Source organism: Georgenia muralis (genome assembly GCF_003814705.1).
GTDB classification, from domain to species: domain Bacteria; phylum Actinomycetota; class Actinomycetes; order Actinomycetales; family Actinomycetaceae; genus Georgenia; species Georgenia muralis.
In genome coordinates this window covers 1,996,810-2,052,105 of record NZ_RKRA01000001.1, presented here as the reverse complement: position 1 = coordinate 2,052,105, position 55,296 = coordinate 1,996,810, and the positions used below count along the sequence as shown (strand labels likewise).

General features: G+C 72.2%; 55 protein-coding genes and 1 tRNA gene (1 of these 56 only partly in view). 23 read left to right on the top strand and 33 right to left on the bottom strand.

Going from position 1 to position 55,296, the window contains the following annotated elements:
* On the bottom strand, nt 1-2,344 hold the 5' portion of the coding sequence (locus tag EDD32_RS09130; protein WP_123916855.1) for an ATP-dependent Clp protease ATP-binding subunit. The gene continues 233 nt to the left of window position 1, outside the view; 2,344 of the gene's 2,577 nt are visible here — the first part of the coding sequence; its start codon is at nt 2,342-2,344; its stop codon lies beyond the left edge, outside the window.
* Between the two features lie 321 nt (nt 2,345-2,665).
* On the opposite strand from EDD32_RS09130, the gene EDD32_RS09125 reads away from it, so the two are divergent.
* Nucleotides 2,666-3,100: a hypothetical protein gene (locus EDD32_RS09125; protein ID WP_123916853.1), complete on the top strand. Its 435-nt coding sequence runs from the start codon at nt 2,666-2,668 to the stop codon at nt 3,098-3,100.
* Entirely contained in the window at nt 3,100-3,297 is a 198-nt protein-coding gene (locus EDD32_RS09120) for a helix-turn-helix transcriptional regulator (RefSeq protein WP_123916851.1), read from the top strand. Before EDD32_RS09125 ends, EDD32_RS09120 begins: the two co-directional genes overlap by 1 nt.
* An 8-nt stretch (nt 3,298-3,305) precedes the next feature.
* On the opposite strand, the gene EDD32_RS09115 is transcribed toward EDD32_RS09120, so the two are convergent.
* From EDD32_RS09115 to EDD32_RS09105, 3 genes are read right to left on the bottom strand one after another with little or no spacing between them, the layout of a single operon-like run.
* Nucleotides 3,306-3,875 (bottom strand): O-acetyl-ADP-ribose deacetylase, encoded by a 570-nt coding sequence (locus EDD32_RS09115; protein ID WP_123916849.1) that lies wholly within the window; start codon nt 3,873-3,875, stop codon nt 3,306-3,308.
* Nucleotides 3,876-3,922: 47 nt separating this feature from the next.
* Nucleotides 3,923-4,348, bottom strand: a complete 426-nt coding sequence (gene dtd, locus EDD32_RS09110) for a D-aminoacyl-tRNA deacylase (RefSeq protein WP_123916847.1) — start codon at nt 4,346-4,348, stop codon at nt 3,923-3,925.
* Nucleotides 4,349-4,352: 4 nt separating this feature from the next.
* Nucleotides 4,353-4,679, bottom strand: a complete 327-nt coding sequence (locus EDD32_RS09105; protein WP_123916845.1) for a DUF2516 family protein — start codon at nt 4,677-4,679, stop codon at nt 4,353-4,355.
* A gap of 33 nt (nt 4,680-4,712) precedes the next feature.
* On the opposite strand from EDD32_RS09105, the gene EDD32_RS09100 reads away from it, so the two are divergent.
* Nucleotides 4,713-5,150: a QcrA and Rieske domain-containing protein gene (locus EDD32_RS09100; protein ID WP_123916843.1), complete on the top strand. Its 438-nt coding sequence runs from the start codon at nt 4,713-4,715 to the stop codon at nt 5,148-5,150.
* Here EDD32_RS09100 and EDD32_RS09095 read toward each other — a convergent pair.
* From EDD32_RS09095 to EDD32_RS09080, 4 genes are all read right to left on the bottom strand, one after another.
* On the bottom strand, nt 5,147-6,319 hold the full coding sequence (locus EDD32_RS09095) for an FUSC family protein (protein WP_123916825.1): 1,173 nt from the start codon (nt 6,317-6,319) through the stop codon (nt 5,147-5,149). The two genes, EDD32_RS09100 and EDD32_RS09095, sit on opposite strands and share 4 nt — an antisense overlap.
* Nucleotides 6,320-6,388: 69 nt before the next feature.
* On the bottom strand, nt 6,389-7,528 hold the full coding sequence (gene ygfZ, locus EDD32_RS09090; protein ID WP_246006057.1) for a CAF17-like 4Fe-4S cluster assembly/insertion protein YgfZ: 1,140 nt from the start codon (nt 7,526-7,528) through the stop codon (nt 6,389-6,391).
* Nucleotides 7,529-7,533: 5 nt separating this feature from the next.
* Nucleotides 7,534-8,127 carry a heme-binding beta-barrel domain-containing protein gene (locus EDD32_RS09085; RefSeq protein WP_123916823.1) on the bottom strand — a complete coding sequence of 198 codons (594 nt, stop codon included), beginning with the start codon at nt 8,125-8,127 and terminating at the stop codon, nt 7,534-7,536.
* A 24-nt stretch (nt 8,128-8,151) separates the two neighbouring features.
* Entirely contained in the window at nt 8,152-8,877 is a 726-nt protein-coding gene (locus tag EDD32_RS09080; RefSeq protein ID WP_123916821.1) for a hypothetical protein, read from the bottom strand.
* A 153-nt stretch (nt 8,878-9,030) separates the two neighbouring features.
* On the opposite strand from EDD32_RS09080, the gene EDD32_RS09075 reads away from it, so the two are divergent.
* The 4 genes from EDD32_RS09075 (at nt 9,031) to EDD32_RS09060 (ending at nt 12,264) form a co-directional block, all read left to right on the top strand.
* The gene (locus EDD32_RS09075) at nt 9,031-9,747 is read left to right on the top strand and encodes a winged helix-turn-helix transcriptional regulator (RefSeq protein ID WP_123916819.1); all 717 of its coding nucleotides are present in this window, start codon (nt 9,031-9,033) and stop codon (nt 9,745-9,747) included.
* A 365-nt stretch (nt 9,748-10,112) separates the two neighbouring features.
* A complete protein-coding gene (locus EDD32_RS09070) occupies nt 10,113-10,736 on the top strand; it encodes a DUF47 domain-containing protein (RefSeq protein ID WP_123916817.1) in 624 nt (207 codons plus the stop codon).
* A gap of 2 nt (nt 10,737-10,738) precedes the next feature.
* Nucleotides 10,739-11,734, top strand: coding sequence for an inorganic phosphate transporter (locus tag EDD32_RS09065; RefSeq protein WP_123916815.1), 996 nt, complete (start codon nt 10,739-10,741; stop codon nt 11,732-11,734).
* Between the two features lie 95 nt (nt 11,735-11,829).
* Complete coding sequence (locus tag EDD32_RS09060; RefSeq protein ID WP_123916813.1) at nt 11,830-12,264, top strand: septum formation family protein; 435 nt, start codon at nt 11,830-11,832, stop codon at nt 12,262-12,264.
* 21 nt (nt 12,265-12,285) lie between these two features.
* On the opposite strand, the gene pstB is transcribed toward EDD32_RS09060, so the two are convergent.
* From pstB to EDD32_RS09010, 10 genes are all read right to left on the bottom strand, one after another.
* The gene (gene pstB / locus EDD32_RS09055) at nt 12,286-13,065 is read right to left on the bottom strand and encodes a phosphate ABC transporter ATP-binding protein PstB (RefSeq protein WP_123916811.1); all 780 of its coding nucleotides are present in this window, start codon (nt 13,063-13,065) and stop codon (nt 12,286-12,288) included.
* A 72-nt stretch (nt 13,066-13,137) separates the two neighbouring features.
* On the bottom strand, nt 13,138-14,187 hold the full coding sequence (gene pstA, locus EDD32_RS09050) for a phosphate ABC transporter permease PstA (RefSeq protein ID WP_211338782.1): 1,050 nt from the start codon (nt 14,185-14,187) through the stop codon (nt 13,138-13,140).
* On the bottom strand, nt 14,187-15,146 hold the full coding sequence (gene pstC / locus EDD32_RS09045) for a phosphate ABC transporter permease subunit PstC (RefSeq protein ID WP_123916807.1): 960 nt from the start codon (nt 15,144-15,146) through the stop codon (nt 14,187-14,189). The genes pstA and pstC overlap by 1 nt, the downstream gene beginning before the upstream one ends.
* A gap of 318 nt (nt 15,147-15,464) precedes the next feature.
* Complete coding sequence (gene pstS / locus EDD32_RS09040) at nt 15,465-16,508, bottom strand: phosphate ABC transporter substrate-binding protein PstS (protein WP_246006056.1); 1,044 nt, start codon at nt 16,506-16,508, stop codon at nt 15,465-15,467.
* A gap of 285 nt (nt 16,509-16,793) precedes the next feature.
* Complete coding sequence (gene pstS / locus EDD32_RS09035) at nt 16,794-17,918, bottom strand: phosphate ABC transporter substrate-binding protein PstS (RefSeq protein WP_123916803.1); 1,125 nt, start codon at nt 17,916-17,918, stop codon at nt 16,794-16,796.
* 229 nt (nt 17,919-18,147) lie between these two features.
* The gene (locus EDD32_RS09030; RefSeq protein WP_123916801.1) at nt 18,148-19,146 is read right to left on the bottom strand and encodes an NUDIX hydrolase; all 999 of its coding nucleotides are present in this window, start codon (nt 19,144-19,146) and stop codon (nt 18,148-18,150) included.
* Nucleotides 19,143-21,761 (bottom strand): RNA degradosome polyphosphate kinase, encoded by a 2,619-nt coding sequence (locus EDD32_RS09025; RefSeq protein WP_123916799.1) that lies wholly within the window; start codon nt 21,759-21,761, stop codon nt 19,143-19,145. The genes EDD32_RS09030 and EDD32_RS09025 overlap by 4 nt, the downstream gene beginning before the upstream one ends.
* A gap of 71 nt (nt 21,762-21,832) precedes the next feature.
* Nucleotides 21,833-22,774: a GNAT family N-acetyltransferase gene (locus EDD32_RS09020; protein ID WP_123916797.1), complete on the bottom strand. Its 942-nt coding sequence runs from the start codon at nt 22,772-22,774 to the stop codon at nt 21,833-21,835.
* Nucleotides 22,775-22,896: 122 nt separating this feature from the next.
* Complete coding sequence (locus tag EDD32_RS09015) at nt 22,897-24,948, bottom strand: acyl-CoA dehydrogenase family protein (RefSeq protein WP_123916795.1); 2,052 nt, start codon at nt 24,946-24,948, stop codon at nt 22,897-22,899.
* A gap of 89 nt (nt 24,949-25,037) precedes the next feature.
* The gene (locus tag EDD32_RS09010; RefSeq protein ID WP_246006054.1) at nt 25,038-25,676 is read right to left on the bottom strand and encodes a hypothetical protein; all 639 of its coding nucleotides are present in this window, start codon (nt 25,674-25,676) and stop codon (nt 25,038-25,040) included.
* A 202-nt stretch (nt 25,677-25,878) separates the two neighbouring features.
* Here EDD32_RS09010 and EDD32_RS09005 point away from each other — a divergent pair, with 202 nt between their 5' ends.
* On the top strand, nt 25,879-26,709 hold the full coding sequence (locus EDD32_RS09005) for a transglutaminase-like domain-containing protein (protein ID WP_123916793.1): 831 nt from the start codon (nt 25,879-25,881) through the stop codon (nt 26,707-26,709).
* 17 nt (nt 26,710-26,726) lie between these two features.
* A complete protein-coding gene (locus EDD32_RS09000) occupies nt 26,727-27,743 on the top strand; it encodes a magnesium and cobalt transport protein CorA (protein WP_123916791.1) in 1,017 nt (338 codons plus the stop codon).
* A gap of 12 nt (nt 27,744-27,755) precedes the next feature.
* Here the strand turns inward: EDD32_RS09000 and EDD32_RS08995 are convergent, their stop codons facing one another.
* Entirely contained in the window at nt 27,756-28,199 is a 444-nt protein-coding gene (locus EDD32_RS08995) for a type II toxin-antitoxin system PemK/MazF family toxin (protein WP_123916789.1), read from the bottom strand.
* A 53-nt stretch (nt 28,200-28,252) separates the two neighbouring features.
* The gene (locus EDD32_RS08990; RefSeq protein ID WP_123916189.1) at nt 28,253-29,344 is read right to left on the bottom strand and encodes an IS630 family transposase; all 1,092 of its coding nucleotides are present in this window, start codon (nt 29,342-29,344) and stop codon (nt 28,253-28,255) included.
* Between the two features lie 183 nt (nt 29,345-29,527).
* Here EDD32_RS08990 and EDD32_RS08985 point away from each other — a divergent pair, with 183 nt between their 5' ends.
* Nucleotides 29,528-31,588 (top strand): PhoX family protein, encoded by a 2,061-nt coding sequence (locus tag EDD32_RS08985; RefSeq protein ID WP_123916787.1) that lies wholly within the window; start codon nt 29,528-29,530, stop codon nt 31,586-31,588.
* Between the two features lie 99 nt (nt 31,589-31,687).
* On the opposite strand, the gene EDD32_RS08980 is transcribed toward EDD32_RS08985, so the two are convergent.
* Together EDD32_RS08980 and EDD32_RS08975 are read right to left on the bottom strand one after the other, a co-directional pair.
* Nucleotides 31,688-32,554 (bottom strand): lipase family alpha/beta hydrolase, encoded by an 867-nt coding sequence (locus tag EDD32_RS08980; RefSeq protein ID WP_123916785.1) that lies wholly within the window; start codon nt 32,552-32,554, stop codon nt 31,688-31,690.
* 182 nt (nt 32,555-32,736) lie between these two features.
* Nucleotides 32,737-33,693: a LacI family DNA-binding transcriptional regulator gene (locus EDD32_RS08975; RefSeq protein WP_123916783.1), complete on the bottom strand. Its 957-nt coding sequence runs from the start codon at nt 33,691-33,693 to the stop codon at nt 32,737-32,739.
* A gap of 146 nt (nt 33,694-33,839) precedes the next feature.
* Between EDD32_RS08975 and EDD32_RS08970 the strand changes: the two genes are divergently transcribed.
* The 6 genes from EDD32_RS08970 to EDD32_RS08945 all read left to right on the top strand — a co-directional run bounded on the left by EDD32_RS08970 (nt 33,840) and on the right by EDD32_RS08945 (nt 38,978).
* Nucleotides 33,840-34,661 (top strand): ABC transporter permease, encoded by an 822-nt coding sequence (locus EDD32_RS08970; RefSeq protein WP_123916781.1) that lies wholly within the window; start codon nt 33,840-33,842, stop codon nt 34,659-34,661.
* Nucleotides 34,658-35,455: an ABC transporter permease gene (locus EDD32_RS08965; protein WP_123916779.1), complete on the top strand. Its 798-nt coding sequence runs from the start codon at nt 34,658-34,660 to the stop codon at nt 35,453-35,455. The genes EDD32_RS08970 and EDD32_RS08965 overlap by 4 nt, the downstream gene beginning before the upstream one ends.
* On the top strand, nt 35,452-36,459 hold the full coding sequence (locus EDD32_RS08960) for an ABC transporter ATP-binding protein (RefSeq protein WP_123916777.1): 1,008 nt from the start codon (nt 35,452-35,454) through the stop codon (nt 36,457-36,459). The genes EDD32_RS08965 and EDD32_RS08960 overlap by 4 nt, the downstream gene beginning before the upstream one ends.
* A 44-nt stretch (nt 36,460-36,503) precedes the next feature.
* Nucleotides 36,504-37,610 (top strand): ABC transporter substrate-binding protein, encoded by a 1,107-nt coding sequence (locus tag EDD32_RS08955; RefSeq protein ID WP_123916775.1) that lies wholly within the window; start codon nt 36,504-36,506, stop codon nt 37,608-37,610.
* A 131-nt stretch (nt 37,611-37,741) separates the two neighbouring features.
* Complete coding sequence (locus EDD32_RS08950) at nt 37,742-38,854, top strand: adenosine deaminase family protein (RefSeq protein WP_246006053.1); 1,113 nt, start codon at nt 37,742-37,744, stop codon at nt 38,852-38,854.
* Between the two features lie 51 nt (nt 38,855-38,905).
* Nucleotides 38,906-38,978 (top strand) — tRNA-Lys (locus EDD32_RS08945).
* A gap of 120 nt (nt 38,979-39,098) precedes the next feature.
* On the opposite strand, the gene EDD32_RS08940 is transcribed toward EDD32_RS08945, so the two are convergent.
* From EDD32_RS08940 to EDD32_RS08930, 3 genes are read right to left on the bottom strand one after another with little or no spacing between them, the layout of a single operon-like run.
* Complete coding sequence (locus EDD32_RS08940; protein ID WP_123916773.1) at nt 39,099-39,677, bottom strand: GyrI-like domain-containing protein; 579 nt, start codon at nt 39,675-39,677, stop codon at nt 39,099-39,101.
* A gap of 32 nt (nt 39,678-39,709) precedes the next feature.
* Entirely contained in the window at nt 39,710-40,081 is a 372-nt protein-coding gene (locus EDD32_RS08935) for a nucleoside triphosphate pyrophosphohydrolase family protein (protein WP_123916771.1), read from the bottom strand.
* Complete coding sequence (locus EDD32_RS08930; protein WP_123916769.1) at nt 40,074-40,709, bottom strand: TetR/AcrR family transcriptional regulator; 636 nt, start codon at nt 40,707-40,709, stop codon at nt 40,074-40,076. The genes EDD32_RS08935 and EDD32_RS08930 overlap by 8 nt, the downstream gene beginning before the upstream one ends.
* Nucleotides 40,710-40,893: 184 nt before the next feature.
* Here EDD32_RS08930 and EDD32_RS08925 point away from each other — a divergent pair, with 184 nt between their 5' ends.
* The gene (locus EDD32_RS08925) at nt 40,894-41,913 is read left to right on the top strand and encodes an LLM class flavin-dependent oxidoreductase (RefSeq protein ID WP_123916767.1); all 1,020 of its coding nucleotides are present in this window, start codon (nt 40,894-40,896) and stop codon (nt 41,911-41,913) included.
* A 63-nt stretch (nt 41,914-41,976) separates the two neighbouring features.
* Here the strand turns inward: EDD32_RS08925 and EDD32_RS08920 are convergent, their stop codons facing one another.
* Nucleotides 41,977-43,548, bottom strand: a complete 1,572-nt coding sequence (locus EDD32_RS08920; protein WP_123916765.1) for a multicopper oxidase family protein — start codon at nt 43,546-43,548, stop codon at nt 41,977-41,979.
* 209 nt (nt 43,549-43,757) lie between these two features.
* On the opposite strand from EDD32_RS08920, the gene EDD32_RS08915 reads away from it, so the two are divergent.
* Nucleotides 43,758-44,601 (top strand): IS5 family transposase gene (locus EDD32_RS08915; RefSeq protein ID WP_484103613.1). Its coding sequence is split into 2 segments (ribosomal slippage): nt 43,758-44,063 and nt 44,065-44,601, totalling 843 coding nucleotides; the frame shifts between segments, so codons are not numbered across the junction.
* Nucleotides 44,602-44,612: 11 nt separating this feature from the next.
* Here EDD32_RS08915 and EDD32_RS08910 read toward each other — a convergent pair.
* From EDD32_RS08910 to EDD32_RS08900, 3 genes are all read right to left on the bottom strand, one after another.
* Nucleotides 44,613-44,918, bottom strand: a complete 306-nt coding sequence (locus EDD32_RS08910) for a hypothetical protein (RefSeq protein ID WP_123916763.1) — start codon at nt 44,916-44,918, stop codon at nt 44,613-44,615.
* Between the two features lie 376 nt (nt 44,919-45,294).
* On the bottom strand, nt 45,295-46,698 hold the full coding sequence (locus EDD32_RS08905; RefSeq protein ID WP_123916759.1) for an IS1380 family transposase: 1,404 nt from the start codon (nt 46,696-46,698) through the stop codon (nt 45,295-45,297).
* 131 nt (nt 46,699-46,829) lie between these two features.
* On the bottom strand, nt 46,830-48,044 hold the full coding sequence (locus EDD32_RS08900) for an IS110 family RNA-guided transposase (protein ID WP_123914369.1): 1,215 nt from the start codon (nt 48,042-48,044) through the stop codon (nt 46,830-46,832).
* 363 nt (nt 48,045-48,407) lie between these two features.
* On the opposite strand from EDD32_RS08900, the gene EDD32_RS18800 reads away from it, so the two are divergent.
* Both EDD32_RS18800 and EDD32_RS08895 read left to right on the top strand, forming a co-directional pair.
* Complete coding sequence (locus EDD32_RS18800; protein WP_170175259.1) at nt 48,408-48,572, top strand: hypothetical protein; 165 nt, start codon at nt 48,408-48,410, stop codon at nt 48,570-48,572.
* 129 nt (nt 48,573-48,701) lie between these two features.
* Nucleotides 48,702-49,220, top strand: coding sequence for a flavodoxin domain-containing protein (locus EDD32_RS08895; RefSeq protein WP_123916761.1), 519 nt, complete (start codon nt 48,702-48,704; stop codon nt 49,218-49,220).
* Nucleotides 49,221-49,371: 151 nt separating this feature from the next.
* Here the strand turns inward: EDD32_RS08895 and EDD32_RS08890 are convergent, their stop codons facing one another.
* A complete protein-coding gene (locus EDD32_RS08890) occupies nt 49,372-50,775 on the bottom strand; it encodes an IS1380 family transposase (protein ID WP_123916759.1) in 1,404 nt (467 codons plus the stop codon).
* A 174-nt stretch (nt 50,776-50,949) separates the two neighbouring features.
* Entirely contained in the window at nt 50,950-51,270 is a 321-nt protein-coding gene (locus tag EDD32_RS08885) for a carboxymuconolactone decarboxylase family protein (protein WP_123916757.1), read from the bottom strand.
* A gap of 192 nt (nt 51,271-51,462) precedes the next feature.
* Here EDD32_RS08885 and EDD32_RS08880 point away from each other — a divergent pair, with 192 nt between their 5' ends.
* Nucleotides 51,463-52,206, top strand: coding sequence for a sulfite exporter TauE/SafE family protein (locus tag EDD32_RS08880; RefSeq protein WP_211338780.1), 744 nt, complete (start codon nt 51,463-51,465; stop codon nt 52,204-52,206).
* Nucleotides 52,207-52,215: 9 nt separating this feature from the next.
* On the opposite strand, the gene EDD32_RS08875 is transcribed toward EDD32_RS08880, so the two are convergent.
* Nucleotides 52,216-52,611 carry an ArsR/SmtB family transcription factor gene (locus EDD32_RS08875; protein WP_123916755.1) on the bottom strand — a complete coding sequence of 132 codons (396 nt, stop codon included), beginning with the start codon at nt 52,609-52,611 and terminating at the stop codon, nt 52,216-52,218.
* A gap of 103 nt (nt 52,612-52,714) precedes the next feature.
* Here EDD32_RS08875 and arsD point away from each other — a divergent pair, with 103 nt between their 5' ends.
* A complete protein-coding gene (gene arsD, locus EDD32_RS08870) occupies nt 52,715-53,095 on the top strand; it encodes an arsenite efflux transporter metallochaperone ArsD (RefSeq protein ID WP_123916753.1) in 381 nt (126 codons plus the stop codon).
* Entirely contained in the window at nt 53,095-54,891 is a 1,797-nt protein-coding gene (arsA, locus tag EDD32_RS08865; protein WP_123916751.1) for an arsenical pump-driving ATPase, read from the top strand. The genes arsD and arsA overlap by 1 nt, the downstream gene beginning before the upstream one ends.
* Before the next feature lie 67 nt (nt 54,892-54,958).
* Here the strand turns inward: arsA and EDD32_RS08860 are convergent, their stop codons facing one another.
* The gene (locus tag EDD32_RS08860) at nt 54,959-55,228 is read right to left on the bottom strand and encodes a GlsB/YeaQ/YmgE family stress response membrane protein (protein WP_123916749.1); all 270 of its coding nucleotides are present in this window, start codon (nt 55,226-55,228) and stop codon (nt 54,959-54,961) included.
* Nucleotides 55,229-55,296 lie beyond the last annotated feature (68 nt).

The following is a 55,296-nucleotide window of genomic DNA, read 5'->3' as shown; positions in this document are numbered from 1 at the left end:
GGACGTCCTCGATCTCACGCTGGATCGCGCGCCGCAGCGGCCGGGCGCCGAGGACCGGGTCGTAGCCACGCTCGGCGAGCAGCTCCTTCGCCGCCGAGGTCAGCTCGATGGTCATGTCCTGGTCGCGCAGGCGGCCGTCGAGACGGGCGATCATGAGGTCGACGATCTGGATGATCTCGGCCTCGGAGAGCTGCGGGAAGACGATGACGTCGTCCACGCGGTTGAGGAACTCGGGCCGGAAGTGCTGCTTGAGCTCCTCGTTGACCTTCGTCTTCATCCGCTCGTAGCTGTTGGACAGCTCCCCGCCGGCCTGGAAGCCGGTGAGCAGGCCCTTGGCGATGTCCCGGGTCCCGAGGTTCGTGGTCATGATGATGACCGTGTTCTTGAAGTCCACGACCCGGCCCTGGGAGTCGGTGAGGCGGCCGTCCTCGAGGATCTGCAGGAGCGAGTTGAAGATGTCGGCGTGCGCCTTCTCCACCTCGTCGAACAGGACCACCGAGAACGGGCGGCGGCGCACCTTCTCCGTGAGCTGGCCACCCTCCTCGTACCCGACGTAGCCGGGGGGCGAGCCGAAGAGCCGCGAGACGGTGTGCTTCTCGGAGAACTCGGACATGTCGAGCTGGATGAGGGCGTCCTCGTCCCCGAAGAGGAACTCGGCGAGCGCCTTGGCCAGCTCGGTCTTGCCCACGCCCGTGGGCCCCGCGAAGATGAACGACCCGCCGGGGCGCTTGGGGTCCTTCAGGCCCGCGCGGGTGCGCCGGATCGCCTGGGACAGCGCCTTGATGGCGGTGTCCTGGCCGACGATGCGCTTGTGGAGCTCGTCCTCCATGTGCAGGAGCTTGGACGACTCGGCCTCGGTGAGCTTGAACACGGGGATGCCCGTGGACATCGCCAGCACCTCGGCGATCAGGTCCTCGTCCACCTCCGCGACGGCGTCGAGGTCGCCGTTCTTCCAGGCCTTCTCCCGCTCGACCCGCCGCTCGCCCAGGCGCTTCTCGTCGTCGCGCAGACGCGCGGCGCGCTCGAAGTCCTGGTCGTCGATCGCGGACTCCTTCTCGCGGCGGACCTCGGAGATCTGCTCGTCGAGCTCGCGCAGCTCCGGCGGGGCCGTCATGCGGCGGATGCGCAGGCGCGCGCCCGCCTCGTCGATGAGGTCGATGGCCTTGTCCGGGAGGAACCGGTCCGAGACGTAGCGGTCGGCCAGGGTGGCGGCCGCCACGAGCGCCTCGTCGGTGATGGAGACGCGGTGGTGCGCCTCGTAGCGGTCGCGCAGGCCCTTGAGGATCTCGATGGTGTGCGCGAGGGTCGGCTCGGCCACCTGGATCGGCTGGAAGCGCCGCTCCAGGGCGGCGTCCTTCTCGATGTGCTTGCGGTACTCCTCGAGGGTGGTCGCCCCGATGGTCTGCAGCTCGCCGCGCGCGAGCATCGGCTTGAGGATCGAGGCGGCGTCGATGGCGCCCTCGGCGGCCCCGGCCCCGACGAGGGTGTGGATCTCGTCGATGAACAGGATGATGTCGCCGCGGGTGCGGATCTCCTTGAGGACCTTCTTCAGCCGCTCCTCGAAGTCGCCGCGGTAGCGGGAGCCGGCCACGAGCGAGCCGAGGTCGAGGGTGTAGAGCTGCTTGTCCTTGAGGGTCTCGGGCACGTCGCCGCGCACGATGTCCTGGGCCAGGCCCTCGACGACGGCGGTCTTGCCGACGCCGGGCTCGCCGATGAGGACGGGGTTGTTCTTCGTGCGGCGCGAGAGCACCTGCATGACCCGCTCGATCTCCAGGATGCGGCCGATCACCGGGTCGAGCTTGCCCTCGCGGGCGGCCTGGGTGAGGTTGCGGCCGAACTGGTCGAGCACGGCCGACCCGGCCGGCTGCCCCTCGGTGGGTCCCCCGGCGGCCACGGGCTCCTTGCCCTGGTAGCCGGAGAGCAGCTGGATGACCTGCTGGCGCACCCGGTTGAGGTCCGCGCCGAGCTTGGTGAGGACCTGGGCGGCGACGCCCTCGCCCTCGCGGATGAGGCCGAGCAGGATGTGCTCGGTCCCGATGTAGTTGTGGCCCAGCTGGAGCGCCTCGCGCAGGGACAGCTCGAGGACCTTCTTGGCGCGCGGGGTGAACGGGATGTGGCCCGACGGGGACTGCTGTCCCTCGCCGATGATCTCGGTGACCTGCGCACGCACGGCCTCGAGCGAGATGTCCAGGGCCTCGAGCGCCTTCGCGGCGACGCCCTCACCCTCGTGGATGAGGCCGAGGAGGATGTGCTCGGTGCCGATGTAGTTGTGGTTGAGCATCCGCGCCTCTTCCTGGGCGAGGACGACCACCCGACGGGCACGGTCGGTGAATCTCTCAAACATGTGCACTCCTCACGGGCGGCTACCTCGGCCGGGGCCCGGCAGCGACCGGTCTGGGCAGCGTTCGTCAAGGCTAACGGCGAGGGGGCGGCACCACTGCCCGTGTTCGCCACCGGCGTGACGACCCCGCTCCGGGTCGCGGTGACTCCGGAACGCGACGAGGCGGCCGCTCCGCCCGGCACCCGGGTGGGTGGCGGGCACCTCCGCCACCGACGCACTGTGAAGGGCGCTTGACATGAGGTGCCAAGCGAGCTTGACTGTGATGACGTCAAGCGTGCTTCACACAGCCCGCCGTCCCGCACCGACCTCACCCTGGAGAGGCTCATGAGCACCGCATCCCGCACGGACCGTCGGGCCCCGACCCGCGCCTACGCCCTCGCCGCCCTCCTCGCCCTCGTCCTGGCCGCCGCGCTCGGCGCCCTGGCCGGCCTGTTCCGGGGTGACGACTTCTGGCTGGTGGCGGGAGTCTTCGCCGCCTCGACGCTGGGGCCGTCCGCCGCACTGTCGTGGTTCCTGCTGGTCGCGCGCCACGTCGTCGTCGAGGACGCCCACCCGGAGGAGAACGTCGAGCGGCAGTGGCTGGACCGCGCCGCGAGCAGCGCGCTGATGGACCTGGTCGTCGCCGCGGGCGTGGCCCTGGTCGCCCTGTCGGTCACCGGCCTGGAGACCTCGGGGTCCACGGTTCTCGTGGCCGTCGTCGTGCTCGGCCTCGCCGACCTGACGGTCCGCTACCTGACCATCTCCCGCCGGCAGTCCTGATGGACAACGACATCGCGGCGCGGCGCGGGGAGCGCGGCTGGTCGCAGGCCCACCTGGCCGAGCTGCTCGGCGTCTCGCGCCAGACGGTCATCTCCATCGAGCGCGGCCGGTTCGACCCCAGCCTGCCGCTCGCGTTCCGGCTGGCCGCCGCGTTCGGGTGCCGGATCGAGGACCTGTTCGACCCGCCCGAGGGGTGACCGCCGCCTCAGCCCAGCTCGCGGCTGAAGACCCGCAGGACCTCCTCGTCGTGCAGGACGAACCGGACCAGCTCCACGGGCGTGAGGCCGACGGCGCGCTCCTCCAGGCCGCACACGTCGGCGCCGTCGCGGTTGTCCTGCGCGGCGGCGAAGGAGCGCACGGCGCCGACCGCGACCCGGGCCACCTCGGCGGGGTCCCAGCCGTACGCGCCTGCTCCCACGGCCGGGACGGCGACCTCGCGGGCGCCGACCTCGGCGGCGACGACGAGCGCGGAGGTGAAGCACGAGGCGAGCAGCGCGGGGTCGTCCTGGCCGCGGTGCCGGTTGGGCCCGACGGTGTGGATGACCCAGCGTGCCGGGAGGCGGTGGCCGGCCGTCGGCACGGCGCTGCCGACGGGCAGGCCGTCCGGCAGCTCGGTGCGGCGCAGCTCCATGCACTCCTCGAGCAGCCCGGGACCGGCCGCCCGGTGGATGGCGCCGTCGACCCCGCCGCCGCCCATGAGCGAGGAGTTCGCGGCGTTGACGACGGCGTCGACGTCCTGACGGGTGATGTCGCCGAGCACGGCGTCGATCCTCATGCCCCGATCCTGCCGTGACGGGCCGGTCCGGTGCGAACGGCTGTGGATCAGACGTCGACGAGGACGGTGACCGGCCCGTCGTTGACGAGCTCGAGGGCCATGTCCGCGCCGAACCGGCCGGTCGCGACCTCGACGCCGCGCTCGCGCAGCGCCGAGACGACCGCGTCGACGAGGGGCTCGGCCACCGGCCCGGGGGCGGCAGCGTTCCAGGTGGGCCGGCGGCCCTTCCGGACGTCGGCGTACAGGGTGAACTGGGAGACGACGAGCACCGGGGCGGCCGCATCGGCCACGGAGGCCTCCCCCCGCAGGATCCGCAGCTCGGCGATCTTGCGGGCCAGCCGCTCCGCCTGCTCGGCGCCGTCGTCGTGCGTGACGCCGACGAGCGCGACCAGCCCGGGCCGGGTGACCTCCCCGACCACCTGACCGCCGACCCGCACCGCCGCGCGGGTCACCCGCTGCAGGACGGCCCGCACCGGGCTACCAGCCCCGGCCCTGGCCCTGGCGCGGCGGCCGGTAGCCGCGCACGGCGGGCCGCACGTCGGCGAGGTAGACCGCGGCGGGCACGACGGCGACGAACTGCAGGAAGCCGCCCATGAGGCCCAGCCCCAGCGGGGGCGGGATGGCGATGAAGCCGATGGCGGCGGCGACACCCGTCAGGGCCAGCCAGAAGTTCTTGGTGCGCTTGTCCGCGGCGAGGAACGCGGGCGCCGGCCGGGTCGCGGCGTCGACGAGCGCCCACACCTCGAGGGCGAACATGATCACCGCGAGCAGCAGGAAGATGAGGAGCTGGACGTTTCCGAGCACCCACAGAGCCTAGCGGCGCGGCACGATGTCCTCATGACTGCCGCAGACGCCCCCACCCGCCGCACGTTCCTCGTCGCCGGCGCGGGCGCGCTGGCCGTCCCGGTGCTCGCCGCGTGCGGCGCCGCCGAGCCCGCCGGGACACCCACCACCGGCCCCGCCACGGGCACCGCCGCCGCGCCGACCCCGCTGGCCTCCCTGACCGACCTCGCTCCGGGCACCGCCGTCGTCGTCGAGCCCGCCCCCGGCGAGGGCGTGGCGGTCGTGCGCGACGAGGCCGGCGACGTCCACGGCCTCTCGGCGGTCTGCACCCACCGGGCGTGCCTCGTCGCCGCCCGGGGCACCGAGCTGGTGTGCCCGTGCCACGGATCGACGTTCTCCACCACCGACGGCGCGGTGCTCGCCGGACCGGCCACCCAGCCGCTGCCGCCGGTGGAGCTGCGCGTCGAGGGCGACGACGTGCTCCTGGGCTAGGAGTCCTCGGCGAGCTCGCCGGTCGCCTCGCCGTGCGACATGCCGGTGATCTCCAGCGCGTCCACGGCCAGGGACCTCAGCAGGGAGACGAGGGTCTGGCGGCGCCAGCCCTCGGCGTAGGCCTCCGGCGCCAGCGCCGCGGCGACCTCCTGCAGCAGCGCCCGGGCGTGGTCGGGCGGGTCACCGCGCCCCACGGCGGCCGCGAGGGAGCCCATGGCGACGGCGAGCGTCTCCACGTGCCCGGCGACGTCGGGCGCGGGTCCCTCCTCCTCGACGGCGACGACGGCGCGCCGGGCCACCACCCGGGCGTTGCGCATGGCGCGGTCGGCCAGGACGGCCGCCCGGCTGAGCTCCGCGACGGTCGTCCGCTCGCCCCGCACGACCGGGTTGACCCGGACCATCTCACGGGCGCTGCGCATCGCCGAGGACCAGGCGTCCAGGCTCGGCTGCGACGCCCGGCCCATGGTGAGGGCGTCCGCGGCGACCTGCGGGTCGCCGGCGCGCAGGCCCCGGGCGAGGGTGGCGAGCATCGTGGCGAGCTGGTCCAGCGCGGTACGGGCCAGGGCCCGTGATCGGCCGACGACGTCGGCGGGCACCAGCGCGGTGACGAGCAGCCCGAGCGCGGCGCCGACGAGCGCGTCGGACCAGCGGCCCAGGGCACCGTCGGTGACCATCGTCGTCGGCATGGCGACGATGACGACGCTCTGGACGCCCGCCTGCGTGGTGAGCAGGGGACCGCGGTCGATGAACCGCGCCGCGAGCGCGGCGAGCAGCAGGACGACGGCGATCTGGACCGCCCCGGTGCCGAAGACCTGGACGAAGACCTCCCCCAGCCACACGCCGATCGTCACCCCGGCCCCCAGCTCGGCGGTGCGGCGCAGCTGCCGGTCCTGGCTGTGGCCCAGCACGATCCACGCCGCGATGGGGGCGAACATCGGCAGCTCGTGCCCGAGGAGCTCGTGCGAGACGAAGTAGGCCACGCCCGCGGTGACGGCCGCGGTGAGGACGGGCACGAACCCCTCCCGGACCCGCCGGGTCCCCAGGCGCGAACGCACCCCGAGGAAGACCTTCCACCGGCGCAGGTCCATCGACTGCCCGAGGCCCGCGGCGACCAGCCGGGCCGCCTGCTGGGGCCGGCCCGAGCCGTCAGAGCCCTCGGGCCGGGTCACCGCCGCGGGCCGCCGCTCACGGTGGCGCGGTGTGGCTCCCGGCCGCCGCTCACGGTCGCCGGCCCCGGCTCACGGCCGCAGGTCGCGGCGGAGCAGGCCGGCGCCGGGGCGCTCGGCGGGACGCACGTCGGTCGTCCCCGCGGGGTCGACGACGATCTCCTGCGCGGCGGCCACCCCGCCGGCGTCGAGCACGGCGTCGGCCGGGACGGAGCGCTTGACCACCGCGAGGGCTACCGGGCCGAGCTCCTCGTGGCGCACCACCGTGGTGAGCCGGCCGACGCTGCGCTCCCCCAGTCTCACGTCCGCGCCCGGGTCGGGCAGGAGGTGGTCGGAGCCGTCGAGGTGGAGCATCACCAGGCGGCGCGGCGGCCGGCCGAGGTTCACCACCCGGGCCACGGTCTCCTGGCCGCGGTAGCAGCCCTTGCTCAGGTGCACGCCGGTGCGCAGCCAGTCGAGCTCGTGCGGGATGGTCCGCTCGTCGACCTCGGTGGCCAGCCGCGGTCGCCACGCCTCGACGCGCAGCGCCTCCCACGCCCAGGTGCCGGCGAGCCGGCCGGCGGTGCCACCGTCCGCCGGCGGCGCGCAGAAGGCGTCGACGACGGCGGCGAGGTCGGACCGCGGCACGAGGGTCAGGCCGCGGTGGATCTCGGTGCCGGGGTGCTCGGCGTCGGGCGGGCCGTAGTGCGTCGAGCCCGGTGCGGTGCGCGGCCACGGGTCGCGCCACGTGAGGATCTGCGGGGTCAGTCGCGCCCAGCCGCCGGCGGCGGTGCCCAGGACGGCGACGTCGGTGCGTACCTCCACCTCGACCCGCAGCATGAAGCGCATCTTGTCCAGGAACGCGGCGAGGGCCTGCGCGTCGGCGGCCTCGGTGACGAGCCAGGTCCGCTCGCCGTCGTCCTGGACCGCCGGGGCGTGCTCGACGTGCCCGTGGACGTCCAGGAGCAGCATCTCCGTCGCGGCCCCGGCCTCGAGGCCGAGCAGCAGCTGGGAGCTGAGGGTGTTGAGCCACGTGATGCGGTCCGGGCCCGAGACGGTGACGACGCCGAGGTGGGACAGGTCCACCACCCCGCGGCCGCGCGCGAGGGCGCGCTGCTCGTGCACGGGGTCGCCGTGGTGCAGCGCCACGCCGCCGTCCGGCCCCGACGCCGCCACGGCGCCCGGCCGTGACAGCAGCGGGCTGCGGTGGGCCGGTGCGTCGGTGGCGTCCACGGTCCTCAGCCGTCCTGCCGGGAGAGGCGCCCGGAGGCGTAGGACTGCAGCTCGTTGCCGAAGGCCGCCAGGTCCATCGCCCACATGAGGTCGTGCTGGACCAGGCCGTAGGTGCGCCGGGCGCCGGCCACCTCCGCCGCGGTGGCGGTGCGCACCACCGCGTCCGTGGCGAGGTCCACGCGGGCACCGCGCACGGCGCCGAGGTAGACGCTGAGCTGCCCCGCCGGGTCGGCCACGAGCACCTCGAGCTCGGTGGCGCTGCGGGCCTGCCCGTCGGGACCGTCGTCGCCCGCCGCGGTGGGGACCGGGCGCCAGTAGGACGTCTCGGTGGACCACTGCTGCCCGGGCACGAGGGCGCTCGCCCCCTCGGACCCGGTCATCTCCTGGGCGATCTCCCCCGAGCGGGACCGGTCGGCGAGCCAGATCGTGCTGCGCGAGCGCAGGTACGGGCCGCCGTCGTGGTCGAACCGGACCTCCTGCACGAAGGCCTGCTCGGGCACGCCGGGGTAGCCGAGCATGCCGAAGCCGCGCCAGCTGCCCAGCAGCCAGGCAAGCGGGAGGCACTCGGGGGCGAGGTCGTCGGGGATGGTGAAGGCCATGCTCCCAAGGCTAACCCGCGTACCTCAGGCGGCGAGGAGCCGGCTGACGAGGTAGACCGGCACACCGACGACGAGGACCGGGAGGAGGGCTGCCGCCAGGGCGGGGCGCAGCCGCCGCGAGGCGGGGAACCGGCCGAAGAGGACGTGCAGGGCGGAGGTGAGGATCCCCGCCGCCAGGCCGACGAGCAGCCCGGGCACGGGTCCGACGTCGTCGAGCAGGAGCACGCCCGCCAGCAGCCCGGCGAGCCCGCCGGCGGCCGGGGCGAGCAGGACGACCGTGCGGGCGGTGACCGGGACCGTCGTCACCGCGGCCGCGGCGGCGATGGTGGCCGCGCCGGTGACGACCAGGGCCGGGGAGGACCCCGAGGTCCCGACGGCGACCCAGCCGGCCGCGGAGACGACGACGACGGCGCCGCTGACAACGCCCGAGACCGACTCGGTGAGGCGGGGGCGGCCGTCGCGGCGCAGCATCTGGTGGACGAAGGCGGCGACGACCGCCAGACCCATGACGATCCCGAGCACCGCCACGGTGCTCGTCAGGGTCACGGCGAGGGCCGCCACGGCCACCCCCGCGACGACGACGACGGCGCCCCGGTGCGTGGGGAGGTCGACCAGCCGGGACCACCCGGCGGCGAAGACCAGGGACAGTCCCAGCACGACCCCGGCGAGCAGCCCGTCCGCGGCGAAGCCGGCGAGCGCGACCGCGGCGGCCCCCACCGAGGTGACGGCCGCCCTGGTCGAGGCGCCCATCACAGCCGCCACCCCGGCTGGGCGGCACGGGTCGGCGATGAGGCAGGCACGCGGCGATTGTCGCAGACCCTGCCGTGTCCGCCTGCTGCACCCGCGCGGAGGGGCGTCCCGGGCGGGCACTACAGTGACCCCTCGTACAGAAGGGGGAGTCCTGTGGCGCAGCTGCTGTTGCTGACCCCGGAGCCGGGAGGGGCGGCGCGCGCGCTGCCGGCCCTGACCCTGCTGGGGCACCAGGTGCTCGTCGCACCACCGTCGCCGTCGTCCGTGGTGGACAACCTCGAGGTCGCGGCGGTGCTGCTGGACGCCCGGCGCGACCTCGTGGCCGCCCGCACCCTGTGCCGCCTCCTCGCCGGGCCGATGGAGGCCCCGCCGGTCATCCTCGTCCTCGCCGAGGGCGGCTTCACCGCGGTGTCGACGACGTGGGGGGCCGCTGACGTCGTCCTGGAGAGCGCAGGACCGGCCGAGGTCGAGGCCCGGCTGCGGATGGTCGCCGAGCGCACCAAGGACGAGGCCGCGGAGGTCGCGCCCGAGCAGCTCGAGGCCGGCGAGCTCGTCATCGACGCCTCCGCCTACACCGCCCGGGTGCGGGGCCGGACGCTGGACCTGACGTACAAGGAGTTCGAGCTCCTCAAGCATCTCGTGCAGCACCCGGGCCGGGTGCTCACCCGCGCCCAGCTCCTCCAGGAGGTCTGGGGCTACGACTACTACGGCGGCACCCGCACGGTGGACGTGCACATCCGGCGCCTGCGCGCGAAGCTCGGCTCCGAGCACGACCAGATGATCGGCACGGTCCGCAACGTCGGCTACCGGTTCGACCCGCGCGGCCTCGACGCCACCGACGCACCGGTGACGTCGCCCGCGACCGCCTGAGAGCCGCCGCCCGGCACGCACCGGACCGCCGGTCGCCCTCGTGGTAGCCCGCCACCCCGAAACGCCGCCCGGCACGCTCCGAGCAGCGCCGCCACGCCGCCCGACCAGCGCGGACCCGGCTCCCTGGGCACGTGCGGACGAGGTGTCGTACAGTGGTCGCGACGCCGGGTCGCGAAAGCCCCGGGCTCCAACTAAAGCCGCCAAGAGCGGCCTTCGCGCCGACTGGCGCTCTCCGGCCCGGCGTCACACACACTCCCCCGGCCGCCGCCCTCGGTGTGGCCTGTCGCACGCGGAACGGTGCGCCCGCGGATCTCATCTAGCCTGTCTGCAGACACTGCCGGACACGCCCCGTGGGGAGACATCAGTTGCGCTTCAGGCCGTTCCCTCGCGACGCGGAGCTCTTCACCCTGCTCACCGCCTCCGCCGCGCACCTCGTCACCGGGGCGGGGCTGCTCGCACGTCTCCTCGGATCGGACCGGGTGCGCCGGGTCGAGCTCGCGGCGCGACTCCACGACGTCGAGCACGCCGGTGACGAGGCGACGCACGCCGTCCTGGCGCACCTCGGCGGGGTCTTCATCACCCCCTACGAGCGCGAGGACGTCCACCGTCTGGTCGAGGCGCTGGACGACTGCCTCGACGCCATGGACGAGGCCGCCCGGGTCGTCGTCGCCACCCGGGTGGGCGAGCTGCCCCACGGCGTGAGCCAGCAGGTCGCGGTGCTGCAGCGCTGCGCCGAGCTCACCGCCGCCGCCGTGCCGCACCTGCGCTCGCGCGACGGCCTGGAGGAGTACTGCGTGGAGGTCAACCGCCTGGAGAACCAGGCGCAGCACGTCTACCACGACATCCTCCGCGAGGTCCTCGGCGACGACGGCGGCGACGCGCTGCGGGCGCAGCGGGTCACCGCGGTCGCGGGTGCCCTAGAGGCGGCGGCCGACGCCTTCGAGCGGCTCGCCCGCGCGGTCGCCCTGCTCACGCTCAAGGAGTCCTAGCGGTGGAGCCGCTGCTCGTCGGGGTCGTGGTGGCGGTGGCCCTGGTCTTCGCGTTCACGAACGGTTTCCACGACGCCGCGAACGCGATCGCCACCTCGGTGACGACACGGGCGCTCACCCCTCGCCTCGCGGTGTCGATGGCGGCGTTCATGAACCTCGTCGGGGCGCTGCTCAGCACCGGCGTCGCCCTGACGATCGGCTCGGGCATCGTCACCCCGCCGCCCGGCGTGGCGGGACTGACGGTCGTGCTCGCCGCCCTCGCCGGGGCGATCGCCCTCAACCTCAGCACCTGGTGGCTCGGCCTGCCGTCCTCCTCCTCGCACGCCCTCATCGGCGGGCTCCTCGGCGCCGGGCTGGCCTCGGCCACCGAGGTCCACCGTGACGTCGTCGTCGGCGCCGTCCTGCTGCCGATGCTCCTCGTCCCGCTCGTGGGCTTCGTCCTCGCCTACCTCCTCATGGCGCTCACGGTCGCAGTCTTCCGGGACCGGCCGTACCGCTCGACCAGCCGAGGCTTCCGCGCCGCACAGACCGTCTCGGCGTCGGCGATGGCCCTGGCCCACGGCCTCCAGGACGCGCAGAAGACGATGGGCGTCATCGTCCTGGCGCTCGTCGCCGGCGGGCTGGCGGACGGCACCGCGGTCCCGGTGTGGGTCAAGGTCGCCTCGGCGGTCGCGATCGCCGCCGGGACCTCCTTCGGCGGGTGGCGGATCGTGCGCACCCTGGGCCGGCGCGTCATCGACCTCGACCCGCCCCGCGGCTTCGTGGCCGAGTCGGTCGCGGCGGGCATCTCCTACGCCACCGCCGTCCTCCTCCGGGCGCCGATCTCCACGACGCACGCGATCACCGCGGCCATCGTCGGCGCCGGGGCGACCCGCGGGCTCGCCGCGATCCGGTGGGGCGTCGTGGCGCGCATCCTCCTGGCGTGGGTCCTCACCCTGCCCGGCGCGGCCCTCTTCGCGGCGGTGTTCTACCTGCTCGGGGCGGCGCTCACACCCTGAGCGCCCACGACCGGTGCCGGCACGGCCCGGGCGCCGTCGCCGTGCTGCGGCGCCGGGGCGGCGCTAGCCTGGCCGCACGTCCCGAAGGAGTGCCCATGGCTGCCACCGCCCATCGCGTCGCCGCGACGGCGGCGGGCCTGGCCCTCCTGGGCTCCCTGGCCGCCTGCACCGACGACGGCGTCCTCGCGCTGGAGGTCGGTGACTGCCTGGACCGGGCCGAGCTCGCCGGCCCCGAGGTCACCACCGTGACGCCCCTGGAGTGCTCGGAGCCGCACGACGCCGAGGTGTTCGCGGCGATCACGCACGAGGGCGACTTCCCCGGGGCGGAGGAGCTCCGGGTTGAGGCCGAGGAGCGGTGCACCGCCGAGTTCGAAGGCTTCGTCGGCGTCCCGTACGCCGAGTCCGAGCTGTCCTTCTCGGTGCTCAGCCCCACCGAGGATGGGTGGGAGCGTGCCGGGGACCGCGAGTCGCTGTGCGTGCTCCTGCTCGAGGAGAGCGTCAGCGAGTCCCTCGAGGGTGCCGCGCGCTGAGGGCCGCCGCCCGGACGGGCATCACCCGAAGCGGCCCGAGATGTAGTCCTCGGTCTCCTTCATAGTGGGCGAGGAGAACATCTTGTCCGTGGCGTCGTACTCGATGAGGTGGCCGGGCTTGCCGGTGCCGGCGATGTTGAAGAAGCCGGTCTTGTCCGACACCCGCGCCGCCTGCTGCATGTTGTGGGTGACGATGACGATCGTGTAGTCGTCCTTCAGCTCCGCCATGAGGTCCTCGATGGCGAGGGTGGAGATCGGGTCGAGCGCCGACGCGGGCTCGTCCATGAGCAGGACCTCCGGGCGAACGGCGATCGCCCGGGCGATGCACAGGCGCTGCTGCTGGCCGCCGGAGAGCGACGAGCCCGGCCGGGCGAGCCGGTCCTTGACCTCGTTCCAGAGGTTCGCGCCGCGCAGCGAGTCCTCGACGAGATCCTCGGCCTCGGACTTCTTGATGCGGCGGTTGTTCAGCCGTACACCGGCGAGCACGTTCTCCGCGATCGACATCGTGGGGAACGGGTTCGGGCGCTGGAAGACCATGCCCACCTGGCGCCGGACCTGCACCGGGTCGACGTCGTCGGCGTAGAGGTTCTGCCCGTCCATGATCGCCTCGCCCTCCACGCGCGCGCCCGGGATGACCTCGTGCATGCGGTTGAGGGTGCGCAGGAACGTCGACTTCCCGCAGCCGGACGGTCCGATGAGGGCGGTGATCGAGCGGGGCTCGATGGTCATGGTCACGCCTTCGACCGCGAGGAAGTCCCCGTAGTAGACGTTGAGGTCCTTGACGTCGATTCGCTTAGACATGGGCGGTCCTTCCGGAGCTGGCAGAGCGGGCGGCCGGCTGTCCGGCTCGAGACGTGGTGGTCACGACGGGTGTCATCGGGCGAGCCCTCGGGGTGAGAAGTACCGGCTCACCAGGCGGGCCACGAGGTTGAGGAGCATGACGATCGCCACGAGGGTCAGGGCCGCCGCCCAGGCGCGGTCAGCCCCCACGCCGCCCTGGGCGTACTGGCGGTAGGCGAAGACCGGCAGGGTGGCGATGCGGCCCTCGAGCGGGTCGTTGTTGATCGTCGCCACGATGCCGACCGTCATGAGCAGGGGGGCCGTCTCGCCGATCACCCGGGCGATGGCGATCATCACGCCGGTGGTGATGCCGGCGACGGCGGTACGGAGCACGACCTTGACGATGGTCAGCCACTTGGGCACGCCGAGCGCGTACGAGGCCTCGCGCAGCTCGTTCGGCACGAGCCGCAGCATCTCCTCGACCGAGCGGACCACCACCGGGGTCATGAGCACGGCGAGCGACACGGCACCCATGAACGCCGAGCGGTACTGCGGGCCGACGACGATCGTGAACAGGGCGAAGGCGAAGAGGCCGGCGACGATCGACGGGATGCCCGTCATGACGTCGACGAGGACGGTGATGGCGCGGGCCAGGCGGCCGCGGCCGTACTCGACGAGGTAGATCGCCGTGAAGATCCCCAGCGGGATCGAGATGAGCGACGCGATGCCGGTCACCCACAGCGTCCCGATGATGGCGTGGAGGGCACCGCCCTCGGTCATGTCACCGAAGATGCCGGTCATGTCGGTCGTGAGGAAGTCCCAGCTGAACAGGGTCAGGCCCTTGCTGAGCACGATCCACACGAGCGAGACCAGCGGGATCATCGCGATGACGAAGGCCGCTGTCACCAGCGAGGTGGCCAGCCGGTCCTTCGCCACCCGCTCACCCTCGACGGCGCGGGAGACCGCCCAGTTCGCCACGAGGAAGACGATCCCGCCCACGAGGACGACCGGCGCGACGGTGGGTGAGGACACGACGGCGAAGAGGAGGAGAGCCAGCGCGAGCGAACCGGCCAGCACGGCCCACGGCGTCCACGCCGGGAGGGCGCCCTGCTTGCGCACGATCGAGGAGGTGGTGGTGGGCATCAGTTGGCTCCCGAGAACTCGGCGCGGCGGGCGATGACCCATCGGGCGAGGAGGTTCACCGCGAAGGTGATCGTGAACAGGGCGAGGCCGGTCGCGATGAGGACGTCGGCCCCGAGCCCGGAGGCCTCCGGGAACTGGTTGGCGATGTTGGCCGCGATCGTCTGGTGCTGGCCGGGCTGGAGGAGGTAGAAGTTGATGAGGAAGCCGGGCGAGAGAATCATCAGCACGGCCATCGTCTCGCCGAGCGCGCGACCGAGCCCGAGCATGGACGCGCTGATCATCCCGGAGCGGCCGAACGGGAAGACCGCCTGACGGATCATCTCCCACCGGGTCGCCCCGAGGGCGAGGGAGGCCTCCTCGTGCAGCCGGGGAGTCTGCAGGAAGACCTCCCGGATCGTCGCCGTGATGATGGGCAGGATCATCACCGCAAGGACGATCCCGGCGGACATGATGTTCTTCGCCGGGGCCTGGAAGCCCTGGAAGAGGGGGATGAAGCCGAGCGCCGAGCCGGTCCACGCGAAGAGCGGGTTGAGCTGGGGCACGAGCCAGGTCATGCCCCACATGCCGTAGACCACCGAGGGGATCGCGGCGAGGAGGTCGACGAGGTAGCCGAGCCCCTGCGCCATCCGTCGCGGCGCGTAGTGCGAGATGAACAGACCGATCGCGATGCTCAGCGGCACGGCGAACAGCAGCGCGATGACGGACGAGAGCAGCGTGCCGAAGATCAGCGGGGCGATGTAGCTCGCGAGGCTCTCCCCCCGCATGAAGCCGATGGCGTCGTAGTCGGCCTGCGCGGCGGTGATGGCCGGCCAGGACCTCACGAGGAGGAACCCGGCGACTGCCGCGAGGATGACGAGGATGACCAGGCCCGAGCCGGTGCTGACGCCGGCGAAGACCTTGTTCCCGACGCGGCCGGGGGCGCTGCTCAGCCGTGAGGGTCGCACGGGTGTGGGGGTCATGGCAGCGGCCACTGTTCCTCCGGTGTAGGTAGGGCCCGACGCAGCGGTCGGAGGACCACCGGCGGGCGCACGGACTCGCCAGCACACGGCGAACACAAGCCTAGGTACCCCGGGTGTCCGGACGGCGGGTGCACGGTGAACGGACGGTGAACGCGGCCTGTTCCGTCCCTCACAGCCCCTCCCCTCGACGAGCCGCCGGATCCTCGTACCGGTGTCCCCCGGCGCGGCCCGTTGGGAGAATACGGCAGCAGGGTCCCGGGTCGACGCCGACGACGGTCCGACCGTCCGGCCGGCCCGTGGTCGGGTGCGGTAGGTCGGTCAGGGTGCGACCGTGATCTGGTCGATCGCCGCCATGACCCGCTCGCGCAGCTGGTCGGAGATCGGCGCGGAGCCGGCGACGCTCGGGTCCCCGGCGCGTTCCTGGCCCTCCTCGCTGGCGATGTAGGTCAGGAGCGCCTTGACGTTCTCGACGTCCCGCTCCTCCGCGTACCTCGAGCACACGATCGTGTAGGAGACGAGCACGATCGGGTAGGCCCCCGACTCCTCCGTGTCGCGCGCGAGGTCGATGGTCAGACGCAGGTCGCTCGCCCCGTCCCCCGGGGGCGAGACGTCCACGACCGCGGCGGCCGCCTCGGGCGAGAAGGGCACGAACTCGTCGCCGACCTGGACGGCGACGGTACCGAGGTCCTCGGTGACCTGGGCGGCGTCGACGTACCCGATCGTGCCCTCGGCCGCCTGGACGGTCGTGATGACGCCGGAGGTCCCGGTGCCGGACTGGGAGCCCGAGATCGGCCAGGTCTCGCTCGCCTCGTGCGGCCAGGCGTCGCCGGCGGCCTCGGCGAGGTACTCGGTGAAGTTCTCCGTCGTCCCCGAGTCGTCCGAGCGGTTGACCGGCACCACGGCGGTGTCCGGCAGGTCGACACCGGGGTTGGTCTCCGCGATCGCCGGGTCGTCCCAGGTGCTGATGTCGCCGTCGAAGATCCGGCCCAGCGTCTCCGGCGAGAGGTTGAGGTGCTCGACGTCGAGGTCCGGGAGGTTGTAGGTGACGGCGATCGGGGAGATGTACAGGGGAAGCTCGATGACCTCACCGCCGAGGCACCGCTCGCTCGCTGCGTCGAGCTCGTCGGCCTCCATCGCGGCGTCGGACCCGGCGAACTGGATCGCATCGTTGATGAACATTTCGCGTCCGCTGCCGGACCCGACCGGGTCGTAGGAGACGAGCACGTCGGGGTGGTTCTCGCTCATCCACGCGAGCCAGCCGATCATGGCGACCTCCTGCGAGGACGCCCCTGCGCCCGGCAGCGGGCCGGACAGACCGGACCCGCCCTCCTCCGCCCCGCCGCAGGCGGTCAGGAGGAGCACGACTCCCAGAGCCCCGGTGGCCCGGCGCGATCCTGCGTGCACGTCCTCGCCCCTCACGTCTGCCGGAAACAGCAGCGCTCACTCTAGGGGGACATCCGCGCGCGATCCATCGCACGGCGGGGACGCGGCCACCCGCCGTCGCGACCCGGCCACCCGCCGTCGCGACCCGGCCACCCGCCGGTGGGGACGGCCCGCTGCAGGCAGGCGCGGGCGGGGTCGTCCCCCTGCGGGGCGCGACCCCGCCCGGCGGGTCGGTCAGGGCAGGTCAGGCTGGATCGGGTCGGATCATGCCACCGTGATCTGCTCGATCGCAGCCATGACGCTCTCGCGCAGCTGCTCCGAGATCGGCGCCGAGCCCGCGACGCTCGGGTCGGCCGCGCGCTGCTGGCCCTCCTCGCTGGCGATGTAGGTCAGGAGCGCCTTGACGTTCTCGGCGTCCTGCTCGCTGTCGTAGGTGGAGCACGCCATCGAGTAGGAGACGAGCACGATCGGGTACGCGCCGGACTCCTCGGTGTCCCGTGCCAGGTCGATGGTCAGCCGGAGGTCGCTGGCGTCCTCGGCGGCCGGGGAGGCGTCGACGACGGCGGCTGCTGCCTCGGGCGAGAAGGGCACGAACTCGTCACCGACGCCGACGGCGACGGTGCCCATGACGTCCGTCACCTGCGAGGCGTCGAGGTAGCCGATGGTGCCCTCGGCGGCCTCGATGGTGGAGACCACGCCGGCGGTCTGGGCACCGGACTGCGTGCCGGTGACCGGCCACGTCTCGCTGGCCTCGTGCGGCCAGGCGTCGCCGCCGGCGGCGGCGAGGTACTCGGTGAAGTTCTCGGTGGTGCCCGAGTCGTCCGAGCGGTTGACCGGCACGATCGGCAGGTCGGGGAGCTCGACTCCCTCGTTGGTCGCGGCGATCGCCGGGTCGTCCCAGCTCGTGATGTCGCCGTTGAAGATCGCCGCGAGGGTCTCGGGCTCGAGCTTGATGTGCTCCGTGTCGACACCGGGCAGGTTGTAGGCGACGGCGATCGGGGAGATGTACAGGGGCAGCTCGACGACCTCGCCGCCGAAGCAGCGCTCCGACCCGGCCGCGAGCTCCTCCTCGTCGAAGGTGGAGTCGGTGCCACCGAAGAGGACCGCGCCGTTGATGAACTGCTCGCGCCCGGTGCCCGAGCCCGTGGGGTCGTACGAGGCGTTGACGTCGGGGTTGGCCTCGGTGAACCCGGCGAGCCACCCGTTCATGGCGTTCTCCTGGGAGGAGGCGCCGGCGCCGGGGAGCTCCCCCGACAGTCCAGCGGCGGCCGCGCCGCCCTCGTCGCTGCCCTCGGTCGCCTCGCCCGAACCGCAGGCGGTGAGCACGAGGGAGAGGGCGCCGATCGCGGCGAGGCTCGCGAAGCGACGGTTTCCAAGCTTGACGGTCATTCCATCCCCTGATGAGTCGGTGTGGGCCGGGAGCCTGTGTGCCGCCGGCCGTGATCGACGCTAGGTGAGCGGGGTGACGCGTCGGCGGGCAGGGGGTGAACGAGGGATGAACGCGAGCGCGCATCAGGTCACAGTTGAGCAACACGGCCGCCCGGCACCTCGGGCTGCCCTGCGTTACGCCCCCCGCACGGTGGGCGGCGGCGACTCGACCGTCCGCCTCGCGAGCCGGCTACTCCCGGGCGCGGTACTTCTCCAGGGCGGCGACGACGCCGGAGCGGCCCGGGCGCTTGGCGACGTGCACGACGAGCATCTCGCCCTTCTTCAGCCACGGGTCGGACTCCGGCACCTGGCGCATGATGCGGTGCGGGGTGCGCTTGGCGATCTCGGTCACCACCGTGGGCAGCACGGGCCGGTGGGTGCACACGACCACGGGGACGTTGCGCCGGGAGAGCTCCTTGCGCACGAGCTCGCGCACGGGCCTGGCGCGCTTGGCGTGGGCGTCCTCGGTGAGCTCGGGGCGCAGCTCGGCTCCGATGCCGGTGGCCTCGAGGTAGGGCCGCACGGTGGCGGCGCACCGCTCCCAGGGCGAGGTGATGACCTCCTCGACCCCGTACGCGGCGAGCATCGGGACGAGGTTGTGCGCCTGCAGCTCTCCCGCCGGGGTGAGCGGACGGGCGGACTCCGGGCCCTTCCACGCCGAGCGCTTCCGGGAGCGGGCGTGGCGCAGGACGATCATCGTCCAGGTCCGCAGACGTTCGTCGCGCCACTGGTCCACCAGCACCCCCAGCGGCTCGCGGTCGTGCGGGTAGGTCAGCAGGTCCCGCGCCGCACCGGCCTCGACCCAGCGGACCTCGTCGATCTCCTTGCCGTCGGCGGGCGTCACGGCCGGTCGGCCCTGCGGGCTCTGTGCGCCGTCGTCGATCTCCTCCGCGGCCCAGTAGTGCGAGTGCTTGACCCGGCCGTCCTTGAGCCGGTACTTCACCGTGGGCAGCGGCTGGCCCAGGGCGACGTGGACGCCGGTCTCCTCGGCCACCTCGCGGACGGCGCACTCGACGAGGCTCTCGCCCGGGTCCAGCTTGCCCTTGGGCCAGCCCCAGTCGTCGTAGCGGGGCCGGTGGACGAGCAGCACCTCGAGCTTCCGCCCGTTCTGCCGCCACACGAGCGCACCGGCCGCCTGGACGTCCTGGCACGTCCGGGTCGCGGCGGCGGCCTCGGCCGCCTGGCTCACCGCGAGGCCGCCACGCGGCGCCGGGCCCGGGCCATGAGCATCTCCTGGAGGTCGGCGAGCCGCTCTCCCTCGGGGCCGAGGTGCCGGCGGTGCCACCCGTCGGCGTCGAGGTGCCACGAGGAGGTGGTGTCCGAGACGGACACGTCCAGGAGCGTGACGAGGTAGTCGATCTGGTCGGGGTCGGCGATCTTGATGAGGGCCTCGACCCGGCGGTCGAGGTTGCGGTGCATGAGGTCGGCCGAGCCGATCCACACCTCCGGCTCGCCGCCGTTCGCGAACGCGTACACCCGGGCGTGCTCGAGGAACCGGCCCAGGATGGAGCGGACCCGGATGTTCTCGCTCAGCCCCTGCACGCCGGCGCGGACGGCGCAGATGCCGCGCACGACGATGTCGACCTGCACCCCCGCCTGGCTGGCGCGGTAGAGCGCGTCGATGATCGCCTCGTCGACGATGGAGTTGGACTTGAACCTGACCCAGGCCTCCTTGCCGGCCCGCTTGTTCTCGATCTCGCGCTCGATCCGCTCGACCAGCCCGGGCCGGATCGACCGGGGGGCGACGAGCAGGCGGTGGAAGCGCGTGCGCGGGGCGTAGCCGGAGAGCTGGTTGAACAGGCGGGTGAGGTCCTGGCCGACGTCCCGGTCGCAGGTGAGCAGCCCGAGGTCCTCGTAGCCGCGCGCCGTCTTGGGGTGGTAGTTGCCGGTGCCGACGTGGCAGTACCGGCGCAGGCCGTCGGTCTCCTGGCGCACGACGAGCGAGAGCTTGGCGTGGGTCTTGAGCCCGACGATGCCGTAGACGACGTGCACCCCGGCCTGCTCGAGCTTGCGCGCCCAGGAGATGTTGGCCTGCTCGTCGAACCTGGCCTTGATCTCGACGATGGCCAGGACCTGCTTGCCGGCGGTGGCGGCGTCGATGAGGGAGTCCACGATCGGGGAGTCCCCGGACGTGCGGTACAGGGTCTGCTTGATCGCCAGGACCTTGGGGTCTGCGGCGGCCTGGGCGAGGAACTGCTGGACCGAGGTGGAGAACGAGTCGTACGGGTGGTGCAGGAGGATGTCCCGGGAGCGGATGGCCTCGAAGAAGTCGGTGGGGTTCGCCGACTCGACCTCGGCCAGGCCCTGCGCGGTGACGGGCACGAACTTGGGGTACTTCAGGCCCGGCCGGTCGAGGTCGTGGATGACGTTGAGCCCGGTGAGGTCCAGCGGCGCGGCCAGCTCGAAGACGTCCTGGTCGTCGACGCCGAGCTCGCGCTTGAGCAGCGCGAGGACGTGGGAGCTGATGCCCGCGGCCACCTCCAGGCGCACCGCGGGGCCGAACCGGCGCCGCACGAGCTCCTTCTCCAGCGCCTTGAGGAGGTTCTCGGCGTCGTCCTCCTCGACCTCGACGTCCTCGTTGCGGGTGACGCGGAAGGTGTGGTGCTCGACGATCTCCATGCCGGGGAACAGGGCGTCGAGGTGGTGGGCGACGACCTCCTCGAGCGGCAGGTAGGAGGTGCGGCCGCCCGCGTCGGTGGGCACGTCCTCAGGGCGGTAGGGCCGGCCCTCGGAGTCGACGGCGATGAACCGGGGCAGCAGCGGCGGGATCTTCACCCGGGCGAAGTGCTCCTTGCCGGTCGTGGGGTTGCGCACGAGCACGGCGAGGTTGAGCGAGAGCCCGGAGATGTAGGGGAAGGGGTGCGCCGGGTCGACGGCGAGCGGGGTGAGGACGGGGAAGATCTGCTTGCGGAAGAACTTGTGGAGCCGGTCCCGCTCGGACTCGGCGAGGTCCTCCCAGTGCAGGATGCCGATGCCCTCCTCGGCGAGCTTGGGCTGGACGTCCTCGGCGAAGACCCGGGCGTGACGCTCGGTGAGCTCCTTGGCGCGGGCGCTGAGCGCCTCCAGCACCTGGCGCGGGGAGAGCCCGGACGCGGCCGTGACCGCCATCCCGGTGGCGATGCGCCGCTTGAGGCCGGCGACGCGCACCATGTAGAACTCGTCGAGGTTGGAGGCGAAGATCGCCAGGAACCAGGCGCGTTCGAGGATGGGGACGCTCTGGTCCTCGGCCTGCTCCAGCACCCGCTCGTTGAACGCCAGCCAGGACAGCTCGCGGTCGGCGAAGCGGCCCTCGGGCAGGTCGGCCTCCTCGGGGGGCCGGTTGTCCGCGCGCGCCTCCGCGACGGCGGCGGCCGCCTGCTGGGCGAGGGAGGCCGAGGACGCGCTCACGCCGGCGAGCACCCGGGAACGCCGGCGGGCCTTGGCGGCGAGGAGGTCCTCGTCGTCCTCCTCGAGGTCCTCGTCGGGGTCCTCGTCGGACTCCTCGTCGTCGTCGGCACCGGTCGACGGCCCGTGCCCGTCGAGGTGCAGCGCGCCGTCGCCCAGCCCGGCGGGCGTGCCGCGCCTGGTGGCGGGCTCGCGGACCGGCGGGGCCGCGGTGCGCTCACCGTCGCCCCGCTCGCCGGTGTCCGACTGGTCGACGGCCTCGATCTCGTCGACGACCTCGGTCTGGTCGACGCCGTCGGTCTCGTCGACGCCGTCGGTCTGGTCGACGGCGCCGACCGGCTCGGTGCTGGGCACGTTCCTCACCTCGTCGTCTCCCCCACCGCCCGGGCGGGCGGCGGTGCTGCGTGTTCCTGTCCCCATGGTGGCACCTGCGGGTGTCCCGCGGGTGACCTGACCGGACCCCGGGCGGCGGCCGCCGTCGAGCAGCCGCCTCAGCGGTACTGGACGTCGGTGGCGACGCACACGAAGCCCTCCCGCTCGTAGGTGCGCCGCGCGGCGACGTTGTCCCCCTCGACGTACAGGGTGGCCGTGCGCAGACCCCGCGCGGCCATCTCCGCGAGCGCGAGGCGGGTGAGGTGCCCGCCGAGGCCGCGGCCCTGCGCGCCGGGGTCGACGGCGAGCGCGTAGATCTCGCCGGCGTCCTCGCCCGGCACGACCTTGACCCACATCGACGCCACCGCGGGCGCCCCGGGTCCGGGCCGCGCGAGCCAGAGCACCGTCGGGTCGAACCAGTCCTCCGCCTCCCGGGCGCGCAGGTCGGCGACGGTCATGCGGCCCTGCTCGGGGTGGGCGGCGAAGGCGCGGGCGTTGAGCCGGACCCAGTCCTCCTCGTCCCGGCCGGGCCGGAACGTCTCGACGACGACGCCCGCCGGCGCCGGACCGGCGGGGCGCGAGCGGGCGTCGGGGACGGCGTCGTCGTGGTCGTCAGCGTCGGCGGCGTCGGTGGCGGCGTCGGACGCCGCCTCGTCACGCACGGCGGCCAGCGGCCGGGCCATCCGGCGCAGCTCCCGGACCGCCTCCATGCCGGCGGCGCGCGCCAGGGTGCGCGCGGCCGGGAGGTCCCCGTGGGCCCAGACCGAGACGGGCTCGACGCGCACGGCGTCGAGGAGGGCGCGCCCGACGCCGGCCCGGCGCCGGGACGGGCGTACGGCGAGCTCGGCCGAGGCCGGGTCGCCCGGCTGGACCTGGGCGTACCCGAGGAGCTCCCCGCCGGCCTCGGCCAGGACGTGGCGCACGCTGCGGACCGGGCTGCGCACGTCGAGCAGGGTCTGCTCGGACAGGGCCTCGACGCCGTCCGCGGCTGCCACCTCGGCCGCCAGGGCCAGGACCTCCGCCGCCCGTGCGCCGAGCTCGCGCGGCTCGTTCAGCTCCATGACCCCGCCTCCCCGCACCGCCCCCGGGTACGCCCGGCCATTGTCCCCCGGGCCCCGCAGGCGCGCACGGACGGGCCGGCCGGCGCGGGGCCGGCCGGCCCGTCCGGGCTCATCCGGACGCCCTACCGGGGCGCCGCCGCGGCGGCGCCCGCCCCGCCGAGCACGTCGGCCACCGACGTGACGCCGCCGGGCACCTCGAGCATGCGCCGCGAGACGTCGGGCGCCCGGGCCGGGCCCGGGGACGCGTCGGCGATCCAGGGACCGGTGCCCTCGGAGAGGTCGACGATCCCGGCCTCGGCCCACGTGTGCGTGCCGTCGAGGACCTCCTTGGCGAGCCGCTCGTCGTCGGCGTCGGTGTTGGCCCACAGCTCGTCGAAGAGCCGCTCGACCTCGAGCCGGGACCGCCTGCAGTACGCGCCGGCGAGGCGCTGCGCGGCCCGGCCGACCGCGGGCGGGTCGTCCTCGAGCTGCATCTGGGACCGGGTGCACACCGCCGTCATGGCGAACAGCTCCGCCCCGATGTCGACGATCCGGCCGAGGAAGCCCTGCTTGTGCTCGAGACCGCCCTGCCACCGCGCCATCCCGTAGAACGTCGACCGGGCCAGCCGGCGCGAGGACCGCTCGACGAAGCGCAGGTGCGTCGCCAGCGGCCCGTACTCCCCGTAGGCGCCCGGCCGCTGGCCCTCCCCGGTGAGCAGCCCGGGCAGCCAGCCGGCGTAGAACGCCGCCGCGCGCCCGGCCGCCCCGGCCCTCACCCCGAGGGAGGCCTCGGGGTCGACGAGATCGCCGGCCACCGCGAGGTGGGTGTCCACCGCCTCGCGGGCGATGAGCAGGTGCATGATCTCGCTGGAGCCCTCGAAGATCCGGTTGATGCGCAGGTCCCTCAGGACCTGCTCGACCGGCACCGCCCGCTCGCCGCGGGCGGCGAGGGAGTCCGCCGTCTCGAAGCCCCGGCCGCCGCGGACCTGGACGAGGGCGTCGGCGACCTGCCACGCCTTCTCCGAGGCGTAGAGCTTGGCCAGCGCCGCCTCGATGCGGATGTCGGTGTCGCCCGAGTCCGCCAGGTGCCCGGCCAGCTCGACCACGGCCTCCTGGGCGTACGTCGTCGTCGCGATGAAGGCGATCTTGTGGGCGACGGCGGCGTGCTCGCCGACCCGCCGGCCCCACTGCACGCGCGCCCCGGCCCACTCGCGGGCGATCTTCAGGCTCCACTTGCTCGAGCCCACGCACAGCGCCGGGATCGACAGCCGACCGGAGTTCAGCGTCGTGAGGGCGATCTTGAGCCCCATGCCCTCACGCCCGATGACGTTGGCGGCCGGGACCCGCACCTGGTGGAACCGGGTGACGCCGTTCTCCAGGCCCCGCAGGCCCATGAAGGCGTTGCGCCGCTCGACCGTGATGCCGGGGCTGTCGGCCTCGACGACGAACGCGGTGATGCCCCCGGGGTGCCCCTCGGAGCGGGGGACGCGCGCGAGGACCACGAGCAGCTCGGCCACCACGCCGTTGGTCGACCACAGCTTGACCCCGTCGATGACGTAGTCGCCGTCGTCGGTGGGGGCGGCGGTGGTGTGCAGCCGGGCCGGGTCGGAGCCGACGTCGGGCTCGGTGAGGAGGAACGCGGAGATCGCGCCCGCCGCGCACCGCGGCAGGAACCTCTGCCTCTGCTCCTCCGTGCCGAACTGCTTGACCGGCTCGGGCACGCCGATGGACTGGTGCGCGGAGACGAGCGCGCCCAGGGCCGGGCTGGCCGTACCGAGCACCATGAGCGCCCGGTTGTAGTGGACCTGCCCCAGCCCCAGCCCGCCGTAGGCGGCCGGGACCTTGATGCCGAAGGCACCCAGGCGCGCCAGGCCCTGGACCACCTCGTCGGGGATGCGGGCGTCCCGGTCGATCGCCAGGCCGTCCACGTGCTCCCGGACGAACTCCTCGAGGGTGGCCAGGAAGGCCTCGCCACGACGGGCGTCCTCGGGGGCGGGGCGCGGGTGGGGGGTGATGAGGTCGGGCCGGAACCGGCCCAGGTAGAGCTCCTTGGCGAAGCTCGGTCTGCTCCAATCGCTCTGCCGGGCCTGTTCGGCCACCTTGCGTGACTCGCGCTCGCTCACGTGTGCCGGGCCGTCCGCCCGCACACCGGTCCGCGCGGCTGTCGTGTCGGTGGGTCGCACCGTCGCAGCCATGCTGCCTCCCGTCGTCGTTGCCGGTACTGGCAGTATCACCGACACGGGGGCGGGCCGGAAGGGGGCGGCTCGGTCGAGGTGGGCGTTCCTCAGTCCAGGTGGCCGTTGCGGTGCAGCTCGGCCGCCTCCTCGAGCTCCTCGGCCGTGGTGAGCAGCGCCGACGCGCGGCGCGTGACCTGGAAGGCGAGCTCGTCGTCGTCCTCCTCGATCCAGTCGGCGTCCATGGCCGAGCCGGTGGCCAGCACGCGCAGGAAGGCCGAGGCCCGCTCGAGCGCGACGTCGAGGTCACGCTCGAACAGGCCCGAGAGGACCTTGTCGACGACGTCGCTGACCTCCTCGGGTCCGGGCGGCGAGGCGACGCCGGCGACGACGCCCGCGACCTCGGCCCGCTGGAGGCCGAGCCGGTAGCGCTGGGAGACCGTGTCGGGGTCGCGGCGCACCCACTCGCGCAGGAGGTACAGGCGCCACAGCGTGCCCGGCAAGGTGGTGTGCGGGCTGCGCGACCACAGCACGGCGATCTCGTCGAGGCCCTCGCGGTCGACGAGGGTGACGAGCCGGCGCACCAGCTCGGGGTCCTCGTCGGCGCCCTCGCGGCCGCCGTGGACCAGCGCCTGAGCGGTGGTGTGCGCGACGTCGGACCGGGTCGCCGGGTCCTCGTCGCCCTCGATGAGCTCGGCCTGGATCGGGTCCAGCATCGCCGGCCGTCGCGGTACGCGCCTGTCGCTCATCGTGGGTCCCCTCCCTCGTGGCCGCCACCGCCGGCCGGCGGTGGCGCAGCCGGTGGCCGGCCTGGCGCGATTCTCCACCACCGGGCCCGGGCGCGCAGCCCCCATGTCGCGGCGCACGACCCGCCCCGGTGGCCGGCTCCGCCCGGGACGTCGCGCGAGGACCTCGTCCGCGACCGCCCGCCCGCGGCCCTACGCTTGGCCGGTGCGCCGCAACGTCTCCTCCCGCATCACGCTCACCACCTCGGCCGGGGCCGCAGAGCTCGAGCTGATGGTCGCCGTCGCCCGGATCCCGGGGCTGGACATCGACGAGGAGCTCTCGGTCACCCTCGACGGGACGGCCCTGTTGCCGATCGAGCACGTGGGCCGGCACAAGGGCGTGGTGCACGTCCTCGACCTGCCCGCCGGGACCCCGGCGGGGCAGACCCTCGAGATCGCCTACCGCGCCCGGGTCGACGGCGAGGGCGCCGTGCCGCACCCCCCGCTGGCCCAGGAGCGCACCGAGCTGTTCACGTACCGCCGGCCCTCGCGCTACGCCGAGTCCGACCGGCTGCGCCCGCTGGCGCTGTCGGAGTTCCGCGGGCTGAGAGGGTGGGACCTCGTCACGGCGGTCTCGTCGTGGGTGGGCACCCAGCTGTCCTACGTGCCGGGCTCGAGCCGCGTCACCGACGGCGCGGTCGAGACCTTCCTCGCCCGCCGCGGCGTGTGCCGCGACTACGCCCACCTCGTCGTCGCCCTCCTGCGCGCGCTCGATGTGCCGGCTCGCGTGGCGGCCGTCTACGCCCCGGGTCTGAGCCCCATGGACTTCCACGCCGTCGCCGAGGTCTGGGTGGACGAGGACTGGCACGTCGTGGACGCCACGAGCCTCGCCCCGCGCGAGACCCTGCTGCGCATCGCCACCGGCCGTGACGCCGCCGACACCGCGTTCCTCTCGAGCTACGGGGCGTCATTGCGGCTCACCCGCCTGAGCGTCAACGCCACCGTGGCGGGCGATCTGCCCGCCGACGACCTCGACGAGATGGTCCGGCTCTCCTGACCGGCACGGAGGCAGCCATGGGCATCGTGGACAACGCCGTCTACGTCGACGGCGAGCGTCACGCCGAGCCGGAGTCGCTCGACGTCACGTACGACCTCATGCGCCTGCGCGGCGGGATGGGCTGGATCGGGCTGTACCGTCCCGACGCGGCCGAGATCAGCTCGATCGCCGCGGAGTTCGGCCTCCACGAGCTCGCCCTGGAGGACACGGTCTCGGCGCACCAGCGGCCCAAGATCGAGCGCTACGGCGACGTGCTGTTCACCGTGCTGCGGCCGGCGCGCTACCTCGAGGACGACGAGCGGGTGGAGTTCGGGGAGGTCCACGTCTTCACGGGGCCGGACTTCGTCGTCACGGTCCGGCACGCGGAGTCCCCCGACCTCGCGCGGGTGCGCCGGCGCATGGAGCAGAGCCCCGAGCTGCTGAGGTTGGGCCCGGAGGCGGTGCTCTACGCGATCCTCGACCAGGTCGTGGACGAGTACGCCCCGGTCGTCGCCGGGCTGCAGAACGACATCGACGAGATCGAGGACGAGGTCTTCGGCGGCGACCCCGACGTCTCGCGGCGTATCTACTCCCTCTTCCGTGAGGTCATCGAGTTCCAGCGCGCCACCCAGCCCCTCGTCGGCATGGTCGAGGCGCTCCAGGGCGGCTTCGACAAGTATGGCGTGCACGACGAGCTCCAGCGGCGCCTGCGCGACGTCACCGACCACGCGGTGCGCGTCACCGAGCGCGCCGACGCCTTCCGGGTGCTCCTGCAGAACATCCTCACGGTCAACGCCACCCTGGTCGGCCAGCGCCAGAACGAGGAGACCCAGCGCCTGACGGAGACCTCCCTGGAGCAGAACGACGTCGTCAAGCGCATCTCCGCGTGGGCCGCCATCCTCTTCGCCCCGACCCTGGTCGGCGGGATCTACGGCATGAACTTCGACCACATGCCCGAGCTGCACTGGTCCCTGGGGTACCCGCTCGCCCTCGCCCTCATGGTCGCGACGTCGGTGACGATGTGGGCGGTGTTCAAGCGCAAGGGCTGGCTCTGAGGCGTGCAGCGGTCAGTTCGAGGCTCGCCGCACGTCCGGCGGCAGCTGCGCGCTGACCTGCGCGTACCACCGCACCAGTCCCTCACCCGGAACCCCCGCCCGACGGCGGAACGCCGATCGCGGCAGATCGCGGGATCGAAGGTCCACCCAGCTGGCGCGGCGTAGGCCGACGACGCCGGCCGGCACGCGGAGGTGGTCCCGCCGCGCGCTCCGGTCCTGTGACGTGAACCGTGCGACCGTGCACCGGCGACCGTCGACCGCGAGCACGAGGACGGGCCGGTCCTTGCTGCCCCCGCCATCGCCGAAGGGGACCTCGGCGAACCAGATCTCGCCCGGCCGCGGCCGGGCGTGACGCACCCACCGGGCGAGGAGCAGGGCGGCCAGCAGGGCACCGACGGCGATGATCAGGAGGGGCTCCTCGGCTACCGCACCCGTCAGCATCTCGAGCTCGGCCATCGCTTCCTTCCTGGCTCCCAGCACTCTCCGGACGGTCGTACGTGCCGGCCAGGCTAGTGTCCTGCGCCGGTAGTCCGTTGAAGAAGTCGTTTCAGTGATTCGAGGATCTGTTCGGCGGTCTTGGTCCAGATGAACGGCTTGGGGTCATCGTTCCAGGCTTTGACCCAGTTGCGGATGTCGGCCTCGAGGGCCTGGACGCTGCGGTGGTCCGAGCGCTGGAGCAGGTCGGCGGTGACGTAGGCGAAGAACCGCTCGACCTGGTTGATCCAGGACGAGTACGTCGGGGTGAAGTGCATGTGGAAGCGCGGGTGCGCCTGAAGCCAGCGGTTGACCGTGGGGTGCTTGTGGGTGGAGTAGTTGTCGCAGATCAGGTGGACGTCGAGGTGGTCGGGAACCTCGGTATCGATCTTGGTCAGGAACTTCTTGAACTCCACCGCCCGGTGCTTACGGTGCAGGGAGGAGATCACGGTGCCGTCGGCGGTGTTGAACGCGGCGAACAGGCTGGTGGTGCCGTGCCGGACGTAGTCGTGGGTGCGCCGCTCGGGCATCCCGGGCATCATCGGCAACGCCGGCTGGGACCTGGCCAGTGCCTGGACCTGGCTCTTCTCGTCCACGCACAGCACCACCGCGGACTCCGGCGGGTCGAGGTAGAGCCCGACGACGTCGTAGACCTTCTCCACGAACAGCGGGTCGTTGGAGAGCTTGAACCCCTCCTCGCGGTGCGGCTTGAGCTCGAACGCCTTCCAGATCCGCCCGATGGTGGACCTGCTCAACCCGGTGCGCTCGGCCATCTTCGCCCGCGACCAGTGCGTGGCGTTCTTCGGTGTCGACTCCAGCGTGGCGACCACGACGTCCTCGACCTGCTCGGCGCTGATCGAGGCCGGCCGCCCCGGGCGCGGCTCGTCCGCCAGCCCGTCCAGCCGCAGCTCGACGAACCGGGCGCGCCACTTGCCCACCGTCGCCGCCGCGCACCCCAGACGGGCGGCCACCGACTTGTTGTCCAGCCCCTCCGCGCAGGCCAGGACGATCCGCGAGCGCAGCGCCAACGCCTGGGCGGACTTCGCCCTGCGCGACCAGCGCATCAGCTGCTCACGCTCCTCAGCAGTGAGGACCAACTCGGCCTTCGGGCGCCCAGATCGCGACATACCCCATTCTACGACTTATCCCGTGAATTTATGGTGTACGACACTAGCGGCGCGCCTCGCCCCCGACGGGCCCGCCGGCACCGTGCCGCGACGGACCACTGATGTTCACGGCACGTTCATCCCCCGGAACCCGGGGCTTCCTAGCGTGGGGGTGTTCACGAGGACCACCTCCCGAGGAGTGCCATGACCGTCACGCCCACGCGCCGCTTCCTTCCGCTGCTGTCCAACCACGGCGGGAACCGCTCGTCGCTCACCTGCCGCTTCCGGTGCGGCGACGCCTGCTTCCACGACGTGCCCAACACGTCGGGCAACGACTACTTCGGCGACGTCGCCGCCCGCGCCTTCTCCCGCCGCACCGTTCTCAAGGCCGGCGCCGTCATCGCCGCCGCCGGTGCGGTGGCCACCTCCGGCCAGGAGCAGGCGATCGCCGCCCCGGCCGTCACCGGCGGGCCCGACGGCGCCCCGGGCCTGCGCTTCGCCCCGGTCGCACCGAACACCGCCGACGCGGTGACCGTCCCCGGCGGCTACCTCTCCGACGTCGTCATCCGCTGGGGCGACAAGCTCTTCTCCGACGCCCCCGACTTCGTGCCGGGCGAGTACACGGCCGCGGGCCAGCAGCGCCAGTTCGGCTACAACTGCGACTACCTCGGCCTGCTGCCGCTGCGTGGCCAGGACGAGCTCCTCATGGTGGCCAACCACGAGTACACCGACGAGGTCCTCATGTTCCCCGGGTACGACGGGGAGAACCCGACCCGCGAGCAGGTCGAGGTGGCGTGGGCCGCACACGGCCTCTCGCTCGTGGCGGTGACGGCCGGGCGGCGCGGCCGGCGCTCGGGCGCGCTCGACCCGGTCGTCGACCACCCGCTCAACCGCCGTTTCCACACCGGCAGCCCGTTCGAGCTGACCGGCCCGGTCGCCGGTGACGCCCTCGTGCACACCGCCGCCGACCCCGCCGGCCGCACCGTCCTCGGCACGCTGAACAACTGCGCCGGCGGGCTCACCCCGTACGGCACCTGGCTCACCGCCGAGGAGAACTTCAACCAGTACTTCGCCAACGCCGACGCCGTCACCGACCCCGAGACGCGGGAGCGGCTGCGCCGGTACGGCCTGCCGGTCGGCGCGAGCGGGCGGAAGTGGGAGCGGTTCGACCCCCGGTTCGACCTCGCCCAGGAGCCGAACGAGGCGAACCGCTTCGGTTGGATCGTCGAGGTCGACCCGTACGACCCCGCCTCCACGCCCAGGAAGCGCACCGCGCTCGGCCGGTTCAAGCACGAGGCCGCCACCACGACGATCACGGCGGACGGGCGCCTCGCCGTCTACATGGGCGACGACGAGCGGTTCGACTACTTCTACAAGTTCGTCTCCACCGACCGCGTGGTCGAGGGCGACGCCGCGCACAACGCCGCGCTCCTCGACCACGGCACCCTGTTCGTCGCCCGGTTCACCGGCGACTCCCCGTCGTCCGAGATCGACGGCACCGGGACGCTGCCCGCCGACGGGGAGTTCGACGGGACGGGCGAGTGGATCCCCCTCGTCACGTCCTCGGGTGACGCCGCCGTCTCACACGTCCCGGGCATGACCGGCGTCGAGGTCCTGCTGTTCACCCGACAGGCCGGCGACGCGGTCGGGGCGACGAAGATGGACCGCCCCGAGGACGTCGAGCCGAACCCGGTGACCGGCCTGGTCTACCTGGCCCTGACGAACAACTCCCGCCGCACCGCCGCCCAGGTGGACGAGGTCAACCCGCGGATCGGGAACAAGCACGGCCACGTCGTCGAGATCGCCGAGGCGGGCGGCGACCACGCGGCCGGGGCGTTCACGTGGCGGATCTTCCTCCTCGCCGGGGACCCGGCGGACCCCGCGACGTACTTTGCCGGGTTCGACAAGTCCCAGGTCTCGCCGATCTCCTGCCCCGACAACGTCGCCTTCGACAAGTACGGGAACCTCTGGATCAGCACCGACGGCAACGCGCTCGGCAGCAACGACGGCCTGTTCGGGGTGGCGGTCGACGGCGAGCACCGTGGCCAGGTCAAGCAGTTCCTCACCGTGCCGTTCGGCGCGGAGACCTGCGGCCCGTGGATCGACGACGACCGGGTCCTCGTGTGCGTCCAGCACCCCGGCGAGACCGACGGCTCGACGTTCGAGTCCCCGAGCTCCCACTGGCCCGACGGCGGCGGCTCCATCCCGCGGCCGTCGGTCGCGGTCGCGTGGCGGGCCGACGGGAAGAAGATCGGGCACGCCTGACCGTTACCGGCCGTCCCTGACGGGACGGCCGAGCGTGCAGGGGCGCCTCGCCGTCGCGAGGCGCCCCGGCCCCTCCTCTGGGGCGGCCGCGGTCCGGCGTCAGCCCACCGGCACGCAGCTCGGCTGGTAGGCCGGGTCCGCCGGGCCGTCGGTCTCCAGGGCGTTGAGGACCAGCTGGTGCACGACCGGGTCGTTCGGGGTCTGGTCGTGCTCGATGGGGTCGAGCGGGCACTTGTCCTGGATGAGGATGTTGGTCACCTGGTCGGCCGGGCCGTCGAGGAACTGGCTCTCGTACGGGGTGACCACCTCGTCGTACCGGGTGGAGATCACGGTGTAGTCCGGGCCGCGGACGGTGTCGCCGTCGGCGTTGAGGGTCTGCATGAACTCCGAGCCGGCGAGCTGGTCCTGGCACGCCGGGCAGGCCGGGTTGTCGACGGTGCTCGCCGTGGTCACGATCTCGCCGTCGAGGGCGACGATGAGTCCCTGGGTGCCGTGGCTGGAGGGCGCGATGCCGACGAGGTCGTCGACCTTCTTCGCCCCGCCGAGCAGGTGCATGTAGTAGCGCGGCATCATCCCGCCCTGGCTGTGCCCGACGATGTCGACCTTCCTCGCGCCCGTGGCACCGAGGACGGCGTCGACGAAGGGGGCGAGCTCGCGGGCGGAGTCCGCCACCGGGCCGGTGGCGTCGTTGCCGTAGTTGAGGGCGTAGACGCAGTACCCCTCCTGCTGGAGGTAGGGCGCGAGGGTCGACCAGTTCTTGAGCATGTTCTCGAAGGTGCCGTGGACGAGCACGACCGGCTCGGGGTGCTCCGGGCTCGGCGCGCAGCTCCAGTCGTTGGCGCCGGGGGGCGGGACGTCGGTGACGGCGCCGCCGGCGGGCGCGGCCGCGGCGACGGCCCCGGCGAGGGCGGTGGCGGCGACGGCGAGCGCCGCCCCGAGACTCTTGGTCCTCCTGGTCGAACGCATGGGTGCTCCTTCGTCTGTCGTCGTTGTCAGAACCGGGCGAGAGGCGCCCGGCGGATGCAGGGACGTTAGGTGAGACTTCCGGTACCGGCAACCGGAGACGCCGCGGTCCCGCCCCCGTCGGGGGCACCCACACTGGGGGACCGTCAGCGCGTCTCGGGGCACCGCGGGGCCGGGCGTACCGGTCAGAGCCCGGGTCGGCTCACCCGGACCGGCAGACGAACGCGCTGGTCGGAGGTGGCGCCCGGACGGTCGATCAGCTCGAGCAGCTCGGCCATCGCGGTCCTGCCCAGCTCGGCGCCGTCGACGTCGATCGCCGGCACGTCCGTCATCCCGAGGGCGTCCACCACGTCGGCCTGGAGGGTGACGACGACGTCGCCCGGGACCGCCCGTCGCGCGGAGTGCAGACCGAACATCACGCCCAGCCCGATCGGTGTCGCGTACGGCACCACGGCGGTGGCGCCCACCTCGAGGACGTCCGTCACCGCAGCGATCCCTGCGGCGAACGTGGCCGGGTGCGGACCGAGCACGACGAGCTCGGCCCCGCGGGCCGCCCCGCGCACGGCTGCGGTGCGCTGGGCGTCCTGCCACGACCCCTCGGGACCTCCGACGTAGGCGATCCGGCGGTGCCCGGCGGCGACGAGGTGGGCGACCACCGAACCGAACGCCGTCGCCGTGTCGGCGACGACGGAGGACAGGCCGGGGATCTCCCGGTCGACGAGGACCGTGGGCTTGAACGACGCCACGGCTCGGACGGTGTCGTCCTCGGCACGGGGGGCCAGCACGAGCATCCCGTCGACCTGCCGGGCGAGCCGTTCGACGGCCGTGACCTCACCGACGCCCTCGAGGGCGTAGACGGCGATGGTGATCTGCATGTCCGACGCCGCCGCGCGCTCCTGGGCGCCCGCGACGATGGGCGCGAAGAAGAGGTTCTCCAGGGTGGGGACGACGATCGCGACGATGGAGGTGCGTCCCCGCGCGAGGGAGCGCGCCGCACGGTTGGGGACGAAGCCGAGCGATCGCGCGGCCTCGGTCACACGCAGCACGGTGCCCGGTGCGACCAGCTCGGGCCGGCTCAGCGCCCGCGACGCCGTCGCCTTGGAGACCTTCGCCAGGTCCGCGACGTCCGAGAGCGTGGCCATGGCCTACCTCGACTTCCTGTTCCGGCCCGGAACGCGTCCCGCTCGGTGAGAGGGGGGTGACGCGCGCCCGGAGCGACCGCTATGGTCCACCGTAACCGGTTCCACAACCGGTTACATCAGACATGCCGGACACATCGGAGATGCGGATGCGGACAGGTAGACAGGGCCTCCTGCTGGTACCGGGCCTCGTCGTGCTGCTGGCCGGCTTCCTCGTCCCCTCGGTCCTCATGCTGCTCGCACCACCCGACGTGACCACGGCCGAGGTCTTCGCCCGCCTCGGGCGCATGCTCACCGACCCGTACGACCTGCGGATCATCGGGCGCACGATCGGCCTCGGGCTGATCGTCACGGTGCTGTGCATCGTCCTCGGGTTCCCGCTCGCGTACCTCCTCGCGCGCTCGACCTCACGCTGGGCGGGACTCCTGCTCGCCCTGGCGATCTTCCCCCTGCTGCTGAGCAACGTCGTGCGGACCTTCGGCTGGCTGGTGATCCTCGGTTCCAACGGCGTCATCGGTCAGCTCCTCACCGGCCTCGGGCTGGTCGAGACCGCCCCGCAGCTTCTCTACACCGAGCTCGCGATCGTCCTTGGCCTGACCCAGCTCTTCCTGCCCCTCGCGGTCATCTCCTCCTACTCCGCGGTGGCTCAGGTTCCCGCCGGTCTCGACGACGCCGCCCGCGGCCTGGGCGCCGGCCGGACGCGCACGCTCTGGGACGTCGTCATCCCCCTGTCGGGGCCGGGGCTGATCGTCGCGGCGACGCTCGTGTTCGCCGGCTCCGTCACCGCGTACACCACGCCGTACCTCCTCGGCGGGTCACGGCAGCGCATGCTCTCGACCCAGCTCTTCTCCTACTCCAGCGTGACCCTGGACTGGGCCGCCGCCTCGGCGACGGCGCTCATCATGACGGTGCTCGTCTTCGCCGTCTCGGGGCTCGCCACGCTGGCCGGACGGAAGGGGGCGACGTCGTGAGCACCCGGCACCCGGTCATGGCGGCCCTCGCGGTCCTGGCCTACGTCATCATGATCGTGCCGATCCTGTTCGTGGTCGCCACCTCGTTCACGGCCGGCGGCACCCTGCGCTTCCCACCCGACGGGTTCTCCCTGCGCTGGTTCGGTGCCGCGCTCGAGTACGAGCCCTTCATGGGGGCACTGGTCTCGAGCCTGCAGCTCGCGGCGCTCGCCACCGTCCTCGCCCTGCTCCTGGGCGTGCCGGTCGCACTCGCGATCCACCGGGGGCGCATCCCCGGCAGGAACCTCGTCGAGGGACTCTTCCTCTCCCCGCTCATCGTGCCCGAGCTGGTGGTCGGGCTGGCCCTGTACCAGCAGCTGATGATCGGTCTGGGCCTGGCGAACTTCCAGACCCTGCTCATCGGTCACACGGTCCTGATGTTCCCGTACGCCGTCCGGGTGACCGGCGCCTCCCTGGCCCTGGCCGACCCCGCCCTGGAGGAGGCCGCCCGGGGGCTGGGCGCATCCCCCCTGCGCACGTTCCTCACGATCACCCTCCCGCTGCTGCGGCCCGGGATCTTCTCGGCAGGGCTCCTCAGCTTCATCACCTCGTTCAACAACGTCCCGCTCTCCCTGCTGCTGCAGACCCGCCACTTCCGGACGCTGCCGGTGACGATGCTCGACTACGTCCAGCAGAGCTACGACCCGATGGTGGCGGCGACCTCGACACTCCTGCTCGCCGGGACGGTCGTCGTCGCCCTCGTGGCCGAGCGCACGGTGGGCTTCGCCAAGATCTTCGGAGGTATCAACCGATGACCGTCGCTGCAGAGCTGATCGGCGTGAGCCAGCAGTTCGGGGACTTCACCGCCGTCGACGCCATCGACCTCGACATCCCCGAGGGCAGGTTCACCACGCTTCTCGGGCCGAGCGGCTGCGGGAAGACGACGACCCTGCGGATGATCGCCGGCTACCTCACCCCGACCTCGGGCACGATCCGCATCGGCGGCGCCGACGCCACCCGGACGCCGCCGGAGAAGCGTGACCTCGGCATGGTCTTCCAGTCCTACGCCCTCTTCCCCCACATGACGGTGGCGGACAACGTGGGCTACGGGCTGAAGCTGCGGCGCGTGCCGTCGGGCGAGCGCCGGACCAGGGTGATGGAGACGCTCGAGCTGGTCGGCCTCGCCCACCTGGCCGACACGCGGCCCAAGAAGCTCTCCGGGGGGCAGCAGCAACGGGTCGCGCTCGCCCGCGCCATGGCCATCCGGCCGCGGCTCATGCTCCTCGACGAGCCGCTGTCCAACCTCGACGCCCGCCTGCGGCTCCAGATGCGTGCCGAGATCCGGCGGATCCAGTCCGAGACGGGGCTGACCGTGATCCTCGTGACCCACGACCAGGACGAGGCGCTGGAGATGTCCGACGAGATGGTCCTCATGCAAGGTGGCAGGATCATGCAGCACGGCGCCCCCCAGGACGTCTTCCCTGCGCCGGCCAACCGCTTCGTCGCCGACTTCCTCGGCTACGAGAACTTCCTCACCGCGCGCGACGGCACCACCCTGACGGTGCGTCCCGAGCACCTCGGCGTCGTCGCCGGCGCCGACGGCGCCGCGCCCGCGGGCATCCTCGCCCTGCCGGGCACCGTGACCGACGTCGCGTACCGCGGCGTCGACATGCTCGTCACCGTCGCGGCCGTCGACCCCTCCGGCGCGACCGTGACCCTGCTCAGCGACGTGCGCGCCGCCGAGGCCGGGCGCGTCGAGGCGGGTCAGCCCGTGTCGGTCACCGCGCCGGAGTCCCGCCTCGTCGCACTCGCCGACTGAACCTCACCAGCAGGCCGCCACGGCCACCACGAAAGGAACCGCCCATGGTGCGATCCGCACGTCACACCGTCCGAGCGGGTGCCGGCCTGACGGCCGCCACCCTCCTCCTCGCCGCCTGCTCCGGCGGTGAGACCGAGCCGGCCGACGGGACCGGCGAGACCGGCGAGGCCGCCACGGAGGCCGGCGGCACGATCGTCGTCAGCACGTTCCCGTTCGGCGTCGAGGAGTTCCAGGAGGCCGTGTTCGACCCGTTCACGGAGGAGACCGGGATCGAGGTCGAGGTCGAGACCGGGTCGAACGCGGACCGGCTCTCCCAGCTCACGCTCGCCGGCGGGGACCCGGGCGTCGACGTCGTGCTGATCTCCGACTACTACGCCGCGCTGGGCCAGGAGGAGGGCATCTTCCAGGAGGTCACGGCGGAGGACGTCCCCGCCATCGACGACATCGCCGAGTTCGCGACCGAGGACGCCTACATGGGCCCGGCGTACAGCTACCAGCTCAACGGGACCCTGTACCGCACCGACGAGCTCGACGCCGAGACCGCTGCCGACTGGGAGATCTACGGCGACGACGAGTACGCCGGCCGGGTGGCCCTGCCTGACATCTCCGTCACAGCTGGCCAGCTCATGGTCTCCGGTGTGGCCGACGCCTACGGGGACGGTCCCTACGACGTGGAGACCGCGTTCGAGACCCTCGCGGGCTGGGCGCCCAACGTGCTGCAGTTCTACACGTCCTCCACCGAGGTGACGAACCTGCTCACCCAGGGCGAGATCGTGGCCGCCGACGCGCTCAGCGGCTTCGCGACCAACCTCGTGGCAGCCGGTGAGCCCATCGCGTGGACGCCGCCGGCCGAGGGCCGGTACATGGCCACGAACCGGGCCATGGTCCCCGAGGGTGCGCCGAACGTCGAGGGCGCGCACGCGTTCATCGACTACCTGCTCTCCGCCGAGGCCCAGACCGCCTCTGCCGAGCTGGTCGGCGACCTCCCGGTCAACCCCGAGGCCACCGTGCCCACGACGATCGAGGACGTGGTGGGCGACATCGCCGCCGACCCGATCGCCGCCGGCTACGCCACCCTCGACCCGACCGAGCTCGTCCCGACCCGGGCCGAGTGGGTCGACCGGTTCGCCCGCGAGGTCAGCTCGAGCTGAGCACGCCCGGCCCGGCCCGGCCCGCGCGACCGCGCGGTCCGGGCCGGTCCCGCCGTCCACGCCGCCCGTCGCCTCGCCGCCCGCTCGTCGCCTCGCCCCGCCGCCCGAAGAACAGGACGTCTCGAACCACGATGACCAGCCCCGTACTGCACGACCTCCTCGACCGGATGCCCAAGGTCGACCTGCACTGCCACCTCATCGGCACGGTCCGGGGCAGTACCTTCGCCGAGCTGGCCCGCCGGGAGCGACTCCCGCTCCCCGCGACGCCCGAGGAGATCTATGCCGGGGTGAACTCCCTGCCGCCCGACCCGGCGCTCTACCTGGACACCCGCATCCCGGTACCGCAGGGGCGCAGCGCCGACGAGCCGGCCGTCTCCTACTCCCTGTTCCAGGTGTCGGGCTGGGTGACGCAGGTCCTCCGGCACGCCGACGACCTCACCCGCATCGCCTACGAGGCGTTCGAGGACGCGCACCGCACGAGCAGCACCCGCCACCTCGAGGTGTCCTTCGATGCGGTGCCCGAGCACCTGAGCTCCCTCGGCTACGCGGGCATGGTCGACGCGCTCGCCGACGGGGTTCGCGCTGCCGAGCGAGACTTCGGCATGACCGGCCGGCTCATCGCCGCGATCGACCGCAGCGGCACCGGCGAGGCGGCTCTCGACCGGGTGCGAACCGTCGTGGACAACCCGCACGAGTACGTCGTCGGGATCGGCCTGGACAACCTCGAGACCGCGGGTCCGCCCGAGCGCTTCGCGGCCGCGTACGCCCTGGCGGGGGAGGCGGGCCTGCGCCGGACGGCGCACTCGTCCGAGCACGCACCGCTTGCGGTGAACACGCTCACCTGTCTCGACGTCCTCGGGTGCGACCGGATCGACCACGGCTACTTCGTGCTCGAGGACGACGACGTCGTGGCGCGCCTGCGCGACGAGCAGGTCCCGTTCACCGTCATCTCCACCACCTCTCGCCGGTCGTGGAGGCCGTGGCGACGGGCGTCCATCGCCGCGATGATCGAGGCCGGCCTCAACGTCATCCCGGCCTCGGACGACCCCGGCATGTTCCCCACCACCCTTGCCGCCGAGTACCGGATCCTCGCCGATGAGCTCCACGTGCCCGTGGAGCGGCTCACCGCGATGGCCCTGGCCGGGGTGGACGCCTCATGGCTGCCCGACGCGCAGAAGGCCGATCTCCGGCGACGGTTCGTGGCGGAGATCGCCGAGCTCCAGGGCACGGTCCCGAGCCGGTGACTGCCTGGCATACTTCCGTAGCGGGCTGGACCGGACACCGGACAGGCCCCTGGGCCTCTAGCTCAATCGGCAGAGCAGCGGACTTTTAATCCGCGGGTTGTGGGTTCGATCCCCACGGGGCCCACCCCCACGGGGCCCCCTCGCGGGGAAGAGGTCCAGCCTGGGCCCGGGCGACGGCGTCCCGGTCCCATGCTGACTGTGCGTCCCGGACAACGGAGGTCGTGCGCCCTCCCAGCGGCTCCGGTCAAGCCACGGGGTCGCGCAGGATCGTGCGCAGCGTGTCCTGTGGCGTGGTGCGCGTGAAGGCGTCGAGATGGATCTCGTGGTGAGGCCCGCTGCGACGGACACGGCGCCCTCGGGCGTGGTTGCCGAGCCGCTCGAGCGTGGCGTACTCCTCGGCGAACGGCCCGTGGTGCATGACCTGGACGACGTCCTGCTCGGGCAGGGAGAACACGGCTATCTCGTCGGAGGTCCTGTCCGCGGCGCTCACCGCCCGGGTCCTGGCGGTATCGACGTCCGTCTGGGTCGTCGCTGCCGGGACCTTGGAGAGGACCCTGTAGCGCAAAGACGGGATGGGGTTGACGCTGTAGAAGTCAGCGATCTCCACCGGGGTCGATCCCTCGGGGTACCAGTACTGGATCTCCACCACCGGCGACGCCTCGGCGTCGTTCAGCTCGCGCGCGATGTCGGTGACCAGCGACTTCTTCCGGTAGAACTCGTCGGTCCCCGGCGCCCCGCCGCCCAGGACGGAAACATAGGTCACCGGGGGCGTCCGCACGTGCTCGGGGTCATCCGCGGCGCAGAGGTGCTCGGTGGGCTTCATGGTGGCGGCTTCTCCTTGTGGATTCGGGGTGGTCAGCCGTGTGCGGCTGCGGCCGGGTCGGTTCGGGCGATGGTCGACTCCAGGCCGGTGCGGATTCGGCCCATCGTCCGAGTGAAGGCCTCGTCGATGTCGATGCCCAGCTTGTCGGCCAGGACGAAGGTCCACCACATCGACTCGGCGAGCTTGTGCTCCAGCTCCGCACGCGGGTCGCGGTCGATGCCCCAGGTGCCGTCGTGAGCGAGCAGCAGGCGGCCGATGTAGCCGACGTCGTTCGCGAAGCCGATCTGCAGCTCGTGCAGGGACCAGGTCTTCCCGTTGAGTCTCTCCTCCAGGTTCTCGTAGAGGGCTCGGACGGCAAGGGCCTGCTCGCGGGCTGCGGCGAGGGAAGGCGGCGAGTCAGTCATGGGTGTTCTCCTTCGGGGTGACGGGTTCGGTTCCGGTGGCGCGGCCAGTGGGGAACACGGCGACGGCTCGGCGGGCAATGGCCTCCAGTGAGCCACGCGGGGTTCCGTCGGCCGCGCGGATCGCGAAGCCGCTGGAGAGGGTGATGAGGAGTCCGGCGAGCTCGTCGGGGTCGGCTTCTGGGGGGAGGTCTCCCTCGGTGACCGCACGTCGGAACCGCTGGGCGAACCGTTCGTGGATGTCTGCGCGGTTCTCGGCGAGCATGGAGAACTCGTTGGAGCCCCCCGGGACGACGGCGGCCTGGACGGACAGACAGCCAGGAGGGTAGTCAGGCCTGGTCACGGCTCGGGCGTTACCGACGAGGAACGCCTCCGCACACTCCCGTGCGGTGGGCCGTGCGAGAGCGGCGTCGACGTACCCCATGTTGCGCTCGACGTACCTGCGCAGTGCGGCATGGAAGAGCTGGGCCTTGTCACCGAAGGCGGCGTAGATGCTGGGCTTGTTGACCCCCATCGCGGTGGCCAGCGCAGCGAGGCTGGCACCTTCGAAGCCATGGCGCCAGAACACCTCGACGGCAGCATCGAGCGCACGTTCGGTGTCGAACGCTCGCGGTCTGCCGACTGCCCCCACGACTGGCTCCTCAAGGGATCTAGTTTCTTACCGCTTGGTACACAACCATCGTGCCACACGTGCGTCGACTGAGGGAAGTGGCGGAACGGGCCAAGGGACTGCTCCCCCCTCGGTGTCAGCCCTCTGTTCCCGTCGTGCGGTCGTCGCGATGGAATGCCGGGCGAGGGAGGACGTTGTCGTACCTGTGAAACGCATCGGCTTCCTCTCCTTCGGTCACTGGACCCCGCACCCCCAGTCCGCGACCCGGTCCGCCTCCGACGTGCTGCTGCAGTCGATCGACCTCGCGGTCGCGGCCGAGGAGGCGGGGGCCGACGGCGCCTACTTCCGGGTCCACCACTTCGCCAGGCAGCTCGCGTCCCCGTTCCCGCTGCTGGCGGCCGTCGGGGCACGGACCAGCCGCATCGAGATCGGCACGGGCGTGATCGACATGCGCTACGAGAACCCGCTCTACATGGCGGAGGACGCCGGGGCGGCCGACCTCATCTCCGGCGGACGCCTCCAGCTCGGCATCAGCCGTGGCTCGCCCGAGCAGGTGATCGAGGGCTACCGGCACTTCGCCCACCACCCCGCCGAGGGTGAGAGCGACGCCGACATGGCACGACGCCACACCGCCCGGTTCCTCGAGGTGATCACCGGCGAGGGCTTCGCCGAGCCCAGCCCGCGACCGATGTTCCCCAACCCGCCGGGTCTGCTCCGGGTGGAGCCGTACTCGGAAGGTCTGCGTGAGCGGATCTGGTGGGGCGCCGGGAGCCGGGCCACGGCCGAGTGGGCCGGGACCCAGGGGATGAACCTCATGAGCTCGACGCTGCTCACGGAGGACACCGGCGTACCGTTCCACGAGCTCCAGGCGGAGCAGATCCGCCGGTTCCGTGATGCGTGGCGCGCCGCCGGGCACGCCCACGAGCCACGGGTGTCGGTGAGCCGCAGCATCTTCCCCCTCGTCACCGCCGAGGACCACGCCTACTTCGGCCTGGAGCGGCGCAGCACCGACCAGGTCGGCATGCTGGAGGGCGGGCGAGCGACGTTCGGGAAGACGTACGCCGCCGAGCCCGACGAGCTGGTCCGCCGGCTCGCCCAGGACGAGGCGATCGCGGAGGCCGACACGCTCCTGATCACCGTGCCGAACCAGCTGGGCGTCGACTACAACGCTCACCTCCTCCGTTCGATCGTCGAGGACGTCGCGCCGGCCCTCGGCTGGCGCTGAGCAGGCGCTCGAGGCACGTGGCCGCGTCCTCGCGCGTCGGGATCTCGCGCCGGCGCCCGGCGGCTACATCGGTCCCATCGCCTCCTCGATGTGCCAGACGCCCATCATCCCGATGTCCTCGTGCTCGATGATGTGGCAGTGCAGCATCGACATGCCGGCGTGGTCCCGCACGGGCACGAGCAGCTCGACCCGGCCCCACCTCGGCACGACAGTGACGTCCTTCCACGCCGCCGCGCTCGTCCACAGCTGCGCGTAGCCGGGGTCGCCACCGGTGACGGAGAGCACCTGCGCGTGGTTCGTGTGGTGGTGGAAGGGGTGGTCCATCCCGCTGGAGTTGGTGACCTCCCAGACCTCCCACGTCCCCAGCTCGGACATCGTCATGTACGACGAGTCGTGGCCGGTGAAGCTGATGCCGTTGATGTAGCCGTGGCCCTGCCCCATCGACAGGTCCATGCGCACCCGCTTGAGGCCGGCGGTGTCGATCCGTGCTCGCGTGGCCGCCGGGTCGACCACGGTGGGCAGCGTCTGGTCGACGCGGGTCCGCTTCCCGCCGTACGTCAGCGTGGCCAGGGTGACCTGGTCCCCGCCCATGGCGCCCTGGCGGCTGTAGGGCAGGGAGAGCAGCTTGTACGACGTCGACGGCGAGCCCGACGCCTTGACGAGCAGGTCGACCCGCTCACCGGGCGAGAGCAGCAGCTCGCCGACGGCGTAGGGCTTCTCGAGCAGCCCGCCGTCGGTACCGACGACGTGGAGCGTGTGACCGGCGAGGCTGAGCCGGAAGAACCTCGCGACGCAGGCGTTGACCAGGCGCCACCGCTGCACCTGACCGGGGGCGATGTCGATCCGCGGGTTCACGACCCCGTTGACGGTCACGGCCCGGCCCTCGAGGCCGTGCATGTAGTCCATCATCGCGTCGTGGGGCTCGGCGACGCTGCCGACGACGGTGACGTCCTGGAGCACCATGACCCGTTCCGTGTACGCGGACAGCGTCTCGGTCTCGTCCTCGACGACGAGCGCCCCGGCCATGCCCGCCCACATCTGGTCCGCCACGGACCCGTGCAGGTGGGGGTGGTAGAAGTTCAGCGTCCCGGGGCGCTGCAGGCTGAGGTCGTACTCGTAGACCGTGCTCTCCCCCGGCCTCAGCATCACCATCATGTTGTCCCCGTGGGTGCCGTTGGGGTTGTCCCCCGGGGTGACGTGCAGGCCGTGCGTGTGGAGGTTGGTGTCGTAGAGCGGGTGGCCGAGGATGTTCCGGGCGCCGCTCGCCGGCAGGTCGTTGCGCATCCGGACCCGCAGCAGCTGGTCCCGGCGGGCCCGGATGGTCCCACCCGGCCGGAGCCCGTCGTACGTCATGAGGCTCGCCGTCGCCCCGCCGACCGTCACGGTGGCCATCCTCGCGGTGAGCGCGACGTCGACGACGGCGGGGTCGGCCGAGACGTCGGCCAGCAGCACGGGGTCGGCGAACCGGCCGCCGACCGGCGGGTCGAGCACCGTCCCGCCACCGCCCGTGCCGCCGCCACCACCGCCGCCGGGCCCGCCACGGGCGGCGTGCGCGGCGACCGGCGCACCGACGGTCGCCCCCGCGGCCACCGCGGCCGCCGCCCTGAGCATGCTGCGTCTGCTGATCCCGGCCATGGCACTCTCCTCATTCTCGTCCCCCCGGCGCGGCGCCGTCGCCGAGCCGGGCGCGTGAGCGCCCACGCCCATCGATACGCCGACCGACCGTCGGACGCACGGGCCCTAGGGCGTGTCTCCCAATAGCTGAGCCGCTGTGCTGAAACGCTTCGGCGGTGTCGCGGACTGCTGTGTTGACCGACGCCCGGTGGGAGCTGATCGCCCCGTTGATGCCGGCCCCGGGGCGCCGGCGCGGTCGGCCGTTCCGGGAGCACCGCACGGTGGTTGAAGGCATCATCTACCGCTACCGGGCCGGTATCCCGTGGCGTGACCTACCCGAGCGGTTCGGGCCGTGGCAGACGGTGTGGAAGCGGCACCGCCGTTTCAGCGGTGATGGGACCTGGGACAAGGTCCTCACCACGCTGCTCACCCACGGCGACGCAGCCGGGCTGGTCGGCTGGGAGGTCTCGATCGACTCCACGGTCATCCGTGCCCACCAGCACGCCACGAACCTGCCGCGGGACACAGGGGGACCTGTCGAATTACATGAAACCGGGCGAGGAGCCGCCTGACCACGCCATCGGCCGCTCCCGCGGCGGCCTGAGCACGAAGATCCATCACCTGTGTGACGGGAACATGCGCCCCCTGGTGGTGCTGCTCGGGCCCGGGCAGGGCGGGGACTCCCCGATGTTCGAGCACGTCATGAACTCCGTGCGCGTTCCCCGCCTCGGCCCGGGACGTGCCCGGACGACGCCGGTGCGGGCGCTGGCCGACAAGGCCTACTCCTCGAAGGCGAACCGGGCGCTACTTCGCCGGCGCGACATCAAGACCGTGATCCCCGAACGCTCCGACCAGGTCGCGAACCGCAAGCGCCGGGGGTCGAGGGGCGGGCGACCGGTCACCTACGACACCGAGGCGTACAGGCGGCGCAACGTCGTCGAGCGCTCCTTCAACGTCTTCAAGCAGTGGCGCGCCCTGGCCACAAGGTACGACAAGCTTGCCCTCACCTATCGCGGCGGCGTGGTCCTGCGTGCCATCACCATTTGGCTAAAGGCAATAGCCGGTCCGCGCTAATCGTGTCGGTGTCACGGCGGCTCCCGGGTTGTGGTCTCACTGCCGAGGCCGACGAAGGTGGCGGTCTGGTCGTCGATGGTGGTGACGATGTCCACCTCGCCGGTGAGCTCGCCGCTTCGCTCAGTCAGTCCAAGCTCCTCGATCGGGGCGCCAACGATCTCCACCTTGGGGTCGGAGCACTGCTCGGGGTCGGAGTCCTCGACCGAGTCACACAGGAACGGGACGTCGTCCTCGGTGACCAAGGCGGCCTGTACACGCACCTGCTTACCCGGTTCGACGCTGGCGAGGGCCTCTCTGACAGAGGTCGGCTCCAACACGGAGGGGCTGCTGGGTGTGGGTTCGTCCGCGGCTGGCACACCGGTGCATCCAGCGAGAAGCAACATGATCGATGTGAGAGCGCAAGCACCGCTGACTGTCCGCAAGCCAGTCACCTCACTCGTCATTGATCCGGGTGCCGTACATGATGCCCTGCACCGCAGTGCCGTGCCAGAACGGACGGCCCGAGCTGCCAGCCGAGCAAGGCATCAACGGCAATCAATCATCACCGGGCACTAAGCCTCGATCCACCGATGGTCCGCGGCTCGCTCGTTGATGCGGTCGGGACGGCGGTGGTGGTTCTCGGGCGTGGGGTGGTTGCCGGTCTGCCCGGCTTTTCCACTGATGGTCCTCGGTCGTGGGGCGATGGGTCGGGGTTCAGGTGACCCGGGCGCTGCGCGGGAGGACGGCGTCGTAGAGCGTTGTCCAGGCGCTCTGCCAGGGCCAGGCGGTGGGCAGGTGCAGCCGTAGCCGCCGGGCGGAGGTCGCGATCCGGGCGGGGACGTTGATCAGCTTGCGGCGGATCGTCTCGGTCGTTGCCCGGACCAGCGACGGTGCCCTGGTCACCGTGGCGGCGGCGCGGGTGAGGTTGAAGGCCATGACGGCACAGACGAGCCAGGCGGCGTTGGCGGCGAAGACACCGGAGGGCAGGTGTGCCAGGGCGGAGGCCTTGAGGTCGGCGTGGACGTTCTCGATGATCGCGTGGGCCCGGTGGGTCTGGTCAGCGGCGACCGCGCCGAGCGCCTCGGGTGCCGTGGTGGTGAAGAAGGCGTGGAAGCGCCAGGTCTCGAACAGCGTCTCCTGGCCCTGACCCTGCTTGGGGTTCAGGTCGGGGATGCGCCGGACCACGAGCCGGCCGGGGACCTGCTCGGCCTTCTTCTTCGAGGAGAACGCGGTGAACGGGACCTCAGCGACCTCGGCGCGTGAGTTCCATACCCCGGTGGTCTCGTCGTAGATGGCATCGGTGTACCGGATCGCGGTCCACGCATCGGCGTCGATCGTGGCGATGGCGCGTTTGACGGCCGGGTCCATCCGCGCGGTGATCGAGACCTGCGCGCCGGCCTTGAGCGCCGCGGTGACCAGAGTGTGGGAGTAGAACGCCGAGTCGGCCCGCACCAGCACACCACGGCCGGCCAGCCGGCTGCGGCGGATCAGCGCCAAGGTGTCGGTCGCCAGCCGGGCCGCCCCGCGCGGGGAACCCACCGACCCTTTGCGGAGCCGCTGGGCGGCGATCACCGGTGCGACCTGATCGGTGGAGACGGTGGCAAGCAGGGCGTTGAGCCCTCGCACGCCGGAGTACCCGAACGCCGCCCCCTGCTTGGCGTAGCCGTGGACCTCAACGATGGTGTCGTCGATGTCGACCATCACCATCCCCGCGTCCGCCGCGCCGCCGAGCAGGGTGGTGTGCTCGGCCAGGGCGAGGAAGAACCGTGAGGCGACCGCGTCGACCTGGCGGACGTGGCCGAAGGTGAACGAGCGCAGGAACGAGCCCAGCGTCGAGGGGGCGTAGGCACCGGAGAAGACCTTGCCCATGCCGCCGTGGCGCAGCAGGGCCATGTCGTCGATGCTGTCCGCGCCGGCGGCCATGCCCGCGACCAGCGAGGACAGCTTCAGGCCGGCGTTGGCGCCCTTGTCCGTGGGCACGCTCAGCCGCTCGTCGGCCAACTCCCGCAGTCCCGCCCGACGGGCCAGGGCCATCACCGGGACCAGGCCGGCGGCCGACACGAGGTTGGGCTCATCGAACGTCGCGGACACGACCGGACGGGTGTGAGAAAGTTGCATCTACGAGATGCCCTTCTTGAACTGGCGATACGGACCTTCGACAAGTCGTATCTTCCCAGCTCAGAGGGGCATTCTCGCGTTCCCGCGCCTACCCGTAACAGTCAGCCCTCGGTGGATTCTCAATGACTTTGTCAAGCCGTTTGGGCCATCGGTTCTCGCGAGGGTGGGGCGAGTTCGAAGGGTCGGTTGTCGCGGAGCAGGGCCCATAGGACGTCGACGCGTCGGCGCGCCAAGGCGATGAGCGCTTGGACGTGCCCGTGGCCTTGTCCGCGCTTCTTGAGGTAGTAGTCGCGGTTGGGGCCCTCGCGCATCATGGCGGCTGAGGCGGAGAGGTAGAACACTCTGCGCAGCTTGCGCGAGTAGCGCATCGGCCGGTGCAGGTTCCCGGTGCGCCGGCCAGAGTCCCGCGGGACCGGGACAAGCCCGGCGGCCGAGGCGAGCCGTCCGGCGTTCGCATAGGCGGCAAGGTCCCCTGCGGCGGCTACCAGCTCGGCACCGAGGATCGGTCCCATGCCGGGCAGGGACTCGATGATCTCGGCCTGGGGGTGCGCGCGGAAGGTGGTGGTGATCCGGGCGTCGAGGTCGGAGATCCGCGCGCCGAGCGCCAGGAGCTGAGCGGCGAGGTCGGCCACGATGCTGGCCGCCACATCCTGCCCGGGCACGACGGTCTGCTGGGCCTTGGCCGCACCGAGCGCAGCTGCAGCGATCTGGTCGGCGCTGCGCACCTTCCGCTTGACCAGCCATGCCCGCAACCGCGACTCACCCGTCCGGCGGATCGCCTGCGGCGTCTGGTAGCCCGTCAGCAGGACCAACGCACCCCGGCTATGGGCGTAGTCGAAGGACCGCTCCAGCGCAGGGAAGTAGCCGCTGAGCACGTCGCGGAGCCGGTTGACCACGCGGACCCGGTCACCGACCAGGTCGGTGCGGTGGGTCACCAGTAGCCGCAGCTCGGTCACCAGCGCGGTGGCGACCTCGACGTCCTGTAGATCGCCGCGGTGTCGCAGGGTCTCGGCGATGACGTAGGCATCGCGGGCGTCGGTCTTGGCCTCACCGCGGTAGGCGCTGGCCATCTGGTTCACCGTGCGGCCGGGGACGTATCTCACCCGCTGACCGTGGGCTGCCAGCAGTGCCAGCAGCAGTCCCGACATGGTCCCGGTGACGTCTACTCCCCAGACGACCTCGTCGGCGTGGCCAAGGACGCCGGCGATCGCGTCGAGGATGGCGGCCTCGTCGTTGACCACCTTCGTCGACCAGACTGTGGTGCCGGCCTCGTCGATCAGGCAGATCCAGTGATGACCCTTACCGACGTCGACACCAGCCCACCCGGGCGCGATCCGTTGCTTCATCAACTCCTCCTTCGAGCACACGAGCGATTGCCATGGCCCGAAGGAACACCCCGCCGACAGATCCGTAAACAGCGACCAGGACGCGCATCTCAATCAGCAGTCAAGGCGCCCCAGGAGGAACCGGGCGGCCAATCCATCGGAGCCATCAACGGGCGATCAAGGCTCAGCCACACCCAGCCCTCCCGGGCCACCCAAGAACTTACGGATCGAGGCTAAGTCACAACGGCACTTCCCGACGCGTCGTCACCGTCTCAGCGCATTACCCACGTCTTATGGAAGGTTTCCTCTGGCTTTCGCGCGACGGACGGATGGTGAAACGACGAAGACCTGACGCCAGAGAGCCTGCCCGACAGACAATGGAGCATGGCCATCGATGGTGAGACGGGAGTACGCCAACAACCCGACGGCTCCTGGGTCTGGCTGGCTCGCTGGCTCGGCGGCGTCGAGCAGTCCGGCAAGAGCTACCCCAGCCGCGAGGAGGCCGTTCAGGCGCTTCGCGAGGTGCTCGACGACACCGGAAATGCATGAACCAATTGGGAGACACGCCCTAGGGCCCGACCACGTCGGGCGGCAGCGCCCGGGGGCCGTTGGTCCCACCACCCGCGCCACGGTCCTGGGGGAGGCTGGTCACGACCACCGACGACGCTGGGAGGCATCATGCACATCCTCGTGACAGCCGCGACCAAGTACGGCTCGACCGCCGCGACGGCGGACCGTCTGGCCGAGATCCTCCGCTCGGCCGGCCACGAGGTGACGCAGCGACCACCGGGCGAGGTCGACACCCTCGACGGCGTCGACGCCGTCGTCCTGGGCAGTGCCGTGTACGCCGGCACCTGGCTGCCCGCTGCGCGCGAGCTCGCCCACCGGCTCGAGGCGGACCTGGCAGCCCGCGGGGTGTGGCTCTTCTCCTCGGGTCCGCTCGGCGACCCGCGCGAGCGTGCTGAGGACGTCCACGTCAGCTCGATCGCGACCGCCGTCGGCGCCTACGACCATCGCGTCTTCCCCGGTGCGGTCGACCCGGCGGTCCTCGACGCCGACGACCGCGCCACCATCGAGGGCCTGCACGCCCCGGTCGGAGACTTCCGTGACTGGGCGGCCGTGGACGGCTACGCCCGCGAGATCGCGGACGGCCTGGTGAGCCGGGACCTCGTGCCGGCGCCGACGCTGCCGGCCTGATCGGTCCTGCTAAGCCTCGATCCACCGATGGTCCGCGGCTCGCTCGTTGATGCGGTCGGGACGGCGGTGGTGGTTCTCGGGCGTGGGGTGGTTGCCGGTCTGCCCGGCTTTTCCACTGATGGTCCTCGGTCGTGGGGCGATGGGTCGGGGTTCAGGTGACCCGGGCGCTGCGCGGGAGGACGGCGTCGTAGAGCGTTGTCCAGGCGCTCTGCCAGGGCCAGGCGGTGGGCAGGTGCAGCCGTAGCCGCCGGGCGGAGGTCGCGATCCGGGCGGGGACGTTGATCAGCTTGCGGCGGATCGTCTCGGTCGTTGCCCGGACCAGCGACGGTGCCCTGGTCACCGTGGCGGCGGCGCGGGTGAGGTTGAAGGCCATGACGGCACAGACGAGCCAGGCGGCGTTGGCGGCGAAGACACCGGAGGGCAGGTGTGCCAGGGCGGAGGCCTTGAGGTCGGCGTGGACGTTCTCGATGATCGCGTGGGCCCGGTGGGTCTGGTCAGCGGCGACCGCGCCGAGCGCCTCGGGTGCCGTGGTGGTGAAGAAGGCGTGGAAGCGCCAGGTCTCGAACAGCGTCTCCTGGCCCTGACCCTGCTTGGGGTTCAGGTCGGGGATGCGCCGGACCACGAGCCGGCCGGGGACCTGCTCGGCCTTCTTCTTCGAGGAGAACGCGGTGAACGGGACCTCAGCGACCTCGGCGCGTGAGTTCCATACCCCGGTGGTCTCGTCGTAGATGGCATCGGTGTACCGGATCGCGGTCCACGCATCGGCGTCGATCGTGGCGATGGCGCGTTTGACGGCCGGGTCCATCCGCGCGGTGATCGAGACCTGCGCGCCGGCCTTGAGCGCCGCGGTGACCAGAGTGTGGGAGTAGAACGCCGAGTCGGCCCGCACCAGCACACCACGGCCGGCCAGCCGGCTGCGGCGGATCAGCGCCAAGGTGTCGGTCGCCAGCCGGGCCGCCCCGCGCGGGGAACCCACCGACCCTTTGCGGAGCCGCTGGGCGGCGATCACCGGTGCGACCTGATCGGTGGAGACGGTGGCAAGCAGGGCGTTGAGCCCTCGCACGCCGGAGTACCCGAACGCCGCCCCCTGCTTGGCGTAGCCGTGGACCTCAACGATGGTGTCGTCGATGTCGACCATCACCATCCCCGCGTCCGCCGCGCCGCCGAGCAGGGTGGTGTGCTCGGCCAGGGCGAGGAAGAACCGTGAGGCGACCGCGTCGACCTGGCGGACGTGGCCGAAGGTGAACGAGCGCAGGAACGAGCCCAGCGTCGAGGGGGCGTAGGCACCGGAGAAGACCTTGCCCATGCCGCCGTGGCGCAGCAGGGCCATGTCGTCGATGCTGTCCGCGCCGGCGGCCATGCCCGCGACCAGCGAGGACAGCTTCAGGCCGGCGTTGGCGCCCTTGTCCGTGGGCACGCTCAGCCGCTCGTCGGCCAACTCCCGCAGTCCCGCCCGACGGGCCAGGGCCATCACCGGGACCAGGCCGGCGGCCGACACGAGGTTGGGCTCATCGAACGTCGCGGACACGACCGGACGGGTGTGAGAAAGTTGCATCTACGAGATGCCCTTCTTGAACTGGCGATACGGACCTTCGACAAGTCGTATCTTCCCAGCTCAGAGGGGCATTCTCGCGTTCCCGCGCCTACCCGTAACAGTCAGCCCTCGGTGGATCGAGGCTAAGACGAGGGCCGGCAGCGCCGAGGTGCTGCCGGCCCTCGCGGCGCCCGGTCAGCCGTTGCCGTGCAGGACCTCGTTCGTCCACTGCCAAGCAGCGATCGTCGCGGGGAAACCGCGTGTCGTCAGGCCGAGCAGGACCACCTGCTCGACCTCGGCCGGGCTCGCACCCGCGGCGAGTGCCTTGCGCACGTTCGACCTGACGGCGCCGTCGGCCTGCGCGCCGAGCGCGATGCCGAGCTTGACGAGCCTCGTGGTCCGTTCGTCCAGCGGGCCGGCGTCGTCGATCGAGGCGGCGAGCGCGTCCTGGTGGCGCATCACCTCCGGGAAACGTTCGCGGAAGTCGGTGTAGACCTCGGGCAGATGTGCGGACATGGGCTCTCCCTCGTCGACGTGGTCGCTCTGCCGTCATCCTTGCGCAGGGCACCTCCGGCCGTCGTCCCCCGGGACCTTCGGTCCATGACGCGCGGCGGAGCCGCAGCCGGCGAGACGAACGTCCCGCCCCTACCCGGTCGGGTCGGCCTACGTTTCAACCGTGACTGAACCAAGACCCCTCGGGGTGACGCCGTGACCGGCGTCGTGGTCCTGATGGCGGCGGGGCTCCTCGCCCTCTCGATTGCCTCGGGCATGCTCGGCCTCGGTGTGGCATTCGCCGCCGTTCCCTTCCTGGGCTTCTTCCTCCCCGACCTCGTCCACCAGGTCCAGCCCCTCAGTCTCTTCCTCAACGGCGTGACCGCGATCTTCGCGGCCTGGGGCTTCGCCCGCAGCGGACTCGTCGCCTGGCGGCCCGCCCTCCTCCTCACCGCCGTCACCGGCGTGGCGGCACCGGCGGGTGCGTGGCTCGCCCAGGGCACCCCGCAGCAGTGGCTGTGGGGCATCTACCTCCTCGCCGTCGCCTACCTGGCGTGGCGGATGTTCCGCCCCTCGCCGACCGCGCGCGCGGCGGCGCCGGCTCTCGGGCGCGCCATCCTGCTCGCGGTGCCGATCGCCGTCCTGGCGGGACTCCTCGGGGTGGGTCCCGGGTTCCTGCTCATGCCCGCCCTCGTCCTCGTGGGCTACGAGCCGAAGACGGCGGCCGGCGTCACCGCCGTCGCCGTCACCTTGCCCTCGTTCACCTCGCTCGTGCCCCACCTGTCCACCGCGGACGTCGACCTCGGCCTGGCGGCCGTGCTCGTGGTCGTCGGCGCCGCGGGCTCCTACCTCGGCGCGAGGCTGACCAGCCGGTACGTCACGGGGCCGCAGCTCAAGCGCCTGTTCGGGGTGCTCATCGTGGTCATGACGGCGGTCAAGGTGATCACACTGATCTTCTGACGCGCCGGCTCAGCACCCCGGACGCAGCACACCCGACGGGGTGTCGTCCGCCTCGACGACGTCCGCCAGGACCGCGCCGAGCCGCTCGAGCGCGCCGGGCACGATCCGGTAGTGGACCCAGGTCCCCCGGCGCTCCCCCGTGATGAGGTCAGCCTCACGGAGCACCTTGAGGTGATGGGAGACCGTCGGCTGGCTCAGGCCCAGCGGCTCGGTGAGATCGCACACGCACGCCTCCCCACGCTCGTGCGCGGCGATGAGCGACAGCAGCCGCAGGCGCGCGGGCTCGGCGAGCGCCTTGAAGGCACGAGCGAGCTCCGCCGCCCGCTCCACCGCGAGCGGTTCCCGTACCAGCGCGGACCGGCACGCCGAGATGTCGAGGATCGGAAGGCTCTCGAGGACGGGCATGGAGCCAGCATAGGACCTTCGGATTGACGTCGGTCGATCCAGAGGTCCTATGGTAGGGCAGTACGTATCGACACCTTTCGATCCAACTGACCTGGAGTTCGACATGAGCGTCATCGAGGTATTCGAGCCGGCTATGTGCTGCAGCACCGGCGTGTGCGGGCCCGACGTCCCCCAGGAGCTGGTGAGCTTCTCGGCCGACCTGGAGTGGCTCAGGTCGCAGGGCGGGCAGGTTTCCCGCTACAACCTCGCCTCCGAGCCGGCAGCCTTCGCGGGGCGGCCCGCCGTCCTGGACCTCCTCCAGGTCTCCGGTTCGCAGGGTCTGCCCCTGGTCCTCGTCGACGGTGCGGTCGCCATGGCCGGGCGGTACCCCGGCCGGGACGACCTCGCCCGGTGGGCTCGGCTCGCCCCTCAGCCCTCGGGTCGGGCCCCGCTGACCATGGCAAACGGGACGGGCGGCTGCTGCGGCGGCTCGGGCTCCTGCTGATGGGAACCGCAACGCTCCCCTCCTTCCTCACGGACCTGCCGCGCTTCCTCTTCCTCACCGGCAAGGGCGGTGTCGGCAAGACCTCGGTCGCGTGTGCGACCGCCATCCACCTCGCTCGCACGGGCCGCTCGGTGCTCCTGGTGAGCACCGACCCCGCCTCCAACGTCGGTCAGGTGTTCGGCCTACGCATCGGCAACACCGTCACGTCCGTCCCGGCGGTCCCCGGGCTCTCCGCGCTCGAGATCAACCCCGACCAGGCGGCCGAGGCGTACCGCGAGCGGATCGTCGGCCCGGTGCGAGCGATCCTCCCGGCGCCCGAGATCGCGGTGATCGAGGAGCAGCTCTCCGGCGCCTGCACGACGGAGATCGCCTCCTTCAACGAGTTCACCGGCTTGCTCACCGGAGAGGGCTCGGCGGCCGGCTTCGACCACATCGTCTTCGACACCGCACCCACCGGGCACACGATCCGCCTGCTCCAGCTCCCCGGCTCGTGGACCGACTTCCTCGAGGAGGGCAAGGGCGACGCCTCCTGTCTGGGACCGCTCGCCGGCCTCGAGCGGCAGCGGTCCGTCTACGCCGACGCCGTCGCAGCGCTGGGCGACCCGCACCGCACCCGGCTCGTGCTGGTCACCCGCGCGCAGCGTGCCGCCGTCGAGGAGATCGCCCGCACCCGGGCCGAGCTCGCCGAACTCGGGCTGCGGGAGCAGCACGTCGTCGTCAACGCCGTCCTGCCGGAGCCCGCCGACCAGGACGAGCTCGCCACCGCCGTCCACCGGCGGGAGCAGGAGGTGCTGCGCACGATGCCGCCGGCTCTGTCCGGCCTGCCCACCGACATACTGCCCCTCAAGGGCGAGAACATGGTCGGACTGGAGGCCCTCGCCACCCTGTTCGAGCCCGCCGCGCCACCGCCCGACCGGCCCTCGACGGCCGGCGGCTCTGCAGATCTCCCGGCGGGTGTGAGCGAGCTCGGCAACCTGGTCGATGAGCTGGCGACGAGGGACCACGGCCTGGTCATGCTCATGGGCAAGGGCGGGGTGGGGAAGACAACCGTCGCCGCCGCTCTCGCCGTGGCCCTCGCGGAGCGCGGCCTGGACGTCCACCTCACGACCACCGATCCCGCTGCGCACCTCGCCGAGACGCTCGACGGCTCGACCCCGGGCCTGCAGGTCTCGCGGATCGACCCCGAGGAGGCGACGCGCACCTATCGCGAGACCGTCCTGCGCTCCAAGGGAGCCTCGCTGGACGCGGCCGGCAGAGCCGCGCTCGAGGAGGACCTCCGCTCCCCGTGCACGGAGGAGATCGCCGTGTTCCAGGCGTTCTCGCGGGCGGTGAACGAGGCGCGACGGCGCGTGGTCGTCATGGACACCGCGCCGACCGGGCACACGCTCCTGCTGCTCGACGCGACCGGGTCGTACCACCGCGACATCGTGCGACAGATGGGGGCGGACGGCTCGTACACCACCCCGATGATGCGCCTGCAGGACGGCGAGCACACCAAGGTCATCATCGTGACCCTGCCTGAGGCGACCCCGGTCCTCGAGGCGGAACAGCTCCAGACCGACCTCGAGCGGGCGGGCATCGAGCCCTGGGCCTGGGTGGTCAACGACGCCCTCTCCGCGACCAGGACGACCCACCCGCTGCTCCGGCGCCGCGCCGCGACCGAGGGACCGCAGCTCGAGCGGGTCCTCGCCGCAGCAGGTGGTCGGTGCGCCGTCATCCCGTTGCTGGCCACCGAGCCCGTGGGGGTGGGCGCGCTGCGAGTCCTGTCCGAGGGGCGCTCCGCCGTCACCGTCTAGGCAGGACGGACGACGAAGGCCGGCAGCACCGAGGTGCTGCCGGCCTTCGTCGTGCCCGTCGGCGTCGTCAGACGCGACGGCTGCCGCCGCGACGGATCCCGATGTAGATCGAGATGAAGATGATCGCCATGATGATCGAGATGATCCACCGGATCCAGTCGATGCCGGCTGTGTCCTCCACGCCCAGCAGGCCGGCGAGGAGCGAGCCGACCCAGGCGCCCAGGGCGCCCAGGATGATCGTCCAGATGATGCCGATGTTCTGGTCGCCCTTCATGAACAGGCGGGCCAGCGCGCCGATCACGGCGCCGAAGATGATGAGCCCGATGAGTTCGCCCATGAGGTGTTCCTCGCTTCCTTCGTGTGCCACGGTCTGCGGCCTTGCTTCCAACAGGGGAAGCGTGGCAG

Coding starts and splice junctions, on each gene's coding strand:
- EDD32_RS09125 (WP_123916853.1), top strand. CDS start 2,666: ATGAGCACCGCATCCCGCACGGACCGTCGGGCCCCGACCCGCGCCTAC.
- EDD32_RS09120 (WP_123916851.1), top strand. CDS start 3,100: ATGGACAACGACATCGCGGCGCGGCGCGGGGAGCGCGGCTGGTCGCAG.
- EDD32_RS09115 (WP_123916849.1), bottom strand. CDS start 3,875: ATGAGGATCGACGCCGTGCTCGGCGACATCACCCGTCAGGACGTCGAC.
- EDD32_RS09100 (WP_123916843.1), top strand. CDS start 4,713: ATGACTGCCGCAGACGCCCCCACCCGCCGCACGTTCCTCGTCGCCGGC.
- EDD32_RS09085 (WP_123916823.1), bottom strand. CDS start 8,127: ATGGCCTTCACCATCCCCGACGACCTCGCCCCCGAGTGCCTCCCGCTT.
- EDD32_RS09080 (WP_123916821.1), bottom strand. CDS start 8,877: ATGGGCGCCTCGACCAGGGCGGCCGTCACCTCGGTGGGGGCCGCCGCG.
- EDD32_RS09060 (WP_123916813.1), top strand. CDS start 11,830: ATGGCTGCCACCGCCCATCGCGTCGCCGCGACGGCGGCGGGCCTGGCC.
- pstB (WP_123916811.1), bottom strand. CDS start 13,065: ATGTCTAAGCGAATCGACGTCAAGGACCTCAACGTCTACTACGGGGAC.
- pstA (WP_211338782.1), bottom strand. CDS start 14,187: ATGCCCACCACCACCTCCTCGATCGTGCGCAAGCAGGGCGCCCTCCCG.
- pstC (WP_123916807.1), bottom strand. CDS start 15,146: ATGACCCCCACACCCGTGCGACCCTCACGGCTGAGCAGCGCCCCCGGC.
- pstS (WP_123916803.1), bottom strand. CDS start 17,918: ATGACCGTCAAGCTTGGAAACCGTCGCTTCGCGAGCCTCGCCGCGATC.
- EDD32_RS09025 (WP_123916799.1), bottom strand. CDS start 21,761: ATGGGGACAGGAACACGCAGCACCGCCGCCCGCCCGGGCGGTGGGGGA.
- EDD32_RS09020 (WP_123916797.1), bottom strand. CDS start 22,774: ATGGAGCTGAACGAGCCGCGCGAGCTCGGCGCACGGGCGGCGGAGGTC.
- EDD32_RS09015 (WP_123916795.1), bottom strand. CDS start 24,948: ATGGCTGCGACGGTGCGACCCACCGACACGACAGCCGCGCGGACCGGT.
- EDD32_RS09010 (WP_246006054.1), bottom strand. CDS start 25,676: ATGAGCGACAGGCGCGTACCGCGACGGCCGGCGATGCTGGACCCGATC.
- EDD32_RS09000 (WP_123916791.1), top strand. CDS start 26,727: ATGGGCATCGTGGACAACGCCGTCTACGTCGACGGCGAGCGTCACGCC.
- EDD32_RS08995 (WP_123916789.1), bottom strand. CDS start 28,199: ATGGCCGAGCTCGAGATGCTGACGGGTGCGGTAGCCGAGGAGCCCCTC.
- EDD32_RS08990 (WP_123916189.1), bottom strand. CDS start 29,344: ATGTCGCGATCTGGGCGCCCGAAGGCCGAGTTGGTCCTCACTGCTGAG.
- EDD32_RS08985 (WP_123916787.1), top strand. CDS start 29,528: ATGACCGTCACGCCCACGCGCCGCTTCCTTCCGCTGCTGTCCAACCAC.
- EDD32_RS08980 (WP_123916785.1), bottom strand. CDS start 32,554: ATGCGTTCGACCAGGAGGACCAAGAGTCTCGGGGCGGCGCTCGCCGTC.
- EDD32_RS08975 (WP_123916783.1), bottom strand. CDS start 33,693: ATGGCCACGCTCTCGGACGTCGCGGACCTGGCGAAGGTCTCCAAGGCG.
- EDD32_RS08970 (WP_123916781.1), top strand. CDS start 33,840: ATGCGGACAGGTAGACAGGGCCTCCTGCTGGTACCGGGCCTCGTCGTG.
- EDD32_RS08960 (WP_123916777.1), top strand. CDS start 35,452: ATGACCGTCGCTGCAGAGCTGATCGGCGTGAGCCAGCAGTTCGGGGAC.
- EDD32_RS08955 (WP_123916775.1), top strand. CDS start 36,504: ATGGTGCGATCCGCACGTCACACCGTCCGAGCGGGTGCCGGCCTGACG.
- EDD32_RS08950 (WP_246006053.1), top strand. CDS start 37,742: ATGACCAGCCCCGTACTGCACGACCTCCTCGACCGGATGCCCAAGGTC.
- EDD32_RS08940 (WP_123916773.1), bottom strand. CDS start 39,677: ATGAAGCCCACCGAGCACCTCTGCGCCGCGGATGACCCCGAGCACGTG.
- EDD32_RS08935 (WP_123916771.1), bottom strand. CDS start 40,081: ATGACTGACTCGCCGCCTTCCCTCGCCGCAGCCCGCGAGCAGGCCCTT.
- EDD32_RS08920 (WP_123916765.1), bottom strand. CDS start 43,548: ATGGCCGGGATCAGCAGACGCAGCATGCTCAGGGCGGCGGCCGCGGTG.
- EDD32_RS08905 (WP_123916759.1), bottom strand. CDS start 46,698: ATGCAACTTTCTCACACCCGTCCGGTCGTGTCCGCGACGTTCGATGAG.
- EDD32_RS08900 (WP_123914369.1), bottom strand. CDS start 48,044: ATGAAGCAACGGATCGCGCCCGGGTGGGCTGGTGTCGACGTCGGTAAG.
- EDD32_RS18800 (WP_170175259.1), top strand. CDS start 48,408: ATGGCCATCGATGGTGAGACGGGAGTACGCCAACAACCCGACGGCTCC.
- EDD32_RS08895 (WP_123916761.1), top strand. CDS start 48,702: ATGCACATCCTCGTGACAGCCGCGACCAAGTACGGCTCGACCGCCGCG.
- EDD32_RS08890 (WP_123916759.1), bottom strand. CDS start 50,775: ATGCAACTTTCTCACACCCGTCCGGTCGTGTCCGCGACGTTCGATGAG.
- EDD32_RS08885 (WP_123916757.1), bottom strand. CDS start 51,270: ATGTCCGCACATCTGCCCGAGGTCTACACCGACTTCCGCGAACGTTTC.
- EDD32_RS08875 (WP_123916755.1), bottom strand. CDS start 52,611: ATGCCCGTCCTCGAGAGCCTTCCGATCCTCGACATCTCGGCGTGCCGG.
- arsD (WP_123916753.1), top strand. CDS start 52,715: ATGAGCGTCATCGAGGTATTCGAGCCGGCTATGTGCTGCAGCACCGGC.
- arsA (WP_123916751.1), top strand. CDS start 53,095: ATGGGAACCGCAACGCTCCCCTCCTTCCTCACGGACCTGCCGCGCTTC.
- EDD32_RS08860 (WP_123916749.1), bottom strand. CDS start 55,228: ATGGGCGAACTCATCGGGCTCATCATCTTCGGCGCCGTGATCGGCGCG.